Origin of the sequence: Gluconacetobacter entanii (assembly GCF_013155425.1) — a bacterium.
GTDB lineage: Bacteria > Pseudomonadota > Alphaproteobacteria > Acetobacterales > Acetobacteraceae > Novacetimonas > Novacetimonas entanii.
This window is the reverse complement of the sequence record NZ_JABJWD010000055.1, coordinates 1-42,053: the sequence shown is the minus strand read 5'-3', so window position 1 is coordinate 42,053 and position 42,053 is coordinate 1. Positions and strand designations below refer to the sequence as shown.

Here is a 42,053-nt window from a genome sequence, read left to right as displayed (position 1 = left end):
GCTGAAGAAAGACACAATGGAACTCGGCGGCAGCGATGCCTTCATCGTGCTGGATGATGCGGACCTTGAACTGGCGGTCAAATGGGCGACGTGGGGACGGTTCGCCAATAACGGGCAGGTCTGCACGGCGGCCAAGCGGATGATCGTGCATGAGAAGGTCTATGACGCCTTCCTCGCGGGTCTGAAAAAAGCGATCACACAGTTCCGCATTGGCGATCCGCTGACTGAGGGCACCACCCATGGCCCGATGAGCAGCAGGAAGGCACTCGACACCGCACTGGCGCAGACCGACGAAGCCGTCAGGGCAGGGGCAACGCTGGTGGCAGGCGGCAAGCGGATGGAGCGGACGGGCTTCTTCATGGAACCGACCATCCTGACCAATGTGTCAAAGGACAACCCGGTCTTCTATCAGGAGATTTTCGGCCCCGTTGCCGTCGTGCACAAAGTAGCAAGCGAGCATGAGGCCATCGAACTGGCCAATGACTCACCCTATGGCCTTGGCGGTTCCGTGTTCTCCCGCGACCTTGGCCGGGCGGAACGGGTGGCCGAAGCGGTCGAGACCGGCATGATGTTCATCAACACGGCCACGGCCGCAGCACCCGAACTCCCCTTTGGCGGGATCAAGAATTCGGGCTTTGGCCGCGAACTGTCCTTCTTGGGTATTGAGGAGTTCATCAACCGCAAGCTGATCCGCGTCGCCTGAGGCGGATCAGCGCCCAAAATCATTCACAGGTTTTTGGTGAAGCTTTTTGCAGGAAGCTTCGAAAGGACGTCGCCTGCTTAACCCAAAGGCGGCGTCCAGAACCTTTCTGTCGATGCATTGTCCCGAAACACCCATTCCCGCGGCCCGCGCATGACAGGCAACGCCCGCCTGAATATCCATGCAATCGGGGGAAAAATCCCCTAACATGAAATGGATGGGGCCCTGTCACGCCCCTGCCTTTATCCGATCAAGCCGCGAGAGAATGCACCTCATGAAAATAGCCCAGTGGATGAAACAGTCAGGTGTGGCGTTCGGGACCAGCGGTGCGCGCGGCCTTGTGACCGCGATGACGGATGCCGTCTGTTTCGCCTATACCGTGGGTTACCTGAAACATCTGGCGACACTTGGGGAATTCGCACCCGGCACGCATGTCGCGGTGGCAGGCGACCTGCGCCCCAGCACGCCCCGGATCCTGCGTGCCTGTGTCGCGGCGATCGAGTCCATGCGGGGCGTGCCGGTTTTTTGCGGCTTCGTGCCGACCCCCGCCCTGTGCCTGCATGCTTTCGCGCGCGGCATCCCTTCCCTGATGGTCACGGGCAGCCATATTCCCGCCGACCGCAATGGCATCAAGTTCAACCGCGCACGCGGCGAGTTCCTCAAGACCGACGAAGCCGCCATGCGCGAACAGGACGTCGCACTGCCCGATGGCTGGTTCGGCGCAGATGGTGCGCTCACAAAACAGGTCGAACTGCCCGCGATCACGGACGTGGTGCCGGATTATGTCGCGCGCTACCGCGACTTCTTCGGTCCCGATGCCCTGTCGGGCCTGACGCTTGGGATCTACCAGCATTCCGCCGTGGGGCGCGACGTTCTGATGCTGGTGGTCGAGGCATTGGGCGCAAAGGCCGTGCCGCTGGGGCGTTCGGACACGTTCATGCCCGTCGATACCGAGGCCGTGCGCCCCGAGGACGCAAAGCTGGCGCGGGACTGGGCGGCAGACGGCACGCTGGACGCCATCCTGACGACGGATGGGGATTCCGACCGGCCGCTCCTTGCCGACCGGCATGGCAACTGGCTGCGCGGCGATGTGCTGGGCATCCTTGCCGCACGGTTCCTCAACGCCGTGGCCGTCACCACCCCCGTCAGCAGCAACACTGCGCTGGAACAGGCAGGCTTTGCGCGTGACATCCGCCGCACGCGCATCGGATCGCCCTTTGTCGTCGCCGCGATGACCGAGGCGGCGGACGCCGGCCTTGTCCCCTCCGTCGGGTATGAGGCCAATGGCGGCTTCCTGCTGGCGAGTGACGTGCGGCACGAAGACCGCACGCTGGCGGCGCTGCCGACGCGCGATTCCGTGCTGCCGATGCTGTGCGCGCTGGTTGCGGCACGCCGGGCGGGCACGGATCTGGCCGGGCTTGTCGCGACGCTGCCGCCACGTTTCACGCTGAGCGACCGCCTGGTGGAAATGCCTACGGAGCAGAGCAGGACGAAGATCGCGGCACTGGCCGACAACCCGGCGGCAGGTGCCGCGGCACTTGGCCTTGTCGCGGCCTGTGGCGACCTGTCGGATGTGGATACGACGGATGGGCTGCGGATGACCTTCTCCAATGGGGAGATCGTCCATCTGCGCCCGTCTGGCAACGCGCCGGAACTGCGTGTCTATGTGGAGGCCGACAGTCCGGAACGCGCTGCCGGCCTGCTGAAAACCGGTATTGAAGCCGTCAGCCCATGGCGCAAAACGGCATCCTGAAATTTAAAAGTTTTTGGGTGCCGCTTTTTTCAAAAAGCTTCGAAAGAAGCCGCCTTTTTAAAAAAAGCGGCACCCAAAAACTTTTATTCCTTTACCTGTTTCCCCTTACGCGCCCTTGTTCAGGGATTCGTCGATTTCCAGTGCAAGGCGCGCCATCTTCAGCGCCCCTTCTTTGCTGCCCGCGCCACAGATGAAACGCGCGGGATGGGCGAAGACCGCATCCTCCACACCGGACACCTTCGCCAGCGCCTCACCATCCAGTCCGCGCCATGCTTCGGGCAGGGAGACACGCTGCCCGAAATCACCACGCACGGGGGGCACGGCCTTGACGTTCCAGCGTCCGGGGGCGGCAGGCGAGACGACATAGACGACCGGCAGGTCATGCTCGAAAATCACCTTTTCGGTCGGCATGCCCGTATCCATGACCAGGATACGCTTGTCCTGCGCCGCCTCGTATGCCGCCAGCACACGGTCCGTCGCCTTCAGGCTGGCGCGGACGCGATCGACGGTGTTGACCAGAAAGGCCGCAACCGTGGTGGCCGCATCGGCGAACCCGATGCTTTCCTGCATCTTCGCCTCGTCCGGGCCATAGAGTTCCGCCGTGTCCCATGCCGGACGGCAGGAGGAGACGATGTCCGCCAGCGACAGCTTTTCCAGTTTGACGACGCCATTGTCATCCTGGTCGATCGGCAGGACCAGCGACCGGTCGATCGACTGCCAGATGAGGGGAAGTGCGGCCTCGTCCACCGGGGCCTTGAGGATGTTGCGGATCGCGGCAATGCCGTAATCCTTCCACAACAGGCCCGCCGCGCTGTAGGGAACGCCGTCCTCACGCAGGGGCTTGTCCTTCATGTGGTGGTCGTAACGCCCCTTCTGCGGGTCATAGATCCCGCCGACGTCGAACACGATATCCGCCGCGCGGATACGTTCGGGCGAACGCGTCCGGCCGAAATCCAGCCTGTCGGCAGGCGCGGTCCCCAGCACGCGGCCCCGCAGGTCGCCATGGGGGGCCAGCGCGTAATGCAGGATGACATATCCCAGCGTCTCATCGACGTGGAAATTCCCCGAATGCGTCAGGGCTTTGACGGTTGCGGCCTCATCGCCAAGGCCAACGGGGGTGTAGTTTGACATATCAGGACCTACCAACGAACGGGAATGAATGGGCGTCTGCGCCCCTCATGCCGCAAAGAGTAGGGCAAGACAACCGGCACACCCGCATCCCGCCATGCCCGATGCCTCCCCGGGTTACCCCATGGCCTGCCCGTTCATGCCGGTTCCGCAACCCTTTCCGTGATGGCGGCCTCACGCGCGATCAGCGCCCGCTTGCGCGCCACACCCCAGCGATAGCCCGACAGCGTGCCATCGCTGCGCACGACCCGGTGGCACGGAATGACGACCGCCAGCGCATTTGCACCGCACGCCCCGGCCACCGCCCGCACCGCCGCAGGCGCGCCGATCCGGCGTGCAAGTTCGGCATAGGTCACGGTCGTACCCGGCGCGATGGCCCGCAGCGCCGTCCATACCCTCTGCTGGAACGCGGTCCCCCTGATATCGAGGGGCAGGTCCACCTGCGTCGATGTCCCGTCAATGAACGCCGTCACGCGGCGGAGATATTCCCGCGCCTGCGGATCATCATCGACCAGTTCCGCCCTGGGGAGGCGCGCCTGCAGGTCATGTCGCAATGCCTGCGCACTGTCGCCCATCACGATGGCCACCACGCCACGCGCGCCTGCGGCCAGCATGACCGTGCCCAACGTGCATGGCCCCGACGCCATGCCAAGGCGCTCGCCCCCGGTGCCAGCCTTCTGGAACGAAACTGTTGTCATCGCCTGCCTCCCTTCCCTGCGGCATGGAGGGTACACCACCCCGGACGGCGGGGCCACGAAAAGGCATGTGGGCCATCAAAGTTTCCGGGTGCCGCCCTTGGTCTAAAAAGGCGGCGCTTTCTGAAGCTTTTTGAAAAAAGCTTCACCAAAAACTTCTTTTCGATCTTGTGGTTTTTTGCACCGGATCAGGTGTTGCTGCCGAAGGCCGGGCGCGTGGCCTCGAACAGGAACCATGTCCGGCGTTCGGTCTCGTCAATCCAGACTTCAAGCAGGCTTGCGGTCGCCACGTCATTGCCTTCATCGCACAGGGCATGCACCGCGCGCAGGCGTGCCGTCAGCGCAAGGTTGTCCTCCCGCAGTTCCGACAGCATGTCCTCGGGCGTGACATATTCGGCGTCATTGTCGGCCACTTTCGTCAGGCGCGCGATCTCGCCCACGGAATGCAGCGTCGTGCCGCCGATCTTGCGCGCTCGCTCGGCCATCGGGTCGGTCATGGCGAAGATCTGCGTGCCCTGTTCATCAAGCAGCAGGTGATAGTCGCGGAAATGACGGCCGCTCATGTGCCAGTGGAAGTTCTTTGTCTTGATATACAGGGCAAAGACATCCGCCAGCGTCGCCTTCAGTCCGGCGGCGATGTCATGCACCGCGGCCTGCTTCAGGTCCGTGGGGGTGCCAAGATAGGTCCGCACATGTGCCGCACCCGCCTTTGTCGCGGTGGCCTTCGTCTGTGTCATCGCACTCTCCATTGGGTCTATCGTCCCCGAACGAGCCTGGACGACACAGGGTTGCATGCGCATGCAACCCGCCCGCACGCCATGCGTCCCCTATAAAGGAATATGTTTCAAAAGTTTTTGGTGAAGCTTTTTCCAAAAAGCTTCGAAAGACGCTACCCTTCTGGAAAAAGGCAGCCCCCGGAAACTTCTGTTGTTTTATAAAATCCCATACGGACACAACGGATCAGGAGCATCCCCATGACCTTGTCCTGCGCGAAAATGGAACGCCGCCAGTTCCAGGCGATCCTTGGCATGCTGGGACTGGTGCTGTGCGGCGGGCATGTCCGCGTGGCGCGCGGGGCCGCACGCAATGGTCCCGACGCCTTCATGCTGCCGCCCAATGGCTGGGTTCCCAACAACGTGCACCTGCCGGTGCTGCATTACCGCAATGCGCTTCCCACCGACACCCGCGATCCGGCGGCGGGGATGGAGGCGCTGTTTACCGCCAACGGATGGCCGCCGCGCTGGCGCTGGGGCGTGTATGACTTCCACCATTACCACAGCACCGCGCATGAGGTACTGGGCATCGCGGCCGGGTCCGCGCAACTGCGCCTTGGGGGGCCGGGCGGCCGTCCCGTTACGGTCCGGGCGGGCGATGTCGTCGTCCTGCCTGCGGGCACGGGACACAGGAACGAGGGATCGGATGACGGTTTCCTTGTCGTGGGTGCCTATCCCCCCGATCAGGATTTCGACCTGCAACGCGGTCCCATCACGCCTGCGGCAATCACGGTGATGAACCGCCTGCCCTTTCCCCCGACGGACCCGGTGCAGGGGCGCAACGGGGCCCTGTCGCAGTTGTGGCACGCCGCGTAACATCACCGGTCTGGGACGGGGCATCCGCCACAGAACCGGCCAGTGGCTGCCCGGGGATATGCAGCGCTTCCTCCAGCCAGTCGGCAAAGACCTGTATCCGCCGCGACAGGTGCTTGCGATGCGGATAGAGCAGCGCCATGGGCAACGGGGCCGCACGCCAGCGGGGCAGCACCTCCACCAATGCGCCAGAATGCAGGAGGTCGGCCACGTCATAGGCCGGGATCTGGATCAGCCCCAACCCCGCAAGGCAGCAGGCAATGAAGGCCTCCGCGCTGTTGACCGTGACACGACCGGACATGGCGAGGCTGCGGGTGGCGCCGCCTTCCTCCCACTCCCAGTCCTCGATCCGCCCGGTGGAGGGCGAGGCGTAGCGCACGGCCTGATGATGCGCCAGGTCGGCGGGCACCTGCGGCACGCCATATCGCGCCAGATAGGCGGGCGAGGCGACATTGACCAGCGCAAGGTCGCCCATCCGCCGCGCGATCAGGCCGGAATCGTGCAGCGGCCCGACCCGCAGGACACAGTCGATCCCGTCCTCCACCAGGTTGACGGCCCTGTCGGTCACGCCCAGCGCGATGTCGATCCCCGGATAGCGCCCGAGGAATTCCGGCAGGCGCGGCGCCACCAGCAACCGCCCGATCCGCCCCGGCAGGTTGACCCGCAGCAGGCCACGGGGACTGCTCCCCTCGTGCCGGAACAGGTTTTCGGCCTCCTCCACATCGGCAATCAGGCGCAGGCAATGGTCATAGAACGCCCGGCCATCCGTTGTCGGGGTCACCGAACGGGTCGTGCGCGCCAGAAGCCGCGCGCCAAGGCGCCCCTCCAGTTCCTGTATCGCGGTGGAAACGGTCGAACGCGGCAGGTTCAGCGTTTCTGCCGCACGGGTAAAGCTTGTCGTCTCCACCACGCGGGCGAAGACGCGAAACAGGTCGATCCGGTCCATCTGTCCCCCACAGGCCGCAGGTGCGACACTTTGTTCGCGATTTACGACATATGTTGTCAGGAAAGGCAACTTTATCGCGATATTCCAAATGATACCTTCATCCGGCATTGCTCCGCTCCGGGGGAGCGCACATCGCATCACAACGAAGGAACACCGAGACCATGGTCGATCACAGCATCAAAGGGAAAACCGTCCTGATCGCGGGCGGCGCAAAGAACCTTGGCGGGCTGATTGCCCGTGACCTCGCCGCCCATGGCGCGCGTGCCATCGCCATCCATTACAATAGCGACGCCAGCAGGGCCGAAGCCGACAGGACGATCGCGGACCTGAAGGCGGCGGGCGTGCAGGCCGTGGCGTTCCAAGCGGACCTGAGCACCGCGGCGGCAACAGCAAAGCTGTTTTCCAACACGGTCGCGGCCATTGGCCGTCCCGACATCGCCATCAACACGGTTGGCAAGGTCCTGAAAAAACCCATCGCCGAGACGAGCGAAGAAGAATTCGACGAAATGTTCGCCGTCAACACCAAGGCGGCATTCTTCTTCATCAAGGAAGCGGGCCTGCACCTGAACGACCATGGCAAGCTGCTGACACTGGTGACGTCGCTGCTTGGGGCCTATACGCCGTTCTACTCCACCTATGCCGGGTCGAAGGCGGCGGTGGAGCATTTCACGCGCGCGGCGTCGAAGGAATATGGCGCGCGCGGCATCTCGGTCAATGCGATCGGCCCCGGCCCGATGGATACGCCCTTCTTCTACGGGCAGGAATCAAAGGAAGCCGTGGCCTATCACAAGACTGCCGCCGCCCTGTCCCCCTTCAGCAAGACCGGCCTGACGGATATCGAGGATATTGTCCCGCATGTCCGCTTCCTCGTCTCTGAAGGATGGTGGATGACCGGGCAGACCATCCTCGTCAACGGTGGCTACACCACGAAGTAAGCCGCCTCCACCGTCTGCATGACCGCGTCCGGCAACACCTGCCGGGCGCGTTTTCTTTTTCCGTTACACGACCATACGCGGGCACGTCGCCATGCCCGCCCGTGCCAGCGCCATATCCCGGCCACCGGCTTTTCCCCCCGATATCTGCTGACATCCCTGCCAGATGGCGCGCCCCCGGCGCGCGCATCATGTGCCGCCAACGCGCCATCGCACGCATGTTTTTCTTTATATATTAAGTTCGATAATATCACATGAAATCGAAATGAAACGCGCCCCCGAAAGCCCGCCGACAAATCATTCAGAAGTTTTTGGTGAAGCTTTTTTCAAAAAGCTTCGAAAGACGCCGCCCTCTAAAAAAGGCAGTCGGACTTTGATGTCATCCCTAAGTTCCGCCATCCGGCATTAGACCCGCCTCTGTCCCGCAGGCCGAAGCACGGCATTACCGGGATGCACAAACAGAAATGGCGCCGGTTGCAAGGCAACCGACGCCATAACCCTGACAGGATGGGGAACGCCCCACCCTTTGACCGCAGAACTTACTTCTGCGGGGGCGCAGGGGGCGCCATCAGGGCATGAAGCTGTTCATGCAGGGCATCGATCTTGTCCTGCCGGTCCTTGATCTGCGCCAACTGATCGGGGGTCAGGATGTCGTGGATCTTGACCTCGAACTGCAGTCGCTGCGCCGCGCGCTTCTGGTGCAGGGCGTCAAGCTGCTGCTCGACAGAGGTCAGGCTGGCCTGATCCACCGTGCCGGGCGTGGTCAGCAGGGTCCGCAACTGCGTGCGCAGGGCGTGTTCCTGCTGCATGTCCGCGTGGAAGTCGGGATGGTCGCCATGCATCAGGGCTGCAAGTTTCTTGTGCTGCGCCGATGTCAGGGTGATCCCCTGGAGGGAAAGGAGATGTCCATGATGGGGGCCATGCCCGCCGCAACCTTCACCCGGCGGCGGGGGAGGCGGAGCATCGTGCGCCAGCGCCGCATGTCCAGCCGTTCCGGCCAGTCCGGTCATGACGGCAGCAGCGAGAAGCATTTTCTTCATCATTTTCTGACTATGTCCTGAAAATATTAAAATGATGTAATCAGCGTCAAGTCATGCGCCTTACAGATATGGTTATACAGAAGGCCATATGTCAGAATGCGGCATCTGTTCTACGAATTGTAACAGCGATTATTCCTGACAGACCGCACCGTCTCCATAGCACGCCCACAGGCCTACCGGCCACCAATACAGGCAACATCACGCAACCGTTCGGAAATGTTTTGAAAAACACCTGAAATATTCATCCATGTCCCCAAAAAAAATAGCCACAGAACCCTTTGCCCTATCAATGGGTTGGTTTCAGCCAATCTCCTGCTGGCGCGGGAACATGGAAATATCCTACCGTAACGCCTCCATGAGACAGGCGGCACGGGGCAGGCGGGCGACATGACAGCACACAGGATTATCATCGACACCGATCCCGGCGTGGATGACGCGCTGGCCATCATGCTGGCGCTGGCATCCGAACAGGTGGAGGTACAGGCCCTGATCAGCGTGGCGGGCAATGTCACGGTGGAACAGACCGCACGGAATGCCTGCCGCATCCTTGAACTGGCGGGACGGACGGAGATCCCGGTCCATGCCGGATGCGCCCGCCCGATCGGCCATACCAGCGTCAGCGCCAGCCATATCCACGGCGTCACGGGCATGGACGGCCCGGACCTGCCACCGCCGACCATGCCGATCCAGACCCAGCACGGGGTCGATTACCTGGTGGACGCCCTCCGCACGGCCCCATATGGCAGCCTCAGCCTCGTCATGCTGGGGCCGATGACGAATCTGGCGATGGCGCTGGTCAAGGCACCCGATATCGCCACGCGCCTGCGCCGGGTCGTCGCGATGGGGGGCGCATGGTCCGAAGGCGGCAACATCACCCCCACCGCCGAATTCAATTTTTATGCCGATCCGGAAGCCGCCGATATCGTCCTGCGCAGCGACATTCCCCTTACCCTGCTGCCACTGGATGTCACCCACCAGTGCCTGACGACACCGCAGCGTCTGGCGCGCCTGCGCGCGCTGCCCGGTCGCTGTGCCGCTGCTGCCGTGGCGATGCTGGAGCGGGCGGGACAGTTCGACCTGGCCAAATATGGCTGGGCGGGCGCGCCGTTGCATGATCCGTGCACCATCGCCAGCCTGATTGCCCCCGACCTGTTTGCCGGGCGGCGGGTCAATGTCACGATCTCGCTGCATGATGCGCTGACACGGGGCATGTCGGTCGTGGACTGGTGGGGCACCACGCAGCGCCCCGCCAACGCCATGTTCATGCGACAGGTCGATGCGGACGGGTTTTACGACCTGCTGACACACCACCTCGCCCGCCTGCCCTGACCGGGACGGGCACGGACCGGAAAACATGAAGCTTCAGGAAACGCCGCCTTCCCGGATCAAAAGGCGGCACCCGGAAACTTCTACTCCCGGCGCCCCCGGACTTCCCCGCCACAGGCCCGCACATACAACGCCGCGACCTGTTCGATCAGGGCGGCATGCGCCTGCGTGAAACGCGCGAGGGAGGGACTGTCGATGTCGATCACCCCCAGCAGGCGGTCCCCATCGACAATGGGCACCACGATTTCCGAGCGTGAGGCCGCATCGCAGGCGATATGCCCCGCGAACGCATGGACATCGGGCACCACGACCGTCGTGCGCTGCTGCGCCGCCGTGCCACACACCCCCTTGCCCATCGCGATGCGGGTGCAGGCCACACGCCCCTGGAACGGCCCCAGCACAAGCTGCCCGTCGCGCAGGAAGTAGAACCCCGCCCAGTTGATGTCCGCCAGTCCTTCGAACAGGATGGCCGCGATATTCGCCGCGTTGGCGATCGGATCGCCTTCCCCTTCGGTAATGGCGGCGACGGTGGCGACGATCTCGTCCTCGCCAAGGGTGGCCGATGTCCCCGTGTGAACTGTCATGACGCGGTTCCTGTGATGGTCATTGCACGGCCCCGAACATAGCGGCGTTCCCCCATGTGGACCAGCGCCACCCCCCACACGATCCGGCGGAGGATACGCCCGCCGTTCCCCCCCCGTCATGATGGCTCTATGCTGCACCGGCCCGCGCCGCCACGACCGGCGGGCAGGCAAGGCAGGAGGCCCCGGTTGCGCAAGGTTATCGTTACGGGATGTGACAGTGGTTATTTCCCGCTGGTCATGGAACTGATCCAGTCGATCGGCGGCAGGACGGATGCGGCATTATGCGTCCTTGACGCGGGCCTGTCGCCCCAGCAGGTGCAGGTATTCTCGGACCTTGGGGTTCTGGTCTGCACGCCCCATGTCCCGCCCTGCGCGCCCGCGCGGCAGATACGCCAGCGCCCGACCCTTGCCATCAACCTGTCCAAGCTGTGGCTGGACCATGTGCTGCCGCAGTTTGACCTGATCCTGTGGATCGACGCGGATGCGTGGGTGCAGGACATCACCGCCATCGAACACATGTTCGACGCCGCGCGTGACGGGTCACTGGCCATTGTTCCTGAAATCGGGGCCAAGATCGCGGACATGTTCGCGATCCGCTGGATCTGTCCCGGCTGGATGCAGGTGCGTTCGTTCCTGTACAAGAACGCGCGCAAGGCCCGCCTGCCCTTTTCCATCCGGCGACGGATCGGTGCGAAACCCCTGCTCAATTCTGGGGTGATGTGCCTTCATCGTGATGCGGACATATGGCCCGTGCTGCGCAAATGGCAGGACACCATCGTCCGCCGTGGCGGGGCCCTGTTCACGCAGGATCAACTCAGCATCGCGCTGGCGGTCTATATCGACAATGCCCGCGTGACGTTCCTTGATAACGCCCACAACTATATCGGGCCATGGCTGCTTGACGTGGAACGTGGCAGGCTGGTCAACCTGTTTTACCCGCATGACCCGGTGGGGATCGTCCATCTGGTCTCACAGGCGCAGTTGCGGCAGTCGCTGTCGAATACCCTTTCCGTCCCCACCCTGTCGGGGGAGGAGGTCGCGCTCAACCTGCGTTTCGGGGGGCTTCAGGCCTTCCGCCGCGCGCACCCTGCATCCGGGGGGGATGTTTCGGAATAACGGGACAAAAATTCCCGGGTGCCGCCTGTTTGAAAAGGACGGCACCCGGGAATTTTTAAATATTCACGATGCCACGCGGTCCTTGCGCGCCTTCAGCACAGTTTCCGCCGCATCATGCAACTGCTTTGCCAGATGGCGGGCCTGTTCGGGATGCAGGGCCGTGACCACGCGACGGTCCCCCGATTTCAGATGGTCAGGGGATGTGGCCATGAACAGGTCGAGGATGACCACGGAATCCTGCACGGCTTCTGCCCCGCAGCTTACGGTGGGATAGACGACAACATTGCCGCTGTTGTCTTTTGCGTGTTCGTCAGACATGGGTTCCTGCCATGATTGAGGGAAAGGAAGCGCCCTTAACGCGTGCGTTTCTTCTGCGCCTGTTCCTGGCGCAACTGCGCGCTCTGCGCCTGGATGGTTTTCTGCGCATTGGCCAGCGCATCCCTCAGACGGGCCAGTTCGGTCTTCAGGGCTGCGATCTCGGCACGCAGGGCGGGGGGATGATCATCCATTCGTCACAACCTTTGCATACAAAGAAGGGGCACTACTGGGTCGCAAATCGCGAACGTACCTGGTCGAACAGGGCGCGCGCGGCCATGTCCTTGCTGTCGGTATGTTCCATCAGGTGACGCATGTGCGCGGCGATGTCCTCGGCGCGCAATGTGCCGCTATCGGTCAGCATCTGCATCAGTTCCATGATGACAAGCTGCTGTGCCGCGATCATCTTGACCACCGGCATCACCTTTTTCTGCGCCGCCTGGTCCGCCGCCTGCGCCAGCAGGTCGCGCAACTGTTCGCTTTCGCGATCCGTAACCTCGGTCATGTGTTCCTCCCGCCATGTTTCCTTGTTGGGTGCATGGTGGTCGTATCCACGTCCGCAGGCAATGCCCGCCATGCGGGGAAGGTATCCGCAAAGCGAACATCTGCCCACACAATGGCGGGAATATGCTATACGCAGGCATGGCGTACCATGTTCTTCCCGATCTTGTTATCTCCGACGACGATCTTGTCGTGACCTATATCCACGCGTCCGGGCCGGGGGGACAGAATGTCAACAAGGTCGCGACCGCCGTGCAACTCCGCTTTGACGCGGCGCGCTGTGCCGCGCTGACGTCACGCATACGCGCGCGCCTGCGCCTGCTGGCCGGCAGTCGCATGACGCGGGAGGGCGCCGTCATCCTGACCGCGCAGAGGTTCCGCAGCCAGACCCGCAACCGCGAGGACGCGATCGAACGCCTGTGCGACCTGCTGCGGCAGGCGGCGCACGTCCCCACGCGTCGCATCGCCACCCGCCCGTCCCGCACGCAGCGCCGCCGCAGGATGGATGACAAGGCGCGACGTGGACAGGTCAAGCAGGGACGCGGCCGCCCCGCCCTCGACTGACCCGCTGCCTCATGTCGGTTGAAGGGCGTTGCACCGGAAAAGTTTCCGGGCGCCGGATTTTTCAAAAATATGGTGTTGCCTGAAGCTTTCTGAAAAAATCTTCACCGAAAACTTTCATCTGTCTTACAGGATGCACCACTGCCGCATCAGGTTGTGATAGATGTTCGTCAACCCCAGCACGGCAGGGTCATGATCGCCAAGACGCTCGCGCAGCGTGATGGTCTGCAGGTCAAGGTCGAACAGGATACGCCGGCGCGTTTCATCGGCCACCATCGACTGTGACCAGAAAAATGCCGCCAGTCGCGACCCGCGCGTCACCGGGGTCACCCGATGCAGGACGGTTGTGGAATACAGGACCAGATCACCCGCCGGCAGCTTGATCGCCTGTTCCCCACCGGGATCGGACATGACCAGTTCGCCACCGTCATAGTCATCCGGGTCGGACAGGAACAGCGTGGAGGATACATCCGTGCGGATGCGCGTATGGATCCCCGCCGCATAAATCCCCCGGATGGCGTTATCGACATGCGCGCCAAAGGACATCCCCACGTCATAGCGGTTGAACAGCGGGGGACTGACGCGATAAGGCAGCACCGCACTGTTGAATGTCGCATTGCGGCCCAGCGCACGCAACACGATATCACCCAGTTCCCGGCAGGCGGGGGAATCCTGCGGCAGTTGCCGGTTATTCTTGCTCTTGGCGGATTGCTGCCCGGCTGTCTCCCGCCCGTCCGTCCATTGCGCCGCACGCAGCGTCGCCTGACAGTGGGCCAGTTCCTCGGCATCAAGCAGTCCGGGCACATGTAACAGCATTCGACCTTATCCCCGTATCCGTGCGTCCCGGCCTCAATGGCCGATCATCCAGCACCACGCCACAGGAAGGTGCTTACGAAATCTGGCAAAAATCATGAAGCAGTTTCTGGTAAAGATTTTTTTTCAGAATGTCATGCCCAAAGATATTGGAGGACCATGGCCTGCATGCAGGAATTTCGTGAAATCATAAAAAGTTTTTGGGCGTCGCCTTTTTTCAAAAAGGCGACGTCTCCTGACGCTTCCTGAAAAAATCCTCACCGGAAACTTTTATTTTCCATAATGCCTCTCCCCTTAATACTGGGCCGAAACATTGAACAGGAAAGACCTGCCGATGGAAGGCGTCACGCGGTTCGAAAACAGGCTGCCGTAATTCAGGCGGTTATCAAGGTTGTAGGCATTCATCGCCACGCGCCAGTGGTTGTCGAACCGGTGCGACACCATGGCGTCGAATTCCACCGTGGCGGGTGCGCGCGCCGTGTTTGCCTGATCCAGCCATACGCCCTGCCGCCATGTCAGGCCACCGCCAACCGTCATGTTCCACGGCCTGCGCGGCGCGATTTCATACGACGTCCATGCCGTCGCCTGGTTGTGGGGAACATACTGGATCTGCCCGCCCTGCTTTGATGTTGAGGAACCGGCCTTGGTGATCGTCGGGTCATACAGCGCATACGTGCCATAAAACATCCAGTTGGGCAGCAGCGTGCCGGAAATGCTCAGTTCCAGTCCCTGGTTGCGTTCCTGGTCACTTGTCGCACTGATGTCGCCGGTGGTGGGATCGGTCTGGATCGAATTGCTCTTGTCCAGACGGAAAAGTGCTGCCGTCATGCCGATCCGGTCATGAAAAGCACTGTATTTCGCGCCAATTTCATAAAGGGAGCTGCGTTCTGGCGCGGCGCTCTGGCTCTTGGCGGTCATCGGTTCGGAACTGTTGGTGACATACATGCTCAACGGGGTCGTGGACTGCGACCAGTTGAAATATACCATCAGGTTGCTGCGCGGCGTATACATGATGCTGACACTGGGGTTGATGGTCGTCTCATCCTGCCCGTAATGCACGTCGGGATATTTGGCGGTATCGCCGCCCGTCGCACTGTAATGGCTGTTCCAGTTATCCCAGCGGAACCCCGCCTTGACCGACAGGTAATCGGTAAACCAGACCTGATCGGACAGGAAGAACCCGACATCGAGCGCGTCACTGTCCTTGTAACATTTCTTGCCCACACCGCTGATGTTCACAAGGCGGTCCGGATACTGGTTGCAATCCCCCAGCACAAGGCCCGGCACATACATCGACGGGTTCAGCAGGCTGGTGCTGGCACGGTTGCTGCCATAGGCATAGTTCTGCCGGTGATCGGTCACGTATTCGATGTCGAATCCGCCGATGACCTCATGCCGGATGCGCCCGGTCTTGAAACGCGCAACACCGGAGAAGACATCCTGTATGGACCAGTCGCTCTGCCGATAGGGTTCCGGCCCCCCCACGCCACCATTGCGCGCGACCTGCGCACTGGCGGGATTGGCGGAGAAGAAATCACTATTACATGTCGCGGACGGCACGCTGCCATTGATCAGGTTGTTGTTATAGGCCGTAGTACCTGCCGCCATGCTCGAACAGGCCTCCTGCGAGGCGGAGAAGTAGCGATGGAAGATCCCGCCACGCATGTCGTTATACAGCGTCAGGATGGGACTGACATGCGCCGTCAGGCGTCCCGTGATCATGTCGTCGCTGCTGTTGTCCTGATCGTAGGTCGTGCCATACCAGTTGGTACGTCGCACGCCATATTCGGTGACCGGACGCCCGATCGCCTGCCCGGGCTTATAGACGACCGGCACACCGTAATCGGGGATGCGGTTGTCATTCTGGTGGAAATATTCAAGGACGAACGAGACCTTCTTGCCCAGGCCAAAGGCGATCGACGGCGCGATGCCCCAGCGGTGGGAGTAGATATAGTCACGGCCGACCACATTATTTTCGTTCCCCATGCCCGTCAGGCGGAACGCGATGCTGTTGGTCAACTGCTGGTTGATATCCAGCGTGCCGCGATAGTACGATCCGCTCCCGCCCGAGAAATTGGCCTGGTACGCATTGCCAAGGTGCGGGGCCTTGGTGACGATGTTGATCGCACCGCCCGTCGTACCGTTGCCGAAGACTTCCGATGACGGTCCCTTGATGACGGAGACATGGTCGTAATCGAAACTGTCGCGGGTATAGACGCCAAAGTCACGCAGTCCGTTTTCATAAATGTCGTTCTGCGACTGGAACCCGCGGATCAGGAACTGATCCCCCGCCATGCCGCCTTCCCCCTCACCCACCGACGCCGTGATGCCGGGCACGTTCTTCAGCGCTTCGTCGAGGGATTTGACGTTCTGCTGCTGCATCAGCACCTGCGGCACGACATTGATGTTCTGCGGCGTATGCATCGCGTCATGCGGCATGCGGCTAAGGCCCACGGACTGCCGCAGCGCATTCATTGGCGAGGCCGTCACCGTCGTATGGTCGTAACGATGATCCGAAAGCACCCCGTCCGCATCTGGCTGCGCATCACCTGCTGGCGTGGTGTTCGACGTCGCGGCGGTCGTACTGGTGGTCGCACGTCCCCCCTGCCCCGACGTAGATGCCACGGTGGACGGTGCCCCCGTCAGCACGGTGGCGGAGGCATTGCCCGTCGTGCTGGTCGTGGCGGCATGTGCCGCGGACGAACAGGCAAGCGCCAATGTTGCGGTTGCTGCGGAAAATGGTCGGAGACGTCGGGGTGGGAGCATGGGGGCCATCTCTGTTTTTGCAACTCATTATCAATTGCCACCCTATTACTCGTAGTGATTCTGATTCGCAATATCAAACCGATACATAGGGACACGAATTGCAACAGTACGATCCGCGCATGCCGCCTGTGGCAACATGGCGGGACATGGCGCATCAGTCACCGGGTGCCTGTCCCCACAAAAAACGCCATGGCCGTACAAGCCGGCCATGGCGTCATGGGTACCGTCCCGCATGCTGCGGACCGTCAGGAAGGATTCCGTTTCATGCCGGTTATTTCAGGAGGAATCCCGTCCCCCTACAGATCGGCGGTAAAGGAAAACTTGAACGTACGCGGCAGGCCTTCAAGCAGGTAGCCATTGAAGGACGACGACCAGTACCGGGTATTGGCCAGGTTATCGACGCCAAAGCGCAGGGTCAGCGGTTTGTGATCTGCCACGAATGTGTACCGCGCGGCCAAATCAAAACGTGTCCAGACCGGCAGGTGCAGCGTATTGGACGTATTGACCATCTGCTTGCCTGTATTGACGACACGCCCGACAACCGTCGCCCCCTTCAGGAAGGGCAGGTCATATTCCAGATTCCCATTGATGGTGTAATTGGGAATGCCAATTGCAGTATGCCCGTCCTGCAGGCCACCGGCCGTACGCCGCAGGTCCGCATCAATGACCGTGCCACCCCCATTGAACCGCAGGCCCGGCAGGATCTGGCCATTGACGCTGAGTTCAATGCCGCGATTGCGCTGCAATCCATCCTCGACATAGATCGACTGCCCGCTATTGCCGACGGCCTGCGAATACGCGTTGGGCTGCGAAATCTGGTACACCGCAAGCGAGGTGCTGAAACGCCGGGTTTCATATTTCACGCCCACCTCGTACTGCGTGGACTTATAGGGCGCGAAGACCTGCCCCTGGTTGAGGGTATCGGCAGGCGCGGTCGGCCCCTGCGACAGCCCCTCGATCCGGTTGAAATACAGCGCCGTCTGCCGTGTCGGATGGATGACCAGCCCCACGACGGGGGTAATCGCATCCTGATCGTAATGCGAGTTCACGGCCCCACGCCCCGACGCGGCATAGTCATATCCGTTGATCAGCATGTTCTGGTAACGAAAGCCGCCGGTCAGGGCCACACGATCGTGGAAGAACGACATCGTATCGGAAAAGAACAGGCTGTACAGACGCGTACGGCTGATGGGTTGCGGGTTGCCGACGTCGCCACCGCTGAAGGTATTGGCAAGCGGCGCGATCGTGGGGGTGCGGTAGATGTTCGTCGCCGCCGATGTCAGCGCCATGGAATAGGCGGTATCCGCTTCCTCCCACAATGACGATCCACCGGCATTGACCTCATGCCGGACGGGCCCGGTATTGAAATGCGCCCGCACGCCGCCACGCGCGCTTTCGTTCGTCTGGACATAGGGCACATACATGCTGCCGATCGTTGCGGCCCCGGTGGCGGCATCGGTCACGGTGGGGTTGGCATATTCCCCCTTCTCATTCCCGCCAAGGCCGCCAAACGCGCCATAGACCGTGATGTGTTTTGAAAAATCATGTTCGACATTGAACTTGCCGAAAATGTAGTTCAGGTCGTTATAGGCCCAGCGCTGTCCGAAATTATGCGAAGGTGCCGCCGCGCGGGGCACCGCCGTCACGCCAGAGCCAAGGAAGATGGCCGGCCGCCCGCCATTCACGCCCTGATTCTGGTAATTCATGTCCAGCGAGATGCGGGTACGGTCATCATGCCAGTCGAAATCCGCGCCCACGGCGGCGGAATGGCGGTATTCATGGTCGATGGAATCCTCGCCATCCTGTCCCGCGACATTCAGGCGGAAGCCAAAGGCCTTGTCCCGCCCGAACCGCCGCCCGAAATCCACGCTGCCACCACCAAGGGCGTTGCTGGTGTAATCGCCCGTCACCCGCGTGATGGGGGTTGTGGTCGCGTGCTTGAATTCCAGGTTGATGTTCCCGCCAATGGCCGATCCGCTGGGCGCCGCGCCATTGAGGAAGGCGCTGGCGCCGTTGAGCACCTGCACCTGGTCATAAAGCTGCGGCGAGACAAGCTGCCGGGGGGTGATGCCATACAGGCCGTCGATGGCCACGTCATCGCCATTGACCGGGAAACCACGGATCACGAACATTTCGGAAAAGTTGCCATATCCATAGGTCGTGCGGACCGACGGATCATTCTCCAGCACCTGCCCGAGTGTCTGCGACTGCTGGTTGAGGATCATGCTGGCGTTATAACTGCGCACGTTGAAGGGCACATCAAGCCCCTTCTTGTTCCCCAGCGCGCCGAGGTTCCCGCCGGTCGTGACTTCCATTTCATTGTGACGCTTGGCGGTCACGATGATCTTTTCATCCTTTGTCGCGGCATCCGACGTGTCCTCATCGGCCGCAAGGGCCGGCAGGCACGGCACAAGACTGCCCATGAAAATCACGGCCGCCAGTCTTGCGACGTTTTTGCGGCGGTCGGAAAGCAGGCAGACACATAACATCACAGGGAGCCTCGGATAAAAACGGTTGCGTCGAGGCGTGATATACGCAAGTGCGAGTAAGTCGCAACAGCAGGATGGACATTCCCATACGGTTTTCGCAAAAGATGCGGGTTTGTGGCATGAATACCACATGAGAATGCGTCGCATCCGTTTAACATTATGTAACAGAAGGATTTTCGTGACCCGCGACAAGGCAAAACAGAAATCCGCGCTGTCCGCCGACAGGGTCTGCTGCGCCGTTGCGGCATGCGTGCTGTCATATTTGGCGGCGCGCCTGATCGTGTCGGATTTCAGCCACTGGCATGTCCCCCTGCCGGCCGAGGCCACGGCGCTGGGCCAGGTCATCGCCGTGGCATGCCTGCCGGTCATGGTGCTGGTCGGTTTCGGGATGCGGACACGCCATCGGGGGCTGGTTCTGATCGGCATGCTTGGCGGTCTGGCCGCGCTATGGCCGCAGGTCCTGTCGTAATGCGCGAGACGCTGCGCACGCGCATGGGATGGCTGCATGCATGGGTCGGCTTCCTGTGCGGGCTTGTGCTGGTATGCATCTGCGCCACCGGCACGCTTGCGGTTTTCGATACGGAAATCACACGATGGATGCAGCCGGAAATCAATATTCCCGCCAATGCCCCCCTTACCGATACGGCACTTGACGCGGCGGCGGCACGCGTGCGCGAACAGCAGGCGCGGGGTATCTTCGCATTTCTCAACCTGCCTTCCGCCCGCACGCCGATGCTGGAGGTCCTGCATTACAACGGCCATGAATTCACCGGCGATGTGCTGGACCCGCGCACGGGTGCGCCCATTGCGGCACGCGCCACGGCGGGGGGCAAGTTCTTCTATAACTTCCACTATACGCTGCGTGGCGGCGGCACGGTTGGCGTGGGGATTGTCAATGCCCTTGCATTCGGGCTTCTGATTTCGGTGGGGGCGGGTATCGTCATCCATCTGCGCGCCCTGCTGCCCGATATCGTCATGCTGCGCCTGTCGGGATCGCGTCTCCGCTCATGGCTGGATGCGCACCTGCTGGGCGGTGTCCTGTTCCTGCCCTTCATCGTCATGATGGCCTATACCGGCATCCTTATACATGCCGACACGATCCTGCCCGCACGCCTGCCCGCGCTGGTGGAAGCCCCGAAGGCACCCGCCGCGCCACCCGCGCGACCGCCCGCCCCGCCCCTGCCCATGGTGGCGCATCTGCGACCGCTGCTGGAGACGGCGCGCAAAAACCTTGGCGGGCGGGAGTGCGGCTTCATCCTGTTTTCGCCCGACCGGCTGAGCATTTCCGCAAGCGACGCCTCCGGCCCGTTCCTGACGCGTGACCATGTCGATTTCGCCCTGCCGGACGGGCACGTGCTGGGCACCACACTAACGCGCCGTCCCATCGCGACGACCCTGCAACTGATGCACGGACTGCATTACGCGCGCTTCGCACCGCCCGCGCTGCGGTGGCTGTATTTCATATCCGGCCTTGGGGCGACAGCAACCATTGCAAATGGCCTGATCCTGTTCCTGATGAAACGGCGCCGGCAGTCGAGGCACCTTCGGGCCTTTCGCATCGCGGAAGGACTGAACATCGCCACCATCACGGGTTTACCGGTCGGTATCCTGTCGTTCCTGTGGGCCAACCGGATGCTGCCTGCGGGCATGGCCGGGCGGGACATGCTGGAAATCACCGTGTTCCTTGTCATATGGGCCGCCTGCGCGGTGCATGGCATTTCGCGGTCATGCCGGACCTTTCCCATGCGGGGATGGCGCGAACAGCTTGCGGTCATCATGGTGCTTGGCTGTGGACTGCCCCTGCTGGATCTTGTATCCGGCATGGCGGCGTGGCTTCATGCGCCCGGCCTGCATGCGGGCATTGGTGGCATGGCGTTCCTGTGCGGCCTTGCGGCATTCCATGCCTCGGCACGGATCGGCGGGGAACCCCGATGATGATCCCCTGCCTTGTGCTGTTATGGACATGCTGCCTGTCATGCCATGCGGGACTGCACCCCACCCGCTATCGCCTGCCGGGCGTGCCGGCGCGGTATCGTGCGGTGCTGCGGACATTGCGGTCGGGTACGCCGGTCCTTGCCCTTGGCGCCGCACTGACGGATGGCGTGGTGAACGGGATCCTGCTGTGGTGTGGCGCATTTTCCATCGCCGGACTGCTGGTCGCGGGTGGCATCGCGGCATGGTCCGCAAGGCACGGACCATGAAAAAGTTTTTAGTAAAGTGCCCCAAAAGCCCTCGCAGGACAGTACATTTCTGAAAAATCCCAGAACCCGGAAACTTTTATTTCATTCCCTGCCCATGACTGCCCGGTCCCAGTAACTTTTGAGAATGGAACATAAGAAAATATCAATTCGACGCCTGTCATATCCGGGTCCATAATGCGCCATTATTCATTTCGCCATACCGGAGCACGACATGGGGTCACTGATCTACCTGAACGGGGAATTCCAGCCTGCGGAGAGCGCACGGATTTCTCCCTTTGATCGGGCCTTCCTGTTTGGCGAAGGGATTTACGAAGTCTGCCTCCTCGTCAACGGACGGTTCGTGGACATGGACAGCCACCTTGCGCGACTGGACCGCTCCCTTGCCGCATGTGGCATGACCCCACCGCCCGAACGCCCGCAGCTTGAACGGATCATCAACGACCTTGCCCGGCGCAACGGTGTTACGAACGGCCTTGCCTACCTGCAGGTGACGCCCGGCGCGACGCCGCGCTCCTTCACGGCCGTGCCACAGGACCGTGCCACCCTGTTCATCCTGACGCAGGCGCAGGATTTCCTGTCGGCCCCGCACCTGTCACGCGGGATCACGGTGCAGGTGCAACCTGACATCCGCTGGCTCCATCGCGACATCAAGACCATCATGCTGCTGCCGCAGGTCATGGCCAAGCGCAGCGCGCTTGCCAACGGGTTCGACGATACCATCTTCATTGATGAACAGGGGATCACGGAAGGCTCCTCCTCCAACATCTTCATCGTCACGGATGCGGGCACGCTGGTCACGCGTCCCCTGTCGGACCATCTGCTGGCGGGATGTACGCGCCAGCGCATCATCACGCTGGCGCGGGACGCCGGGATGACGGTGGAAGAACGCATCATCACGCGCGATGAACTCTCCCGCGCGCCAGAGGTCTTCGCCACCAGCGCGACATACCTGGTCGTCCCCATCACCCGCATTGATGACCATGTCGTGGGGGATGGGGGGATCGGCACGGTCACCAGACGCCTGCAGGAGGCATATATCGCCTTTATCCGCGCCCTTGCCGCCACGGGTGCGCCATGACGCTCGACAGTCCCGCGCGCCGTTACAGGCTGGGCTGCGGCATCCTGCCGCCCGGCCCGTATAACGCCATCACGGACGTCCCCGGCGTGCGCGTCGGGCACCGCACGCTGCGCAACGGCCCCGTCCAGACGGGCGTCACCTGCGTCCTGCCCCATGATGGCGACCTGTTCCGCGACCGTCCTCTTGGCGCGGTGCATGTCTTCAACGGGTTTGGCAAAAGCGTCGGCCTGATGCAGGTCGAGGAGCTCGGCCAGATCGAAACGCCGATCCTGCTGACCAACACCCTGTCCGTCAGTGCGGGGGCCGAGGCGCTGATCCGTGACGCCATCGGGCGCAATCCCGAAATCGGCCGCAGCCTGTCCACGGTCAATCCGCTGGTATTTGAATGCAATGACGGGCGCATCAACGACATACAGGCCCTTGCCGTAACACCGGATGACGCAATGCAGGCGATACGCGACGCGCAGGGCGGCACGGTGGCGCAGGGCGGTGTCGGGGCAGGCACCGGCATGACGGCCTTCGGTTTCAAGGGCGGGATCGGCACATCTTCGCGCCATGTCGCGGCGGGGATGCACCAGGGGATGCTGGGCGTGCTGGTGCTGGCCAATTTCGGCCTGCCCGGCGACCTGACCCTGCCCGATGGACGCCGCATCGCGCCCCCGGCCGCCCCGACCCCGCATGATGAACGCGAACGTGGTTCCGTCATCATGGTTGTCGCGACCGACCTGCCGCTGGATTACCGGCAACTGCGCCGCGTCATCCGTCGCGCGGGCGTGGGGATCGGGCGTCTGGGGTCGTTCTGGGGCAATGGCAGCGGCGATGTCGCGGTGGGTTTCTGCCCCAGCGTGCGTTTCCACCTGCATGAACCCGAAGGCGTCATCAACCGCCCCATGCTGAACGAGGCACATATCGACACGCTGTTCCGCGCGGCGGCCGAAGCCACGCAGGAGGCCGTGCTCAACGCCCTGTGCGCGGCAACCCCCGTCACGGGACGCAACGGCGTGGTGTTTCCCGCCCTGTCGGACGTGCTGGCGGCCCACCCGCACCCATGACGTCGAGCGCCGGTATGACAGGGCACCTCCGCCATGCGGACCTTCCTGCGTTCACCCGCACGGAACTGGCCCGGATGCAGACGCGTGACGCGGGCGTGCATGCCCTGCGCCATGTCCGGCACGCGGCAGTCACGCAGGATGCACAGGCGCTGGCCCGCCTGCCTGAACAGCAGCGTGCGTCCCTGCCGCTCTATGGCCTGAACATCGCGGTAAAGGACAACATAGATCTCGCCAACACCCCCATACAGGGGGGCAGCCGCCTGTTTGCCGGGCGCATTGCGGCGCATGATGCGTGGATCACCGCCCGCCTGCGCGCGGCCGGCGCCCTGTTTCCCGCCGTGACCAGCATGTGTGAACTGGCATGGGGGACGACGGGCGAAAATGCCGTGGGACCACGCACCCGCAATCCGCTCGACACCCGACTGGACCCCGGCGGGTCAAGCAGCGGGTCCGCCGCCGCCGTGGCCAATGGCCTTGTACCGGCGGCGCTGGGCACGGATACGGCGTGTTCCATCCGTTTTCCCGCGCATTGCTGCGGCATTGCGGGGTTCAAGCCCACGGCCAAACGCTGGGACATGGCCGGCATCATGCCCCTTGTCCCCAGCCTCGATCATGTTGGACTGCTGGCCCGCACCGCGCGCGATGCGCTGCACCTGTTCCACGCCATCGAACATGGCACGCCCCCCGCCGCCCATCCGCCCCACACGCCACGCATCGGCATCCGGTGGGAGGGATTTGAAAATTGTGACGCCAGCATCATAAAGGTCATGAACCAGCTTCTGTCGGCGCTGCGTGAGGAAGGCGCCATGACCGTGGACTGCGCCACGACGCTGCATGCCCGGACATTGCCTGTCACCGGCGCGCTGTTTGCAGAATCATGGCTGGTCTGGCGCAATGCCGTGCACAAAAGCCCCGATGCCCTCTCCCCCACCCTGCGCGAACGCCTGTTACGGAAAAGTTCCGTTCCCTTCAGTGAAATCGAGGACGCACGTCGTGAACAGGCCGCCATAAGGGCGGATATGGACCGCATTTTTGAAACATGCGACCTGCTGCTTGAACCCACGGCGCAGGTGACGGCCCTGCCCCCGGATGACATGACGGCCGAACACCCCATGCTGGCCTCGCGCAACTGCACGTTGACGAATATCAGCGGCCATCCTTCCATCAGCATCCCATGCGGGGAAGATGATGCGGGACGCCCGGTTGGCGTGCTGCTGAGTGCGCGGCGCGGCAATGACAGGCTCCTCCTTGAACAGGCCATCTGGCTGGAGGACCTGATCGCCCGGCAGAGGTTGCGCCGGGTTTTTCCGGTTTCGTATTTTTTTGAAAACGTGATTTAATCTGAAGCTTTTTGAAAAAAGCTTCACCAAAAACTTTTGTCGGTTTCCGGCATCATCCCGTCAGGCATGGGCCGGGGCAAACCTGCTTGCGCGTGAGGTGAATACGTCCCACACCCGGTCACAGACCGGGCGCGCCGCATTGGCATGGCGATACAGGCGTGTCTCCACCTCCAGCACCAGCGCGGGGTCATGGGTGACAGGCACCAGCACGCCATGGGCAAGTTCCTCACGGATCAGCCCTTCGGGCAACCATGCCACCCCCCATCCCGCCCGCGCCATCGACATCAGCCCCACCGACAGCGTATCTTCGCAGACAGTCCGCCGCCGAAAGGTGTCATGCCGCGCAAAAAGCTTCGACAGGGCAACGCCAAAGAACGATTCATCGCCATAGCTCAGGTAATCGACCGGTTCCGCGCTGGCCATCGCATGATGCACCTGCGCCCTCAGTTCCGGCGCACAGACAGGCAGCACCCGCTCCGTCCCCAGCCGGATGAAGGGAAACAGCGCCGGGTCCAGATGGAACGGCACAAGAGGATGGGCATAGGTCAGGAAAAAATCCGCCCCCCCCGTCACCAGCCGGTTGAGGTTGTCTTCTATCCCCCCAAGGTCGGGTGTCACCTTCAGGCGCGTCATGGGCGGCATGTTGTCGCGGCTGCCGAAATAATGCGGGATCAGCGTCAGCGCCAGCGTATGCAATGCCGCAATCGTCACGACCTCGAACGGGTCCGATGGGGGTGGGCAGACACTGCGCTGCGCCCTGTAGAAGGCGGAAACGATCTCGGTCGCTTCCTCCAGGAAACGCCTGCCCTCCACCGTCAGTTCGGCGGGATAGCTGACCCTGTTGACAAGGGGAGCACCCGCCCATTGTTCGAGCTGGCGGATACGCTTGGAAAATGCCGGCTGGCTGACATTGCGTTCACGCGCCGCACGGGAAAAACTGAGGGTCCGTGAAAGGCATACGAAATCCTCCAGCCATTTCAGTTCCACAATCCCGCCCCTTTCCGGTTCATGCAGGCCGCATGGCGCAAAGGTAGCATATATTCCCACGCAATCCGCAAATTTCATTCCTGAATCACGATGAATGCAGGGCGGCGCGTCAGTCCCCCGAAAGCGGGAAATGGCAGGCCGCCTCATGCCCGGGACGCACCGGGCGCAAGACCGGCTCCTCGACGCGGCAGCGCTCCTGCACATGGGGGCAGCGCGTGTGGAACCGGCAGCCCGCCGGGCGCGCGATGGGGCTTGGAATATCCCCACCCAGCGGCACGGCGCGCATCCCCCCCACTACCGGGCGCGGCACGGCGGCGGTCAGGGCGGCGGAATAGGGATGGGCCGGATGGTGCAGTACGCTGTCCGTCGGGCCCAGTTCGACCACGGCGCCCAGATACATCACCGCCACACGGGTGGAAATCTGGCGCACCACGGCAAGGTCATGCGCGACAAAGACGTAGGTCAGGCCCAGCCGCGCCTGAAGGTCCATGAACAGGTTGACGATCTGCGCCTGCACCGAGACATCGAGCGCGGAGACAGGTTCATCCGCCACCACCAGTCGCGGTGACAGCGTCAGCGCGCGCGCGATGTTGATGCGCTGGCGCTGGCCGCCGGAAAATTCGTGGGCATAGCGGTTGAGCGCGGCGCGCGGCAGGCTGACCAGTTCCATCAGTTCATGCAGGCGCGCCGTGATGACGGCGGCCGAACGCCTGCGCCCATCGGCATCGGGATGCACCCGCAGCGGTTCCGCAAGCAGGTCGCCAATACGCCGCCGCGGGTTGAGCGAGGCATAGGAATCCTGAAACACCATCTGCATGCGCGTCCGCAGCGGACGCAGGGCGCGTTCCCCCAGCGTGGTGATGTCCTGCCCTTCGAACAGGATCTGCCCCGACGTCACATCCATCAGCCGCAGCAGGCAGCGCCCCAGCGTGGATTTGCCACATCCCGATTCCCCCACCAGGCCCAGCACCTCCCCCGGCATGACCGACAGGGAAATTCCATCCACCGCCTTGAGCGTCTGCCCGCGTGGCAGGGCATAGGTCTTGCGCAGGTCACGCACCTCCATCAGGGGGGCGGTGTCGTCTGGCATCGTTTCTGCCGGCTGTGCGCTCATGCGGGGACATCCTGCGTGGCGGTGGCCACGGTGCGGGGTGGCAGGGGCCTGCCCTCCGCCGGCAGGACACAGGCCGCTTCCTGCGCGGGGCCGACAGGGACCAGTGGCGGTGGCGCGGGAAGGCAGCTTTCATGCACATAACCGCAGCGCGGGCCAAAGGCGCAGCCCACCGGGCGTTCCAGCGGCGCGGGCGGCACGCCCGCGATGGTCGGCAGGCGTTCGGGCCGTGGGCCGTCCAGCGGCGGGATGGAGGCCAGCAGCGCCGCCGTATAGGGATGGCCCGGATGCGCGAACAGCACATCCGTCGGCCCGGTTTCGGCCACCCGCCCCGAATACAGCACCAGCGTGCTGTCACAGGTTTCGGCCACCACGCCCATGTCGTGCGTGATCATCAGCACCGAAGACCCATGCGTGGCGCGCAGCGAGCGGACAAGTTCGAGGATCTGCGCCTGCACCGTGACATCCAGCGCCGTGGTGGGTTCATCGGCAATCAGCAGGGCCGGATTGCACGACAGCGCCATGGCGATCATCGCACGCTGGCGCAGTCCACCCGAAAGCTGGTGCGGATAACGGTTGGCCGTGCGTTCGGGGTCGGGCACCCCCATTTCCCCCAGCAACCGCACCGTGCGCGCACGCGCCTGCCTGCGGGTGACGTGTTCATGCGCGCGGATCTGCTCATCTATCTGCCAGCCGATGGTATAGACGGGGGTAAAGGCCGTCATCGGGTCCTGAAAGATCATGGCGATCTGCTTGCCCCGCAGGCGCCGCATCCGCGCGGGCGCAAGGCCCACCAGTTCCTGCCCGCGAAACAGCGCGGATCCGGTGATGCGCACGCCCGGACTGTCGATCAGCCCCATGACCGCCATGGCCGTCACGGACTTGCCAGACCCGGATTCCCCCACGAGGCCAAGGATCTCGCGCTCGCCCAGGGTGAAGGACACATGCTCGACAATCGGGATCATGCGCCCGCCCGAAGGGAAGCTGACGCACAGGTCGCGCACCTCCAGCAGGGGGGCGGGAGAAGACATGTCAGCGGCCATCACGCACCCTCGGGTCAAGAAACACATACAGCACGTCCACCGCCGCATTGGCCATCACCACGAAGACGGCGGAATACATCACGGTGGCCATGATGACCGGCAGGTCGAGGTTGTTCAGCGCCTGGTACGTCAGGTGCCCCACGCCGGGCAGGCCGAAGACGACCTCCGTCAGCAGCGCGCCACCCCCGACAAGCTGCGCGAAATCCAGTCCGAACAGCGAGACGAAGGTGATCATCGACGTCCGCAGCCCATGCCACAGCAGGATGCGCACCGGCGACAGGCCCTTGGCGCGTGCGGTGCGGATGAAATCCTCCCCCGACAGCGCCACGAGGTCGGCGCGCAGGACGCGGCTGTAGATGCCGATGAACATGACCGCCAGCACGATCCACGGGATCACCAGCGCGCGGAACCAGCCCAGCGGGCTTTCGGAAAACGGGATATATCCCAGCCCCGGCACCCACGAAAACAGCCATGTGTCGTGATAACGGCTCTGCGTCACAAGGTTCGTCACCTGCCCCAGCCAGAAGACCGGCATGGAAATCCCGATCAGCCCCAGCATCATCAGGGTCCGGTCCACCCATGTATCCTTCATCGCCGCAGCCAGGGTCCCCATTGCGATCGACACCACGACCCAGATCGCCGCAGCCCCGCAGACCAGCGACGCCGTCACGGGGGCGGCGCGCATGATCTCCGGCACCACGAGTTCGCCGCGATCGACGTAGGAGGCAAGGTCGCGCGTGATGAACAGCTTTTTCATCATCGTGGCGTACTGCACCGGCATGGACCGGTCGAAGCCATATTCCTTGCGCACCTTCTCCATCACGGCGGGCGACGCATTGCGCCCGGCGATGCGCGCCGTGGGGTCCGCCCCCGGCGTTGCAAAGAACACCACGAACACCAGCGCCGAAATCCCGAACAGCACGAAAAGCGTCTGTCCCAGACGGCGCAGCAGGGCAAGCATCATGACCGCGCCCCCTTCACGACGAACGCCGCGCCGCGTCACGCACATCCAGCGCGTCACGCAGCCCGTCGCCAAGGATGTTGAGCGCCAGCACAACCACCACGATCGCAAGGCCCGGCGCCACCGCCACCATGGGACGGGTATAGATCAGCCCCTCCCCATCCTGGATGATGGTCCCCCACGACGCCGCCGGTGCCTGCACGCCAAGCGAGAGGAACGACAGCGCGCTTTCCGCCAGCAGCGACAGCGCCATCAGCAGCGGGCCAAGCATCACCAGCGTGGTGGTGACATTGGGCAGGATATCGCGCACGACGATGCGCCAGCGCGGCACGCCAAGGCAGCGCGCGGCGGTCACGAATTCGGCCTGCCGCAACGCCATGACCCGCCCGCGTATCGGCCGCGCGGCATAGGGCACATAGACCAGCGCAATGATGAAGATGGGGATGAACAGGCTGTCGGCGCGCACCGTAAGCGGGCCGAGGCGCAGGCCGTGGCTGACGGTGACGATCGAAAGCGAGATCGCGAACAGGTACACCGGCACCGCCCACATGATGTCCATCACGCGCGACAGCAGCGCATCAATGATCCCGCCCGAAAACCCCGCAACAATGCCCGCCGTGGCCGCCAGCACGAGGCAGACCACCGCCGCACAGGACGAGACCAGCAGCGAATTGCGCCCGCCATACAGCAGGCGCGAGGCAAGGTCGCGCCCCTGGCTGTCCGCGCCCAGCAGGTAGGTCGCATGCCATGTCGGGCCAATGGGGCTGAGCCCGAGGTGGAGCGGATTGTCATTGGGCTGCATGATATCGACCTCATGCCCGTCGAGCATGATGCTGCCCGCCACGTTGGAGGTGAAGGGGTCCGTATGCGCGACATGGTGGGCGTAAAGTGGTGCGAGCATGCAGGCCAGCGTCACCAGCGCCAGCGTCGCCAGCGCCGCCATGGCCGAACGGTTGCGCGCGATGGAACGCGCGGCCTGACGCCACGGGCCTGCGGGCGGGGCCGGAAGGTCCTGCGCCATTACCGCACCCACGCCCGCGCGACGAGCATGTGGTAGAGGGTGTGGTAGGCGTAGTTCCCCAGGCGGGGGGAAACCAGGTCTACGTCCTTGATGGCAAGAAGGGGCACGGCGGGCTCATCACTGTTGATCATGTTGGAGGCCTGACGCCACAGGGCCATGCGGATCGGATCGCGCGGTTCCTGAAGCGCCTGATGCATGATGGCATCGAGCGCGGGATTGCAATAGCCGGGAATGTTGATCGAATTGTCGGAATGCGGATGGAAGCTGGAGCAGGCAAACAGCAGGTACAGGAAGTTGGAAGGCGACGGATAATCACCAAACCAGCTTGTCAGGCTGATCTGCACGTTGTTCGCACTGTTCTGGATATAGGAAAACTGCACCCCCCGGCTGATCTCTCGCACCGATGCCCTGTAGCCGATCTGCTGCAGGCGGTCACGCATCCATGCCCCGATCCCACGCTGTGTTGAATCCGTCTGCACGACGATGGTCACGGCCTGCCCCTGCGTCCCGCTTTTCGCGACAAGTTCACGCGCCCGCGCAAGGTCGGGCCGCGGCCATGCCGACGCATCGCCCCCCGGACCGGGCGCAAGGGTATAGGGACACTGTCCCCGTGGCGGCATCACATTGGGGGGCGCCATGTCGCACATCGGGGTCGCCACCGCCGGGCCGCCATAGAAGATGGCCGCCGCATGCCGGTCCAGCGCCCATGCCACCGCCTGCCGCGCCATGACATTGTCAAAGGGCGGGATGTTGACGTTGAGCGGCACATAGACGATGTGCAGCGACGGGTTGATATGAACCCGGTCGGGGAAACGCGCGCCAAGTTCGCCCAGCCGGTCGAGGGGCTTGACCTCGAACATCCAGTCATCATGCCCGGTCTCCACCGACGTGACCTCGTCCTCGTCACGCAGGCCGAAGCTGTAGGTGATCGTATCGACATACCCTTCGGGCTGCGCGGCATCGCTCCACGGGTGGAAATACGGGTTGCGCGCAAGGTGCAGCGACTGCTGCGGGTCGTAGGAGACGACGCGATAGGCCCCCGTCCCCACCACCGGCGTCGTGCCGACATCATGGTCAGGCGTGTCGGCAGGCAGGATCACGGCATGGGGATAGGCCAGCTTGGTCAGGAATTCCGCATCCGGTTCGACAAGGTGGAACGTGATGCGCCCGGTTGCCGGGTCCACCTGCACCCCCTCGGACAGGGTGCAGGCATGGGGCTGGCGCAGGCAGTCCCGCGCGCCGACGATATTTTCATAAAAGCTGCTGGCGGTGGGACTGCCGACACGGAAGATGCGCCGGAAGGAAGCCAGCACATCCTCCACCCGGACGGGCCGCCCGTCGGAAAACCTGATGCCCGGACGCAGGTGAAAGGTCCATGTCCTGCCCCCATCCTCGGGCTGGGGCAATGCGGTGGCCAGGTCCGGCACGACCTCGTCCCCCGCAGCACCCCCGGCCTTGCGATAGGTCAGGAGGCCATCATAGACGGCCGAAAAAATCTGCAGGTAAACCGGGGTATAATGCAGTTGCGGGTCCAGCGTGCCGCCCGACGTACTGCCCAGCAGGCGCAGTTCCCCGCCACGATGGTCCTGCGTCGCCGCCCGTGCCGTGGCGCACAGGCAAAGGAGGACAGACACAGGCACCAGCAGGTAACGGGACAGGTAACGCGCGGACCACAACATCAATCGCAACTACTCATGCCCCAAACATCACTGGCGGTTCCATGCCCCTCCCCTGCGGTTCCGGGCCGGAACAGGCCCGCACGCGCCAGACATGACATTCGCGAAAGCCCCTGATGCCAGAACAGGTGTTGCATAACAACCGGGCCAACGACCCGGACCTGCCGACCGCCATGCCTGACGTATGGACAGCCAGTTGGCATGGCGGCATGTCCCGCCGGAAAGGCGTCATTGTTACTACACTGTACTGGATCAGCGACAATATCCAATTCCATCTGATCATGGGGATATAACCAGCGGTTATAGCGTGGCGTGCCCGATGCGCACACAGGCGTGACATTTGCACATCCCGTTGATATAACACGATTATCAAGGATATCCCGTGGGAAAAGTGCGACATTCCTGCCACAGGGACCCACCTTAACCCATGGCTAACAAGAACTGGTCATATTTGGAATTGACATGAAACCGCCCCCACTGAAATAGTCTGCCGGAGATCAACAGTTCTGGGGGGATTGGGAGCATGAATATATTCCAAAGCCAATCCAGGAACAGTCCCGATCTTTCGGTGGGGCCTGTTGTCGGGACGCAGAAATATCCTGACACAATCAGGGAATTATACGTGACGCGACCTGTCTGATGGGTGTTGGCAGGCAACTTGCGATGCCCGTGGCAGGACGCTTTCCTGCATCCGTTCCCTTCGCGGGGCTCTATGTAATTTCATATAAATGATCCTGTAATCAGAGGGTCATCGCGCCTTGTTTCATGACAGGACAAATAGAGCGGCCCTTTGTCACAATATGTCATTACATGTATGAAATAAGCACGGGCAGGCAGGGGTTGCCCTGTATTATCAGGCCATAGGCCGACCACTTAACTTCAGGTTAAGAAGAACATGATTTTTTGTTATTGACAAAGAACGAATCAACCTAAAACATTTCGGTATAGAACCGAATGATATCAACCTGATCCCAACCATACCAAAACCAAGATTACGTGCCGTTTCCGCAGAACATGTCGCAACCCGATCTGAGGCAAGGTAACAAATGCTCAGCAAGCCTGGACCCATGCAGTATTCAAAAAAGAAATCGTGGCTTCTATTCTGTACGGCGATAACGGGGTACACCCTGCTTTCGTCCATCGGGACCTGTGCTTCGGCCTCTGCCGCGGACACGACCGCCACGACAACGACCGCCACCACCCATCGCACCACCAAGGCGACCACGAAGGGCACGACCCGGGCACGCACGGGCACCGCGACGCACCAGCTCGCCAGCAAGACGCCCGAAACCCTGACGGTCAGCGCGGCGCGCGTGCGCAGCCACGGGTCCGAGGTCGCGGTGACACGCCAGGTCATGGACCGTTTCGTCGAAGGCACGAACCCCATGCAGGTGCTGGCCCAGACCACGCCGGGGGCGAACTTCACCTCCACCGACGCGTTCGGCCTCGATACCTATGGCAACACGTTCTACGTGCGCGGCTTCACGCAGATGCAGATCGGCGCGACCCTTGACGGCATGCCGCTGGGCACGCAGGGCTTCGCCAACGACAACGGCGTGTCGATCACGCAGGCGATGATCCAGGACGACATCGGCGGCATGACGATGTCACAGGGCGCGGGCGCGCTGGATTCGTTCTCCACCCAGAACCTCGGCGGCGCGATGAGCTACGTGACGTCGGACCCGAAGGACAAGGCGGGCGGCAAGGTCAGCCAGACCTTCGGCAGCTATAACGCGTTCCGTACCTATGGCCGCGTGGACAGTGGCGTGCTCAACTCCACGGGCACGAAATTCTACGCCTCCTTCGCCCGCACCGATTCCAACCTGTGGAAGGGCCAGGGCTACCAGGACGAACTGCAGGCGGACGCCAAGGTGGTCCAGCCTCTGGGTGATCGTGGCAAGCTGACGGCCTTCTTCGGCTATGGCGACTTCACGCAGTCCAACTACCTGACGCTGACGAAGAACATGTGGCAGAAGATGGGGCGTGACACGACCTACCTCAAACCTGATTACGAAAAGGCCAAGCTGTGGGCCTATTATGCGCAGTATACCGACCAGGTGCCGTCATCGGTGCAGGGCATACTGAGCAATGACGAGGTCGGCGATTACGCCTGGGATGCATCGCAGTTGCAGCGCACCTACCTGTCGAACGTCTCCCTGCATTACGACATCTTCAAGAACGTGACGTCTGACACGATCGTCTATGGCAACGTGAACAGCGCCATCTATGGCGGCACCAACAACTTCCTGACCTCCCCCTCCTACGGCCCCGTGTCGCTGAACTCCGACGGCACCGTTTCGGGCGTTCCCATGGCGCTGATCGGCAGCCACGCGTTCATGCGTCGCCTTGGCTTCACGCAGAAATTCGCGATCGAGGCCCCGCATCACAACCATATCGAAACCGGCATCTGGTACGAAAACAACAAGTGGGTCTATAACGAACGCCTGTATGAGGACGGCCTGACCTCCGGCCACAACGACGATTCCGACATGCCCGCGGGTTCCGGCGCCACGTGGTTCAACAACAGCTTCAACACCAATACCTTCAGCTTCTTCCTGCAGGATCGCTGGACGATCATGCCGGGCATGACGCTGCTGGCGGGTTTCCGCTCCATGACGCAGACGACGCATGGCGGCACGAAGGCCGACTATACCGACAAGCTGATCGCCGAAGGCTGGAACGCCTATTACCGTCACCCCGTCAACGGCAGCATGACGGCGTCGGATGCGTTCCTGCCGCACTTCAGCTTTGATTACCACTTCCTCCGCAACCATGAAGTTTACTGGGATATTGCGGAAAACATGCGTGCCTACGACTACTATTCGCAGACGGATACGGATACGGCATGGGGTGGCCTGGGCAATTCCACCACTTCGGCGCAGACGGTCTTTGACCAGAACAAGAGCAAGCTGAAGCCGGAACGGACCTGGAACTATGTCGTGGGTTACCGCTACAACTCGCGCTACTTCTCTGGCTCGGTGGATTTCTACCACACGGATTATTACAACCGCCTTGCGGCCATTACCGAAGGGTCGGCCAACAACGCGAACAATGCCTTCCTGAACGTCGGCCGCGAAACCATGAACGGCGCGGACGTGCAGGGCACGGTGCGTCCGTTCAAGGGGCTGGAAATCACCAACAGCTTTAGCTGGAACAACGCCGAATACCAGAGCAAGTCCATCAACTACAGCGGCACGACTTACGATATCAAGGGAAAGCATCAGGTTTACTATCCCAAGTTCATGTATAAGGCGAACCTGAACTACACCTACAAGCGGGCGATGTTCAACTTCAACGTGAACTATATCGGTTCGCGTCCCATGACCTACATGAATGACGAGAAGATCCCGTCCTACTGGCTGGCAAACCTCAACCTTGCCTACAACTTCGGCAAGATCGGCTTCACCCGTAACCTCAAGACCACGTTCGGCATCACCAACCTGTTCAACACGAACTATATCGGTGGCGTGTATGGCGCGGCATCGGTGACCGGTGATGACAACGCCAACCTGTTCGTCGCGGCACCGCGAGAATTCTTTGGCACCATCTCGGCGGAGTTCTAAGAACCGCCTGACAGGCCGGGCTTTCGGGTCCGGCCTCTTTTCTGTACGCTGCGTGAGACCGATGATGAAAAAGATACTCCTGCTGTCAGGATGTTTTGCTGCTTTCTCCATGGCCGCCATGGCGCAGGAGGCACCGCCGGGCGGCATTGCCCCCGACATGCCGGACAAATTCCAGGTCGTGGATTCCAGCTTCGATTATGTCCGCAAGGATGTCATGATCCCGATGCGCGACGGGACGAAGCTTTATACCGTCATCCTGATCCCCAAGGCCGCGCATGATGCGCCCATCCTGCTGACGCGCACGCCCTACAGCGCCGACCGCATGGTCTCCTACGCCTATAGCGGGCATATGAGTTCGATCATGCAGGGCTATGACAACATGCCCGACGTGATCGCCGATGGTGGCTATATCCGTGTCATCCAGGACGTACGCGGCAAGCATGGTTCCGAAGGCAGCTATGTCATGGCCCGCCCGCTGCGTGGTCCGCTGAATGGCACGCAGGTCGATTATTCGACGGATACGTGGGATACGATCGAATGGCTGATCCACAACCTTCCGCAGAGCAACAAGAAGGTCGGGATCATCGGGATCTCGTATGATGGCTATACCGCGCTGACGGCGCTGTTCCACCCGCATCCGGCGCTCAAGGTCTCGGTTCCGATGAACCCGATGGTCGATGGCTGGATGGGGGATGACTGGTTCCACAATGGCGCCTTCCGCGAGGAAACGCTGCCCTACATCTACACCCAGGATGCGACGCGCAAGAGCACACCGAAATGGTGGGCCAGCGAGTATGACGCCTATGACGTGTATCTCAAGGGCGTGTCGGCCGGCATGGTGGGCAAGTCGCGGGGCATGGAGCAGATCGGCTTCTTCAACCAGATCCTGGCGCATCCGGCCTATGATTCCTACTGGCAGGACCAGGCGGTGGACAAACTGCTGCAGAAGGAGGGGCTGAAGGTTCCGACGATGCTGGTCCACAGCCTCTGGGATCAGGAAGACATCTATGGCGCGATCGCAACCTATTACGCGCTGCAGAAAAGCCCTTCGTCGGCTTCGAACCTCTACCTGACCATGGGGCCATGGAACCATGGTGGGGAGGCGAAGGAAGCCGGCACGCTGGGCGATATTGATTTTCATGCCGATACCGGCCTGTATTTCCGCAAGAAGGTGCTTGAACCCTTCCTTGCGCATTACCTGAAGGATCCCTCCATTCCCCTGCCCGCACGCGTGACGTCGTTCCGCACCGGGGAGAATGTGTGGGAATCGTCCAATGCCCTGCCATCGGCAGACTGCACGTCGGGATGCACCAGCCTGCATTTCCAGCCGGAACACGGACTGGCCTTCACCGCCCCTGCCGCCGGCGCGGGCACGCAGCAGTATGTGTCGGACCCGGCGCATCCGGTGACCTATATCCCGCGTCCCGTACTGACCAAGGGCGTGCCGGGTTCGCCATGGGCGAAATGGCTGACGATGGACCAGCGGAACTTCTCCGCCCGGCCTGACGTGCTGACCATGACGTCGGGTGTGCTGACGCAGCCCTTTACGATCAAGGGGCAGCCGGTTGTCCATCTGACGGCCTCCACCACGGGCACCGATGGGGATTTCGTGGTCAAGCTGATCGACGTGTATCCTGACGAGGTCCCCGAACAGCGCGAGATGGGCGGATACCAGTTGATGGTCAGCGCCGACATCCTGCGCGGACGCTATCGCAAGAGCCTTGAACACCCTGAGGCCATCCCCGCCAATACGCCGCAGTTGTACAAGTTCAACCTGCCGGTGGCGGACCATACCTTCCTGCCCGGACACCGGATCATGATCCAGGTGCAGTCAAGCTGGTTCCCGCTTTACGACCGCAATCCGCAGACATATGTGGACAATATCTTCCTTGCCCCCGCCAGCGCCTACAAACCGGCGCAGATCAGTGTGGACGTCGCCAATAGCTGGATCGACGTGCATGCCCCCACACCGGCGGCCGGTATCTTTGCCCCGCAGAAACCCTGATCCCCTGCGGCGACATCAAAAAAGGGGCATGGGAATTTCGATTCCCATGCCCCTTTTTTTTTGCAAGATGACAGGATGTTCCCGGGGGATTTCTTTTTTGAAAATGCGGTGTTTTTTGAACCTTTTTTGAAAAAGCTTCACCAAAAACTTTTGATATTTAATGGCGTGCTCCGGACAAGCGTTTCCAGAACACAGCCATTCCTGAATTTACAAAAGCTTTTGGTTCTTTTTCAAAAAAACCTGCCCGTCCCGCCAATCAGGGCTGGTCCGAGACCCTGTGCGGATGCAGGTCCTGCGCGTCAAAGCTGAAATCCGATCCCACAACCTGCATCCTCATGTCCGTAACCTTGCCGGTCATGTCACGCAGGAACTGGACATAGCAGTCATCCTCCGCATCCTGTGCCCGGTTATCCCACCGCACCACGAACAGGTCATGCGGCAGCGCCGACAGCACGCCCGAAAGCCCGATGGCCTTGTCAAAGGTCAGCCGCAGTTCGGCACCTTTCTGCGTGACATGCATGTTGCCGCGCCAGTCATCATGATACAGCCCGACATAATCATGCGCCGCCTGCGCGGACAGCGTGATGAACGGACGCGCGGGCGATCCGGGACCATCCGTGGCCGCCGCCTTCGCCTCCGCCGCTTCCTTTGCCGTGGCCACATCCTTCCAATGCTTGACCCAGTCCTCGCTTTTCCCTGTCACGACAAGGGAATTGAGCGTCGTCTCTATGGCATAGGTCGCATGGTTGTCATCATGGTTGGTCAGGACCACGATCCCGGTCTTCATTTCCGGCAGGAACGAGATATAGCTGACCATCCCGTCGATCGTTCCCGTGTGCCACACACGCTTCTTGCCGAAAAAGTCCTCGGTGAACCAGCCATAGCCATAGGCACGGAAATGTCCCTGCGTCGCCGGTGCGGTATCCGGCAGCGGCAGCAGCGCATGCGGGGCCCAGACCGTATCACGCTGCGCGGTGCTGATGATGGTCTTGCCTTCGGGCGTCTTCCCGCCATTGAGGAACATCTGCACCCAGCGGCCAACGCCATCGGCACTGCACCAGATCCCGCCTGCGGGCGCCACGGCGGGCAGGCGCAGCGTGGCGCGATCAGGCAGGTCGGAATCTTCCCCTTCCCCCGTCGCGACATCCATCTGCCCCTTTACCGGCGGCGTGCTCTGGCAGGCAGGCAGTCCGGCGGCATTGATCAGGTGCAACTGGACATAATTTTCCCAGCTTGTACCACTGATTTTCTCCACCAGTGCCCCTGCGACGACATAAAGCAGGTTGTTATAGGCATAATCCATCCGGAACGGCGCGGTAAACGGCATGTAGGGCAGCGCGGCCAGCACTTCTGGACGGGTGTAGGTGCTGTGGGAAAACAGCATCATGTCACCCGCGCCCTCGCCCATGCCGCTATGGTGGGTCAGCAGGTCACTGACACGGAAATCGCGTGTGATGGCGGGATCGGCCACGCGGAATTCCGGCATGTGGTCGATGACCCGGTCATCCCATTTCAGCTTTCCCGCATCAACAAGTGTCGCAAGCGCGGTTGTCGTGAATTCCTTGGTATTGGACCCGATGGCAAACAGCGTGCGCGTATCGACATCACCGCTGTGCGCGTCCTCCCCCCGGCGGCCATATCCACGGGCAAAAACGACCTGCCCGTCATGCACGATCGCCACGGCCACGCCGGGCACATGGAACGCATCGCGCGCGCGCGCGACGACATCATCGATCTGCGCGGCAGTAAGCCCCGCCGGCAACGCAGGCGCCGCCCATGATGAAGAAACCGCAAGGGGCAGCACCGCAAGCGACACTACGCCCATTTCCCCGATGCAACGGGCGATCCGCCGCACAAATGACTTTTTCACTACCGGTTGTCCTGACGCTGCTGAACACAAGATGGCGTCGTCACACACATGGCATGGCACCACCCGTAGCAAAGCATGAAATCCGCGCCCTGTCCCATAACCAGATGCTACCCGGCCTTAACCTGGGGTATGTCGGCCGCGCAATCATTCACATCATGAAACCGATGAAATTTTCTGGTGAAGATTTTTTCAAAAGGCCCTGAACATGCGGCACCTTTCTCAAAAAAGGCACTACTGGCGCCTCAGTGACGCAGCCGTTCAAGGTCCACATCGAGTTCCGTCCGCAGAAGCGACAGGATATCGCGCGAAATATGCGAAAGCGCGTAATCCGCCCGGAACAGCACCGTGCAGGCCACATGCAGCGGTGGCGAAATCGCGTGCGGTTTCGACAGGCCGGGATGATGCAGCGCGGTCAGGGCATCGACAATGGCGCACCCCGCCCCCAGCCGCACCAGTTCGGCCGCCATGTAATGCGTGCGCACCCGCACCGACGGGGCGGTGCAGACACCCGCCTCCTCCATCGCCATGTCCAGCAGGCGCGCGGTCGGGTCATTTTCGCTCAGCCCGATGTAACGGGTCGGGTCGATCCGCTCCAGCACGACCGCCTTCCCGTTATGGTCACCGCCATCAATCAGCAGCAGCGGCACATCGGCAATATGGTGGGAACTGACCCCGTCGCATGAATAATCCCCGAACACGACGCCAAGGTCGAGGTCATGGTTGAGGATGCGCGACACGATTTCGGTACCATGGAGGGTATCGATCGTCAGTTCCGTTCCCGGGTGGCTGGCGTGGTAGCGCTGGATCACCCGCGGCACGAGGCTGAGCCCGAGGCTGGGAACACAGCCGATGCTGATGCAATGGCCATCGCGGGCATAGCGCAGGTTGTCGGTCAGGCGCTTGAGGTCCGACAGCTTGCCAAAGATCGTGTTGACATGCGGCAGCATGATCTGCGCCTCACGCGTGGGGACAAGGCGGCCACCCGTACGTTCGAACAGGGCAAAGCCCAGCGACTGTTCCGCGTAACGCAGCACCTTGCTTGCGGCGGGCTGGGAGACATGCAGCACCTCCGCCGCGCGACGCAATGATCCCGTCGTCATGATCGCATAGAACACTTCAATCTGACGCAGCCGCATGTCTTACAAGGCCCCCGTAACCTGGCTGGTTATCCAATGCCGCGCGCCGTGCCAGAACCCACGGCCCCATGCGACACGCAATCGCATGACACCCGAAAATGACCCGCCTTACCCGCCCTTCGCCGCATCCCTTGCGGGTGCGGAGACAAAATGGTCATAGACCTGTCGGGAAATGGTGTTCAGCACCCGGATGCCCGCGGCCTCGTCCGGCAGGGACTTCGTCAGCATCACAAGGATATAGTGACGCCCGTCCGGCAGGAAGACGATGCCCGCATCGTTGCGCACGCCCTCGACCCAGCCGGTCTTGTGCGCGACCGGGGTGCCCGAAGGCAGGCCGGGGGGGATCATGTCATTGAAATGCTGCCCGCGCAGGATGTCGATCATCGCCGCACTCTGCGCCGGGCCAACAATCTCCCCATGGTCGAGCTTCTGCATGAACTGGCCCAGCCCCCTGGCCGTCATCTCGTTGCGGATGCCCTGATCGTTGGCGTCATAATCCTCGATCATGCGGCCAAAGCGCACGCCGCGCAGGTGCTGCGCCTTCATGACGGCATGGATATAAGGCACGCCAATCCGTTCGATCATCAGGTTGGTGGCGAGGTTGCTGCTGTACTGGATCATCACGCGCACCAGTTCGGACACCGCCACGGGCTTGCCGATCTGTGCATAGAGCGGATCGTAGGAATCCTCCTTCTGCTCCAGCGCGAAGCTGCGCGTTCCCACCAGCGAATGGAAGCTGTTATGCACGACGATGGTCTCCTCCGGATGGAGGGTACCCTTTGTGAACATGTCATAGGCCGCATCCATCACGAACAGCTTCATGGTGCTGGCGGCGTTGATGTACTCCCTGCAGTTCAGGCAGACCTGGGGGCGCTGTCCCGACATCGCGGCATAGACGGCGAAATATCCCGGCTGCCCGGCGACGGTTTTCGCCACGCCATCGGCCAGCGTCGCGGCCTGCACGGGGGCTGCGGCACAGGCCAGCGCAACGGTTGCGGTCACGGCGCCGCGTCGCAGGATTGCAAAGAGTCCGGACATGACCATTCCTTTTGTAAGCCGGCCTGTCGGGCCGCGCCATTCATGCAGCTTGAAGACGCCATGACCGCCTGGCGGGCATGGCGGAAGATTCGTTGCGGACGGGCCGCTGCACCATTCCGGGTTCGACACATTATACCCGCCTGCGGATTTGACAAGCGTTGCCACGTGGCCGACATTGTCGCGCATTCGTGAAAAAACAGGCACGTCTTTCCGGTCCATGGCACGCATCCCCCACCCTGTGACAGGCCAAACCGCCCTCCGCTGGCTGGTTGTCGCGTGCACGTTGCTGGGCTTTGTGGGGCAACTGCTGGTGCTGGGCCGCGCCCTGCCGGGGGAGATGCCGCGCGCCACGATCGCACGCCTGACCGGTATAGATATCGCGCCACCCGCCCCGATGGCCGGATGCGACGACACCACGATGGCCATGGGCGAAGCCCCTGCCGCCATCGGCCATGCCGTTGCCCATGCCCTCGGCCACGGCCTCCAGCATGACACGGCCCACCATGACCATGACGGGTCGTGTACGCTGTGCCCGCTGCTGCACCTGCCCGCCATCGCACTTGCGGCGCTGCCGTTCATGCCGCTGCCCCCCATGGCGTGGGCGCGTGCGCGTGTCCGCCCGGGGCAGCCACGCGCGCCGCCGGCGATTTCCCCTGGCACCCCTCCCTCCCGCGGGCCGCCCCCTGCTGCGTGAACCCTGGCGCCAGCATGGACTACAGG

The 42,053-nt window shown here is 62.2% G+C and carries 37 protein-coding genes; 16 read left to right on the top strand and 21 right to left on the bottom strand.

Translation table 11 applies throughout. From position 1 onward, the window contains the following. A partial coding sequence (locus tag HNH97_RS10280; RefSeq protein WP_171790809.1) for an aldehyde dehydrogenase family protein occupies nucleotides 1-703 on the top strand: 703 nt, incomplete at its 5' end. Nucleotides 704-992: 289 nt separating this feature from the next. Continuing rightward, the gene (locus HNH97_RS10275; RefSeq protein WP_171790816.1) at nucleotides 993-2,453 is read left to right on the top strand and encodes a phosphomannomutase; all 1,461 of its coding nucleotides are present in this window, start codon (nucleotides 993-995) and stop codon (nucleotides 2,451-2,453) included. Nucleotides 2,454-2,558: 105 nt separating this feature from the next. Here the strand turns inward: HNH97_RS10275 and HNH97_RS10270 are convergent, their stop codons facing one another. The 3 genes from HNH97_RS10270 to HNH97_RS10260 form a co-directional block, all read right to left on the bottom strand. Next, complete coding sequence (locus HNH97_RS10270; protein WP_110912251.1) at nucleotides 2,559-3,584, bottom strand: MYG1 family protein; 1,026 nt, start codon at nucleotides 3,582-3,584, stop codon at nucleotides 2,559-2,561. 134 nt (nucleotides 3,585-3,718) lie between these two features. Further along, nucleotides 3,719-4,279, bottom strand: a complete 561-nt coding sequence (locus HNH97_RS10265) for a methylated-DNA--[protein]-cysteine S-methyltransferase (protein ID WP_171790808.1) — start codon at nucleotides 4,277-4,279, stop codon at nucleotides 3,719-3,721. Nucleotides 4,280-4,464: 185 nt separating this feature from the next. Continuing rightward, on the bottom strand, nucleotides 4,465-5,013 hold the full coding sequence (locus tag HNH97_RS10260; RefSeq protein WP_171790807.1) for a Dps family protein: 549 nt from the start codon (nucleotides 5,011-5,013) through the stop codon (nucleotides 4,465-4,467). A gap of 258 nt (nucleotides 5,014-5,271) precedes the next feature. Between HNH97_RS10260 and HNH97_RS10255 the strand changes: the two genes are divergently transcribed. Next, nucleotides 5,272-5,865 (top strand): cupin, encoded by a 594-nt coding sequence (locus tag HNH97_RS10255; RefSeq protein WP_171790815.1) that lies wholly within the window; start codon nucleotides 5,272-5,274, stop codon nucleotides 5,863-5,865. Here the strand turns inward: HNH97_RS10255 and HNH97_RS10250 are convergent. After that, complete coding sequence (locus HNH97_RS10250) at nucleotides 5,777-6,808, bottom strand: LysR family transcriptional regulator (protein WP_171790814.1); 1,032 nt, start codon at nucleotides 6,806-6,808, stop codon at nucleotides 5,777-5,779. The two genes, HNH97_RS10255 and HNH97_RS10250, sit on opposite strands and share 89 nt — an antisense overlap. Before the next feature lie 161 nt (nucleotides 6,809-6,969). Between HNH97_RS10250 and HNH97_RS10245 the strand changes: the two genes are divergently transcribed. After that, nucleotides 6,970-7,743 (top strand): SDR family oxidoreductase, encoded by a 774-nt coding sequence (locus HNH97_RS10245; RefSeq protein WP_171790806.1) that lies wholly within the window; start codon nucleotides 6,970-6,972, stop codon nucleotides 7,741-7,743. A gap of 536 nt (nucleotides 7,744-8,279) precedes the next feature. On the opposite strand, the gene HNH97_RS10240 is transcribed toward HNH97_RS10245, so the two are convergent. Next, entirely contained in the window at nucleotides 8,280-8,780 is a 501-nt protein-coding gene (locus tag HNH97_RS10240) for a periplasmic heavy metal sensor (RefSeq protein ID WP_390669855.1), read from the bottom strand. A gap of 387 nt (nucleotides 8,781-9,167) precedes the next feature. Between HNH97_RS10240 and HNH97_RS10235 the strand changes: the two genes are divergently transcribed. Then, nucleotides 9,168-10,109 carry a nucleoside hydrolase gene (locus HNH97_RS10235; RefSeq protein ID WP_171790804.1) on the top strand — a complete coding sequence of 314 codons (942 nt, stop codon included), beginning with the start codon at nucleotides 9,168-9,170 and terminating at the stop codon, nucleotides 10,107-10,109. A gap of 80 nt (nucleotides 10,110-10,189) precedes the next feature. Here HNH97_RS10235 and HNH97_RS10230 read toward each other — a convergent pair whose 3' ends face one another. Beyond that, the gene (locus HNH97_RS10230) at nucleotides 10,190-10,690 is read right to left on the bottom strand and encodes a GAF domain-containing protein (RefSeq protein WP_171790803.1); all 501 of its coding nucleotides are present in this window, start codon (nucleotides 10,688-10,690) and stop codon (nucleotides 10,190-10,192) included. A gap of 186 nt (nucleotides 10,691-10,876) precedes the next feature. Here HNH97_RS10230 and HNH97_RS10225 point away from each other — a divergent pair, with 186 nt between their 5' ends. Continuing rightward, nucleotides 10,877-11,806: a glycosyl transferase gene (locus HNH97_RS10225; protein ID WP_171790802.1), complete on the top strand. Its 930-nt coding sequence runs from the start codon at nucleotides 10,877-10,879 to the stop codon at nucleotides 11,804-11,806. 63 nt (nucleotides 11,807-11,869) lie between these two features. Here the strand turns inward: HNH97_RS10225 and HNH97_RS10220 are convergent, their stop codons facing one another. The 3 genes from HNH97_RS10220 to HNH97_RS10210 are packed head-to-tail and all read right to left on the bottom strand — an operon-like array spanning nucleotide 11,870 to nucleotide 12,626. After that, a complete protein-coding gene (locus HNH97_RS10220; RefSeq protein WP_171790801.1) occupies nucleotides 11,870-12,124 on the bottom strand; it encodes a hypothetical protein in 255 nt (84 codons plus the stop codon). A gap of 35 nt (nucleotides 12,125-12,159) precedes the next feature. Next, nucleotides 12,160-12,315, bottom strand: coding sequence for a hypothetical protein (locus tag HNH97_RS10215; protein ID WP_167400265.1), 156 nt, complete (start codon nucleotides 12,313-12,315; stop codon nucleotides 12,160-12,162). Nucleotides 12,316-12,347: 32 nt separating this feature from the next. Next, nucleotides 12,348-12,626, bottom strand: coding sequence for a hypothetical protein (locus HNH97_RS10210; protein WP_110912369.1), 279 nt, complete (start codon nucleotides 12,624-12,626; stop codon nucleotides 12,348-12,350). A 137-nt stretch (nucleotides 12,627-12,763) separates the two neighbouring features. On the opposite strand from HNH97_RS10210, the gene arfB reads away from it, so the two are divergent. Next, nucleotides 12,764-13,186 (top strand): alternative ribosome rescue aminoacyl-tRNA hydrolase ArfB, encoded by a 423-nt coding sequence (arfB, locus tag HNH97_RS10205; RefSeq protein ID WP_171790800.1) that lies wholly within the window; start codon nucleotides 12,764-12,766, stop codon nucleotides 13,184-13,186. Nucleotides 13,187-13,309: 123 nt separating this feature from the next. Here the strand turns inward: arfB and HNH97_RS10200 are convergent, their stop codons facing one another. The 3 genes from HNH97_RS10200 to HNH97_RS10190 form a co-directional block, all read right to left on the bottom strand. Then, nucleotides 13,310-13,999 carry a Fe2+-dependent dioxygenase gene (locus HNH97_RS10200; RefSeq protein WP_110912239.1) on the bottom strand — a complete coding sequence of 230 codons (690 nt, stop codon included), beginning with the start codon at nucleotides 13,997-13,999 and terminating at the stop codon, nucleotides 13,310-13,312. 291 nt (nucleotides 14,000-14,290) lie between these two features. Continuing rightward, nucleotides 14,291-16,771 carry a TonB-dependent receptor gene (locus HNH97_RS10195; protein ID WP_171790799.1) on the bottom strand — a complete coding sequence of 827 codons (2,481 nt, stop codon included), beginning with the start codon at nucleotides 16,769-16,771 and terminating at the stop codon, nucleotides 14,291-14,293. Between the two features lie 287 nt (nucleotides 16,772-17,058). Then, the gene (locus tag HNH97_RS10190) at nucleotides 17,059-19,185 is read right to left on the bottom strand and encodes a TonB-dependent receptor (RefSeq protein WP_227744482.1); all 2,127 of its coding nucleotides are present in this window, start codon (nucleotides 19,183-19,185) and stop codon (nucleotides 17,059-17,061) included. Nucleotides 19,186-19,429: 244 nt separating this feature from the next. Here HNH97_RS10190 and HNH97_RS10185 point away from each other — a divergent pair, with 244 nt between their 5' ends. From HNH97_RS10185 to HNH97_RS10160, 6 genes are all read left to right on the top strand, one after another. Further along, nucleotides 19,430-19,720: a hypothetical protein gene (locus HNH97_RS10185; protein ID WP_171790797.1), complete on the top strand. Its 291-nt coding sequence runs from the start codon at nucleotides 19,430-19,432 to the stop codon at nucleotides 19,718-19,720. Continuing rightward, nucleotides 19,720-21,186, top strand: coding sequence for a PepSY-associated TM helix domain-containing protein (locus HNH97_RS10180; protein WP_171790796.1), 1,467 nt, complete (start codon nucleotides 19,720-19,722; stop codon nucleotides 21,184-21,186). Before HNH97_RS10185 ends, HNH97_RS10180 begins: the two co-directional genes overlap by 1 nt. Further along, nucleotides 21,183-21,452 (top strand): hypothetical protein, encoded by a 270-nt coding sequence (locus HNH97_RS10175; protein WP_110912235.1) that lies wholly within the window; start codon nucleotides 21,183-21,185, stop codon nucleotides 21,450-21,452. The genes HNH97_RS10180 and HNH97_RS10175 overlap by 4 nt, the downstream gene beginning before the upstream one ends. A gap of 211 nt (nucleotides 21,453-21,663) precedes the next feature. After that, nucleotides 21,664-22,530, top strand: coding sequence for an aminotransferase class IV (locus tag HNH97_RS10170; protein ID WP_171790795.1), 867 nt, complete (start codon nucleotides 21,664-21,666; stop codon nucleotides 22,528-22,530). Next, nucleotides 22,527-23,582 carry a DmpA family aminopeptidase gene (locus HNH97_RS10165; RefSeq protein ID WP_171790794.1) on the top strand — a complete coding sequence of 352 codons (1,056 nt, stop codon included), beginning with the start codon at nucleotides 22,527-22,529 and terminating at the stop codon, nucleotides 23,580-23,582. Before HNH97_RS10170 ends, HNH97_RS10165 begins: the two co-directional genes overlap by 4 nt. 14 nt (nucleotides 23,583-23,596) lie before the next feature. Beyond that, a complete protein-coding gene (locus HNH97_RS10160; RefSeq protein ID WP_171790793.1) occupies nucleotides 23,597-24,922 on the top strand; it encodes an amidase in 1,326 nt (441 codons plus the stop codon). A gap of 60 nt (nucleotides 24,923-24,982) precedes the next feature. On the opposite strand, the gene HNH97_RS10155 is transcribed toward HNH97_RS10160, so the two are convergent. From HNH97_RS10155 to HNH97_RS10130, 6 genes are read right to left on the bottom strand one after another with little or no spacing between them, the layout of a single operon-like run. Continuing rightward, nucleotides 24,983-25,969: a LysR family transcriptional regulator gene (locus tag HNH97_RS10155; RefSeq protein ID WP_171790792.1), complete on the bottom strand. Its 987-nt coding sequence runs from the start codon at nucleotides 25,967-25,969 to the stop codon at nucleotides 24,983-24,985. Between the two features lie 49 nt (nucleotides 25,970-26,018). Further along, nucleotides 26,019-27,023, bottom strand: a complete 1,005-nt coding sequence (locus HNH97_RS10150; RefSeq protein WP_390669850.1) for an ABC transporter ATP-binding protein — start codon at nucleotides 27,021-27,023, stop codon at nucleotides 26,019-26,021. Beyond that, nucleotides 27,020-28,063: an ABC transporter ATP-binding protein gene (locus HNH97_RS10145; RefSeq protein ID WP_390669852.1), complete on the bottom strand. Its 1,044-nt coding sequence runs from the start codon at nucleotides 28,061-28,063 to the stop codon at nucleotides 27,020-27,022. Before HNH97_RS10145 ends, HNH97_RS10150 begins: the two co-directional genes overlap by 4 nt. Then, a complete protein-coding gene (locus HNH97_RS10140) occupies nucleotides 28,053-29,027 on the bottom strand; it encodes an ABC transporter permease (protein WP_171790813.1) in 975 nt (324 codons plus the stop codon). The genes HNH97_RS10145 and HNH97_RS10140 overlap by 11 nt, the downstream gene beginning before the upstream one ends. A gap of 13 nt (nucleotides 29,028-29,040) precedes the next feature. Continuing rightward, nucleotides 29,041-30,045: an ABC transporter permease gene (locus HNH97_RS10135; RefSeq protein WP_171790791.1), complete on the bottom strand. Its 1,005-nt coding sequence runs from the start codon at nucleotides 30,043-30,045 to the stop codon at nucleotides 29,041-29,043. Further along, on the bottom strand, nucleotides 30,045-31,724 hold the full coding sequence (locus HNH97_RS10130; RefSeq protein WP_171790811.1) for an ABC transporter substrate-binding protein: 1,680 nt from the start codon (nucleotides 31,722-31,724) through the stop codon (nucleotides 30,045-30,047). The genes HNH97_RS10135 and HNH97_RS10130 overlap by 1 nt, the downstream gene beginning before the upstream one ends. A gap of 1,064 nt (nucleotides 31,725-32,788) precedes the next feature. Between HNH97_RS10130 and HNH97_RS10125 the strand changes: the two genes are divergently transcribed. Next, nucleotides 32,789-35,284 (top strand): TonB-dependent receptor domain-containing protein, encoded by a 2,496-nt coding sequence (locus HNH97_RS10125; protein ID WP_171790790.1) that lies wholly within the window; start codon nucleotides 32,789-32,791, stop codon nucleotides 35,282-35,284. Nucleotides 35,285-35,345: 61 nt separating this feature from the next. Next, the gene (locus HNH97_RS10120; protein WP_171790789.1) at nucleotides 35,346-37,289 is read left to right on the top strand and encodes a CocE/NonD family hydrolase; all 1,944 of its coding nucleotides are present in this window, start codon (nucleotides 35,346-35,348) and stop codon (nucleotides 37,287-37,289) included. Between the two features lie 256 nt (nucleotides 37,290-37,545). Here the strand turns inward: HNH97_RS10120 and HNH97_RS10115 are convergent, their stop codons facing one another. The 3 genes from HNH97_RS10115 to HNH97_RS10105 all read right to left on the bottom strand — a co-directional run bounded on the left by HNH97_RS10115 (nucleotide 37,546) and on the right by HNH97_RS10105 (nucleotide 41,333). Further along, complete coding sequence (locus tag HNH97_RS10115) at nucleotides 37,546-39,159, bottom strand: serine hydrolase (protein WP_265176054.1); 1,614 nt, start codon at nucleotides 39,157-39,159, stop codon at nucleotides 37,546-37,548. Between the two features lie 242 nt (nucleotides 39,160-39,401). Next, a complete protein-coding gene (locus HNH97_RS10110) occupies nucleotides 39,402-40,295 on the bottom strand; it encodes a LysR family transcriptional regulator (protein ID WP_110914570.1) in 894 nt (297 codons plus the stop codon). Nucleotides 40,296-40,403: 108 nt separating this feature from the next. Next, a complete protein-coding gene (locus HNH97_RS10105; RefSeq protein WP_244949391.1) occupies nucleotides 40,404-41,333 on the bottom strand; it encodes a serine hydrolase in 930 nt (309 codons plus the stop codon). A 217-nt stretch (nucleotides 41,334-41,550) separates the two neighbouring features. Between HNH97_RS10105 and HNH97_RS10100 the strand changes: the two genes are divergently transcribed. Then, a complete protein-coding gene (locus HNH97_RS10100) occupies nucleotides 41,551-42,027 on the top strand; it encodes a DUF2946 family protein (protein ID WP_171790787.1) in 477 nt (158 codons plus the stop codon). Nucleotides 42,028-42,053 lie beyond the last annotated feature (26 nt).

Excerpts from the sequence above, each read along its gene's own strand:
- HNH97_RS10275 (WP_171790816.1), top strand. The coding sequence starts at position 993 with ATGAAACAGTCAGGTGTGGCGTTCGGGACCAGCGGTGCGCGCGGCCTT.
- HNH97_RS10270 (WP_110912251.1), bottom strand. The coding sequence starts at position 3,584 with ATGTCAAACTACACCCCCGTTGGCCTTGGCGATGAGGCCGCAACCGTC.
- HNH97_RS10265 (WP_171790808.1), bottom strand. The coding sequence starts at position 4,279 with ATGACAACAGTTTCGTTCCAGAAGGCTGGCACCGGGGGCGAGCGCCTT.
- HNH97_RS10260 (WP_171790807.1), bottom strand. The coding sequence starts at position 5,013 with ATGACACAGACGAAGGCCACCGCGACAAAGGCGGGTGCGGCACATGTG.
- HNH97_RS10255 (WP_171790815.1), top strand. The coding sequence starts at position 5,272 with ATGGAACGCCGCCAGTTCCAGGCGATCCTTGGCATGCTGGGACTGGTG.
- HNH97_RS10250 (WP_171790814.1), bottom strand. The coding sequence starts at position 6,808 with ATGGACCGGATCGACCTGTTTCGCGTCTTCGCCCGCGTGGTGGAGACG.
- HNH97_RS10245 (WP_171790806.1), top strand. The coding sequence starts at position 6,970 with ATGGTCGATCACAGCATCAAAGGGAAAACCGTCCTGATCGCGGGCGGC.
- HNH97_RS10240 (WP_390669855.1), bottom strand. The coding sequence starts at position 8,780 with ATGAAGAAAATGCTTCTCGCTGCTGCCGTCATGACCGGACTGGCCGGA.
- HNH97_RS10235 (WP_171790804.1), top strand. The coding sequence starts at position 9,168 with ATGACAGCACACAGGATTATCATCGACACCGATCCCGGCGTGGATGAC.
- HNH97_RS10230 (WP_171790803.1), bottom strand. The coding sequence starts at position 10,690 with ATGACAGTTCACACGGGGACATCGGCCACCCTTGGCGAGGACGAGATC.
- HNH97_RS10220 (WP_171790801.1), bottom strand. The coding sequence starts at position 12,124 with ATGTCTGACGAACACGCAAAAGACAACAGCGGCAATGTTGTCGTCTAT.
- HNH97_RS10215 (WP_167400265.1), bottom strand. The coding sequence starts at position 12,315 with ATGGATGATCATCCCCCCGCCCTGCGTGCCGAGATCGCAGCCCTGAAG.
- HNH97_RS10210 (WP_110912369.1), bottom strand. The coding sequence starts at position 12,626 with ATGACCGAGGTTACGGATCGCGAAAGCGAACAGTTGCGCGACCTGCTG.
- arfB (WP_171790800.1), top strand. The coding sequence starts at position 12,764 with ATGGCGTACCATGTTCTTCCCGATCTTGTTATCTCCGACGACGATCTT.
- HNH97_RS10200 (WP_110912239.1), bottom strand. The coding sequence starts at position 13,999 with ATGCTGTTACATGTGCCCGGACTGCTTGATGCCGAGGAACTGGCCCAC.
- HNH97_RS10195 (WP_171790799.1), bottom strand. The coding sequence starts at position 16,771 with ATGGCCCCCATGCTCCCACCCCGACGTCTCCGACCATTTTCCGCAGCA.
- HNH97_RS10190 (WP_227744482.1), bottom strand. The coding sequence starts at position 19,185 with ATGGGCAGTCTTGTGCCGTGCCTGCCGGCCCTTGCGGCCGATGAGGAC.
- HNH97_RS10180 (WP_171790796.1), top strand. The coding sequence starts at position 19,720 with ATGCGCGAGACGCTGCGCACGCGCATGGGATGGCTGCATGCATGGGTC.
- HNH97_RS10175 (WP_110912235.1), top strand. The coding sequence starts at position 21,183 with ATGATGATCCCCTGCCTTGTGCTGTTATGGACATGCTGCCTGTCATGC.
- HNH97_RS10170 (WP_171790795.1), top strand. The coding sequence starts at position 21,664 with ATGGGGTCACTGATCTACCTGAACGGGGAATTCCAGCCTGCGGAGAGC.
- HNH97_RS10165 (WP_171790794.1), top strand. The coding sequence starts at position 22,527 with ATGACGCTCGACAGTCCCGCGCGCCGTTACAGGCTGGGCTGCGGCATC.
- HNH97_RS10160 (WP_171790793.1), top strand. The coding sequence starts at position 23,597 with ATGACAGGGCACCTCCGCCATGCGGACCTTCCTGCGTTCACCCGCACG.
- HNH97_RS10150 (WP_390669850.1), bottom strand. The coding sequence starts at position 27,023 with ATGAGCGCACAGCCGGCAGAAACGATGCCAGACGACACCGCCCCCCTG.
- HNH97_RS10145 (WP_390669852.1), bottom strand. The coding sequence starts at position 28,063 with ATGGCCGCTGACATGTCTTCTCCCGCCCCCCTGCTGGAGGTGCGCGAC.
- HNH97_RS10140 (WP_171790813.1), bottom strand. The coding sequence starts at position 29,027 with ATGATGCTTGCCCTGCTGCGCCGTCTGGGACAGACGCTTTTCGTGCTG.
- HNH97_RS10135 (WP_171790791.1), bottom strand. The coding sequence starts at position 30,045 with ATGGCGCAGGACCTTCCGGCCCCGCCCGCAGGCCCGTGGCGTCAGGCC.
- HNH97_RS10130 (WP_171790811.1), bottom strand. The coding sequence starts at position 31,724 with ATGTTGTGGTCCGCGCGTTACCTGTCCCGTTACCTGCTGGTGCCTGTG.
- HNH97_RS10125 (WP_171790790.1), top strand. The coding sequence starts at position 32,789 with ATGCAGTATTCAAAAAAGAAATCGTGGCTTCTATTCTGTACGGCGATA.
- HNH97_RS10120 (WP_171790789.1), top strand. The coding sequence starts at position 35,346 with ATGATGAAAAAGATACTCCTGCTGTCAGGATGTTTTGCTGCTTTCTCC.
- HNH97_RS10110 (WP_110914570.1), bottom strand. The coding sequence starts at position 40,295 with ATGCGGCTGCGTCAGATTGAAGTGTTCTATGCGATCATGACGACGGGA.
- HNH97_RS10105 (WP_244949391.1), bottom strand. The coding sequence starts at position 41,333 with ATGTCCGGACTCTTTGCAATCCTGCGACGCGGCGCCGTGACCGCAACC.
- HNH97_RS10100 (WP_171790787.1), top strand. The coding sequence starts at position 41,551 with ATGGCACGCATCCCCCACCCTGTGACAGGCCAAACCGCCCTCCGCTGG.